At 72.8% G+C, this 55,310-nt stretch carries 59 protein-coding genes and 1 riboswitch (1 of these 60 running past the window's edge); of the genes, 28 read left to right on the top strand and 31 right to left on the bottom strand.

Annotated elements, in window-relative coordinates; translation table 11 throughout:
* Positions 1-91, bottom strand: the beginning of a protein-coding gene (locus AB0K05_RS38510; RefSeq protein WP_364236053.1) for an ABC transporter ATP-binding protein. 1,568 nt of this gene lie to the left of the window's left edge; only the first 91 of its 1,659 coding nucleotides appear in the window; its start codon is at positions 89-91; the stop codon falls past the left edge of the window.
* Positions 91-726: a hypothetical protein gene (locus AB0K05_RS38505; RefSeq protein ID WP_364236050.1), complete on the bottom strand. Its 636-nt coding sequence runs from the start codon at positions 724-726 to the stop codon at positions 91-93. Before AB0K05_RS38505 ends, AB0K05_RS38510 begins: the two co-directional genes overlap by 1 nt.
* A gap of 84 nt (positions 727-810) precedes the next feature.
* Here AB0K05_RS38505 and AB0K05_RS38500 point away from each other — a divergent pair, with 84 nt between their 5' ends.
* The gene (locus AB0K05_RS38500; protein WP_219546350.1) at positions 811-2,154 is read left to right on the top strand and encodes an MFS transporter; all 1,344 of its coding nucleotides are present in this window, start codon (positions 811-813) and stop codon (positions 2,152-2,154) included.
* Here AB0K05_RS38500 and AB0K05_RS38495 read toward each other — a convergent pair.
* The 8 genes from AB0K05_RS38495 to AB0K05_RS38460 all read right to left on the bottom strand — a co-directional run bounded on the left by AB0K05_RS38495 (position 2,148) and on the right by AB0K05_RS38460 (position 8,385).
* Positions 2,148-2,891 (bottom strand): arylmalonate decarboxylase, encoded by a 744-nt coding sequence (locus tag AB0K05_RS38495; protein ID WP_271279346.1) that lies wholly within the window; start codon positions 2,889-2,891, stop codon positions 2,148-2,150. The genes AB0K05_RS38500 and AB0K05_RS38495 overlap by 7 nt on opposite strands.
* Positions 2,888-3,610: an SDR family oxidoreductase gene (locus AB0K05_RS38490; RefSeq protein WP_364236047.1), complete on the bottom strand. Its 723-nt coding sequence runs from the start codon at positions 3,608-3,610 to the stop codon at positions 2,888-2,890. The genes AB0K05_RS38495 and AB0K05_RS38490 overlap by 4 nt, the downstream gene beginning before the upstream one ends.
* Complete coding sequence (locus tag AB0K05_RS38485) at positions 3,595-4,509, bottom strand: hypothetical protein (protein ID WP_219546353.1); 915 nt, start codon at positions 4,507-4,509, stop codon at positions 3,595-3,597. The genes AB0K05_RS38490 and AB0K05_RS38485 overlap by 16 nt, the downstream gene beginning before the upstream one ends.
* Complete coding sequence (locus AB0K05_RS38480; protein ID WP_364236044.1) at positions 4,506-5,204, bottom strand: hypothetical protein; 699 nt, start codon at positions 5,202-5,204, stop codon at positions 4,506-4,508. Before AB0K05_RS38480 ends, AB0K05_RS38485 begins: the two co-directional genes overlap by 4 nt.
* Positions 5,179-6,309, bottom strand: coding sequence for an aromatic ring-hydroxylating dioxygenase subunit alpha (locus AB0K05_RS38475; protein ID WP_364236042.1), 1,131 nt, complete (start codon positions 6,307-6,309; stop codon positions 5,179-5,181). The genes AB0K05_RS38480 and AB0K05_RS38475 overlap by 26 nt, the downstream gene beginning before the upstream one ends.
* Positions 6,302-7,210: an alpha/beta hydrolase gene (locus AB0K05_RS38470; protein ID WP_271279350.1), complete on the bottom strand. Its 909-nt coding sequence runs from the start codon at positions 7,208-7,210 to the stop codon at positions 6,302-6,304. Before AB0K05_RS38470 ends, AB0K05_RS38475 begins: the two co-directional genes overlap by 8 nt.
* Positions 7,207-8,013 (bottom strand): oxidoreductase, encoded by an 807-nt coding sequence (locus AB0K05_RS38465; protein ID WP_271279351.1) that lies wholly within the window; start codon positions 8,011-8,013, stop codon positions 7,207-7,209. The genes AB0K05_RS38470 and AB0K05_RS38465 overlap by 4 nt, the downstream gene beginning before the upstream one ends.
* Positions 8,014-8,103: 90 nt before the next feature.
* On the bottom strand, positions 8,104-8,385 hold the full coding sequence (locus AB0K05_RS38460; RefSeq protein WP_364236038.1) for a Dabb family protein: 282 nt from the start codon (positions 8,383-8,385) through the stop codon (positions 8,104-8,106).
* Positions 8,386-8,472: 87 nt separating this feature from the next.
* Between AB0K05_RS38460 and AB0K05_RS38455 the strand changes: the two genes are divergently transcribed.
* Positions 8,473-10,011, top strand: a complete 1,539-nt coding sequence (locus AB0K05_RS38455) for a carbon-nitrogen hydrolase family protein (protein ID WP_364236035.1) — start codon at positions 8,473-8,475, stop codon at positions 10,009-10,011.
* A 21-nt stretch (positions 10,012-10,032) separates the two neighbouring features.
* On the opposite strand, the gene AB0K05_RS38450 is transcribed toward AB0K05_RS38455, so the two are convergent.
* From AB0K05_RS38450 to AB0K05_RS38430, 5 genes are all read right to left on the bottom strand, one after another.
* Positions 10,033-11,451 carry an aldehyde dehydrogenase family protein gene (locus tag AB0K05_RS38450; protein ID WP_271280484.1) on the bottom strand — a complete coding sequence of 473 codons (1,419 nt, stop codon included), beginning with the start codon at positions 11,449-11,451 and terminating at the stop codon, positions 10,033-10,035.
* Positions 11,452-11,581: 130 nt separating this feature from the next.
* On the bottom strand, positions 11,582-12,709 hold the full coding sequence (locus AB0K05_RS38445) for an NAD(P)/FAD-dependent oxidoreductase (protein WP_364236032.1): 1,128 nt from the start codon (positions 12,707-12,709) through the stop codon (positions 11,582-11,584).
* Entirely contained in the window at positions 12,706-14,106 is a 1,401-nt protein-coding gene (locus AB0K05_RS38440; RefSeq protein ID WP_364236029.1) for an aldehyde dehydrogenase family protein, read from the bottom strand. Before AB0K05_RS38440 ends, AB0K05_RS38445 begins: the two co-directional genes overlap by 4 nt.
* Positions 14,103-15,380 carry an acyl-CoA dehydrogenase family protein gene (locus AB0K05_RS38435; RefSeq protein ID WP_271279439.1) on the bottom strand — a complete coding sequence of 426 codons (1,278 nt, stop codon included), beginning with the start codon at positions 15,378-15,380 and terminating at the stop codon, positions 14,103-14,105. The genes AB0K05_RS38440 and AB0K05_RS38435 overlap by 4 nt, the downstream gene beginning before the upstream one ends.
* 9 nt (positions 15,381-15,389) lie before the next feature.
* Positions 15,390-16,631: a flavin reductase gene (locus AB0K05_RS38430; protein ID WP_364236026.1), complete on the bottom strand. Its 1,242-nt coding sequence runs from the start codon at positions 16,629-16,631 to the stop codon at positions 15,390-15,392.
* A 131-nt stretch (positions 16,632-16,762) separates the two neighbouring features.
* On the opposite strand from AB0K05_RS38430, the gene AB0K05_RS38425 reads away from it, so the two are divergent.
* On the top strand, positions 16,763-17,551 hold the full coding sequence (locus AB0K05_RS38425; RefSeq protein WP_261808552.1) for an IclR family transcriptional regulator: 789 nt from the start codon (positions 16,763-16,765) through the stop codon (positions 17,549-17,551).
* Between the two features lie 68 nt (positions 17,552-17,619).
* Entirely contained in the window at positions 17,620-18,852 is a 1,233-nt protein-coding gene (locus AB0K05_RS38420) for a PP2C family protein-serine/threonine phosphatase (protein ID WP_364236022.1), read from the top strand.
* Here the strand turns inward: AB0K05_RS38420 and AB0K05_RS38415 are convergent.
* Together AB0K05_RS38415 and AB0K05_RS38410 are read right to left on the bottom strand one after the other, a co-directional pair.
* Positions 18,849-19,214, bottom strand: a complete 366-nt coding sequence (locus tag AB0K05_RS38415; protein WP_364236020.1) for a hypothetical protein — start codon at positions 19,212-19,214, stop codon at positions 18,849-18,851. The genes AB0K05_RS38420 and AB0K05_RS38415 overlap by 4 nt on opposite strands.
* Positions 19,211-20,182 (bottom strand): hypothetical protein, encoded by a 972-nt coding sequence (locus tag AB0K05_RS38410; protein ID WP_364236017.1) that lies wholly within the window; start codon positions 20,180-20,182, stop codon positions 19,211-19,213. Before AB0K05_RS38410 ends, AB0K05_RS38415 begins: the two co-directional genes overlap by 4 nt.
* A 200-nt stretch (positions 20,183-20,382) precedes the next feature.
* Between AB0K05_RS38410 and AB0K05_RS38405 the strand changes: the two genes are divergently transcribed.
* From AB0K05_RS38405 to AB0K05_RS38390, 4 genes are read left to right on the top strand one after another with little or no spacing between them, the layout of a single operon-like run.
* Positions 20,383-21,045 (top strand): response regulator transcription factor, encoded by a 663-nt coding sequence (locus AB0K05_RS38405; protein ID WP_271279444.1) that lies wholly within the window; start codon positions 20,383-20,385, stop codon positions 21,043-21,045.
* Positions 21,042-21,875, top strand: coding sequence for a HAMP domain-containing sensor histidine kinase (locus AB0K05_RS38400; RefSeq protein ID WP_364236015.1), 834 nt, complete (start codon positions 21,042-21,044; stop codon positions 21,873-21,875). The genes AB0K05_RS38405 and AB0K05_RS38400 overlap by 4 nt, the downstream gene beginning before the upstream one ends.
* Positions 21,876-21,900: 25 nt before the next feature.
* A complete protein-coding gene (locus tag AB0K05_RS38395; RefSeq protein WP_148031602.1) occupies positions 21,901-22,467 on the top strand; it encodes an RNA polymerase sigma factor in 567 nt (188 codons plus the stop codon).
* Positions 22,464-23,381 (top strand): CU044_5270 family protein, encoded by a 918-nt coding sequence (locus tag AB0K05_RS38390; protein WP_364236012.1) that lies wholly within the window; start codon positions 22,464-22,466, stop codon positions 23,379-23,381. Before AB0K05_RS38395 ends, AB0K05_RS38390 begins: the two co-directional genes overlap by 4 nt.
* Positions 23,382-23,388: 7 nt before the next feature.
* On the opposite strand, the gene AB0K05_RS38385 is transcribed toward AB0K05_RS38390, so the two are convergent.
* Entirely contained in the window at positions 23,389-23,931 is a 543-nt protein-coding gene (locus AB0K05_RS38385; RefSeq protein WP_364236009.1) for a hypothetical protein, read from the bottom strand.
* Positions 23,932-24,154: 223 nt separating this feature from the next.
* On the opposite strand from AB0K05_RS38385, the gene AB0K05_RS38380 reads away from it, so the two are divergent.
* A complete protein-coding gene (locus AB0K05_RS38380; protein ID WP_271279448.1) occupies positions 24,155-24,328 on the top strand; it encodes a hypothetical protein in 174 nt (57 codons plus the stop codon).
* Positions 24,329-24,344: 16 nt separating this feature from the next.
* Here the strand turns inward: AB0K05_RS38380 and AB0K05_RS38375 are convergent, their stop codons facing one another.
* Complete coding sequence (locus AB0K05_RS38375; RefSeq protein WP_364236007.1) at positions 24,345-25,502, bottom strand: WYL domain-containing protein; 1,158 nt, start codon at positions 25,500-25,502, stop codon at positions 24,345-24,347.
* A gap of 101 nt (positions 25,503-25,603) precedes the next feature.
* Between AB0K05_RS38375 and AB0K05_RS38370 the strand changes: the two genes are divergently transcribed.
* Positions 25,604-26,026 (top strand): VOC family protein, encoded by a 423-nt coding sequence (locus AB0K05_RS38370; protein ID WP_271279450.1) that lies wholly within the window; start codon positions 25,604-25,606, stop codon positions 26,024-26,026.
* 192 nt (positions 26,027-26,218) lie between these two features.
* On the top strand, positions 26,219-27,340 hold the full coding sequence (locus tag AB0K05_RS38365) for a winged helix DNA-binding domain-containing protein (protein ID WP_364236004.1): 1,122 nt from the start codon (positions 26,219-26,221) through the stop codon (positions 27,338-27,340).
* 113 nt (positions 27,341-27,453) lie between these two features.
* On the opposite strand, the gene AB0K05_RS38360 is transcribed toward AB0K05_RS38365, so the two are convergent.
* Positions 27,454-28,293 carry a nitroreductase/quinone reductase family protein gene (locus AB0K05_RS38360; protein ID WP_271279452.1) on the bottom strand — a complete coding sequence of 280 codons (840 nt, stop codon included), beginning with the start codon at positions 28,291-28,293 and terminating at the stop codon, positions 27,454-27,456.
* A gap of 424 nt (positions 28,294-28,717) precedes the next feature.
* Here AB0K05_RS38360 and AB0K05_RS38355 point away from each other — a divergent pair, with 424 nt between their 5' ends.
* The 6 genes from AB0K05_RS38355 to AB0K05_RS38330 all read left to right on the top strand — a co-directional run bounded on the left by AB0K05_RS38355 (position 28,718) and on the right by AB0K05_RS38330 (position 31,770).
* Positions 28,718-29,485, top strand: coding sequence for a putative protein N(5)-glutamine methyltransferase (locus AB0K05_RS38355; protein ID WP_219546417.1), 768 nt, complete (start codon positions 28,718-28,720; stop codon positions 29,483-29,485).
* 66 nt (positions 29,486-29,551) lie between these two features.
* A complete protein-coding gene (locus AB0K05_RS38350; protein WP_364236000.1) occupies positions 29,552-30,112 on the top strand; it encodes a dihydrofolate reductase family protein in 561 nt (186 codons plus the stop codon).
* A 28-nt stretch (positions 30,113-30,140) separates the two neighbouring features.
* Complete coding sequence (locus AB0K05_RS38345) at positions 30,141-30,290, top strand: hypothetical protein (protein ID WP_187281160.1); 150 nt, start codon at positions 30,141-30,143, stop codon at positions 30,288-30,290.
* A gap of 109 nt (positions 30,291-30,399) precedes the next feature.
* A complete protein-coding gene (locus AB0K05_RS38340; protein WP_364235997.1) occupies positions 30,400-30,753 on the top strand; it encodes a metalloregulator ArsR/SmtB family transcription factor in 354 nt (117 codons plus the stop codon).
* 5 nt (positions 30,754-30,758) lie between these two features.
* Entirely contained in the window at positions 30,759-31,370 is a 612-nt protein-coding gene (locus AB0K05_RS38335) for an SRPBCC domain-containing protein (RefSeq protein ID WP_148031595.1), read from the top strand.
* Positions 31,371-31,374: 4 nt separating this feature from the next.
* Positions 31,375-31,770 carry a VOC family protein gene (locus tag AB0K05_RS38330; protein WP_148031594.1) on the top strand — a complete coding sequence of 132 codons (396 nt, stop codon included), beginning with the start codon at positions 31,375-31,377 and terminating at the stop codon, positions 31,768-31,770.
* A 3-nt stretch (positions 31,771-31,773) separates the two neighbouring features.
* Here AB0K05_RS38330 and AB0K05_RS38325 read toward each other — a convergent pair whose 3' ends face one another.
* Positions 31,774-32,952, bottom strand: coding sequence for a hypothetical protein (locus tag AB0K05_RS38325; protein ID WP_364235994.1), 1,179 nt, complete (start codon positions 32,950-32,952; stop codon positions 31,774-31,776).
* Positions 32,949-35,672: a DEAD/DEAH box helicase gene (locus tag AB0K05_RS38320; protein WP_364235992.1), complete on the bottom strand. Its 2,724-nt coding sequence runs from the start codon at positions 35,670-35,672 to the stop codon at positions 32,949-32,951. Before AB0K05_RS38320 ends, AB0K05_RS38325 begins: the two co-directional genes overlap by 4 nt.
* A 100-nt stretch (positions 35,673-35,772) precedes the next feature.
* Between AB0K05_RS38320 and AB0K05_RS38315 the strand changes: the two genes are divergently transcribed.
* From AB0K05_RS38315 to AB0K05_RS38295, 5 genes are all read left to right on the top strand, one after another.
* Entirely contained in the window at positions 35,773-36,390 is a 618-nt protein-coding gene (locus AB0K05_RS38315) for a DedA family protein (RefSeq protein ID WP_364235989.1), read from the top strand.
* Positions 36,374-37,489 (top strand): histidine kinase, encoded by a 1,116-nt coding sequence (locus tag AB0K05_RS38310; protein ID WP_364235986.1) that lies wholly within the window; start codon positions 36,374-36,376, stop codon positions 37,487-37,489. The genes AB0K05_RS38315 and AB0K05_RS38310 overlap by 17 nt, the downstream gene beginning before the upstream one ends.
* A complete protein-coding gene (locus tag AB0K05_RS38305; protein ID WP_148031591.1) occupies positions 37,480-38,124 on the top strand; it encodes a response regulator transcription factor in 645 nt (214 codons plus the stop codon). The genes AB0K05_RS38310 and AB0K05_RS38305 overlap by 10 nt, the downstream gene beginning before the upstream one ends.
* 102 nt (positions 38,125-38,226) lie before the next feature.
* On the top strand, positions 38,227-38,760 hold the full coding sequence (locus tag AB0K05_RS38300) for a dihydrofolate reductase family protein (RefSeq protein ID WP_364235982.1): 534 nt from the start codon (positions 38,227-38,229) through the stop codon (positions 38,758-38,760).
* Between the two features lie 2 nt (positions 38,761-38,762).
* Positions 38,763-39,167, top strand: coding sequence for a hypothetical protein (locus AB0K05_RS38295; protein ID WP_364235979.1), 405 nt, complete (start codon positions 38,763-38,765; stop codon positions 39,165-39,167).
* 8 nt (positions 39,168-39,175) lie between these two features.
* Here AB0K05_RS38295 and AB0K05_RS38290 read toward each other — a convergent pair whose 3' ends face one another.
* Complete coding sequence (locus AB0K05_RS38290) at positions 39,176-39,856, bottom strand: MerR family transcriptional regulator (RefSeq protein WP_364235977.1); 681 nt, start codon at positions 39,854-39,856, stop codon at positions 39,176-39,178.
* 114 nt (positions 39,857-39,970) lie between these two features.
* Between AB0K05_RS38290 and AB0K05_RS38285 the strand changes: the two genes are divergently transcribed.
* Together AB0K05_RS38285 and AB0K05_RS38280 are read left to right on the top strand one after the other, a co-directional pair.
* Complete coding sequence (locus AB0K05_RS38285; protein ID WP_364235974.1) at positions 39,971-42,262, top strand: excinuclease ABC subunit UvrA; 2,292 nt, start codon at positions 39,971-39,973, stop codon at positions 42,260-42,262.
* Positions 42,263-42,339: 77 nt separating this feature from the next.
* The gene (locus tag AB0K05_RS38280; protein WP_219546377.1) at positions 42,340-42,780 is read left to right on the top strand and encodes a pyridoxamine 5'-phosphate oxidase family protein; all 441 of its coding nucleotides are present in this window, start codon (positions 42,340-42,342) and stop codon (positions 42,778-42,780) included.
* Positions 42,781-42,869: 89 nt separating this feature from the next.
* Here the strand turns inward: AB0K05_RS38280 and AB0K05_RS38275 are convergent, their stop codons facing one another.
* On the bottom strand, positions 42,870-43,061 hold the full coding sequence (locus tag AB0K05_RS38275) for a hypothetical protein (RefSeq protein ID WP_271277564.1): 192 nt from the start codon (positions 43,059-43,061) through the stop codon (positions 42,870-42,872).
* A 113-nt stretch (positions 43,062-43,174) separates the two neighbouring features.
* Between AB0K05_RS38275 and AB0K05_RS38270 the strand changes: the two genes are divergently transcribed.
* Positions 43,175-43,594, top strand: a complete 420-nt coding sequence (locus AB0K05_RS38270) for an SRPBCC family protein (protein WP_271277563.1) — start codon at positions 43,175-43,177, stop codon at positions 43,592-43,594.
* 36 nt (positions 43,595-43,630) lie between these two features.
* On the opposite strand, the gene rox is transcribed toward AB0K05_RS38270, so the two are convergent.
* Entirely contained in the window at positions 43,631-45,097 is a 1,467-nt protein-coding gene (gene rox / locus AB0K05_RS38265) for a rifampin monooxygenase (RefSeq protein WP_364235970.1), read from the bottom strand.
* Between the two features lie 262 nt (positions 45,098-45,359).
* On the opposite strand from rox, the gene AB0K05_RS38260 reads away from it, so the two are divergent.
* Positions 45,360-46,226 (top strand): hypothetical protein, encoded by an 867-nt coding sequence (locus tag AB0K05_RS38260; RefSeq protein ID WP_364235967.1) that lies wholly within the window; start codon positions 45,360-45,362, stop codon positions 46,224-46,226.
* A gap of 18 nt (positions 46,227-46,244) precedes the next feature.
* Here the strand turns inward: AB0K05_RS38260 and AB0K05_RS38255 are convergent, their stop codons facing one another.
* From AB0K05_RS38255 to AB0K05_RS38235, 5 genes are read right to left on the bottom strand one after another with little or no spacing between them, the layout of a single operon-like run.
* A complete protein-coding gene (locus tag AB0K05_RS38255; RefSeq protein WP_364235964.1) occupies positions 46,245-47,156 on the bottom strand; it encodes an alpha/beta hydrolase in 912 nt (303 codons plus the stop codon).
* Entirely contained in the window at positions 47,140-47,622 is a 483-nt protein-coding gene (locus AB0K05_RS38250; protein WP_364235961.1) for a hypothetical protein, read from the bottom strand. Before AB0K05_RS38250 ends, AB0K05_RS38255 begins: the two co-directional genes overlap by 17 nt.
* Positions 47,623-47,674: 52 nt before the next feature.
* Positions 47,675-49,024 carry a serine hydrolase domain-containing protein gene (locus AB0K05_RS38245; RefSeq protein ID WP_364235958.1) on the bottom strand — a complete coding sequence of 450 codons (1,350 nt, stop codon included), beginning with the start codon at positions 49,022-49,024 and terminating at the stop codon, positions 47,675-47,677.
* Between the two features lie 19 nt (positions 49,025-49,043).
* Positions 49,044-50,024 carry a hypothetical protein gene (locus tag AB0K05_RS38240; RefSeq protein ID WP_364235955.1) on the bottom strand — a complete coding sequence of 327 codons (981 nt, stop codon included), beginning with the start codon at positions 50,022-50,024 and terminating at the stop codon, positions 49,044-49,046.
* A 41-nt stretch (positions 50,025-50,065) separates the two neighbouring features.
* Positions 50,066-50,380 (bottom strand): SMR family transporter, encoded by a 315-nt coding sequence (locus tag AB0K05_RS38235; protein ID WP_219546386.1) that lies wholly within the window; start codon positions 50,378-50,380, stop codon positions 50,066-50,068.
* 32 nt (positions 50,381-50,412) lie between these two features.
* Positions 50,413-50,478: riboswitch (guanidine-III (ykkC-III) riboswitch) on the bottom strand.
* A gap of 141 nt (positions 50,479-50,619) precedes the next feature.
* Between AB0K05_RS38235 and AB0K05_RS38230 the strand changes: the two genes are divergently transcribed.
* Positions 50,620-52,791, top strand: a complete 2,172-nt coding sequence (locus AB0K05_RS38230; RefSeq protein ID WP_364236192.1) for an ATP-dependent RecD-like DNA helicase — start codon at positions 50,620-50,622, stop codon at positions 52,789-52,791.
* A 171-nt stretch (positions 52,792-52,962) separates the two neighbouring features.
* Positions 52,963-54,150 (top strand): Ig-like domain-containing protein, encoded by a 1,188-nt coding sequence (locus AB0K05_RS38225; protein ID WP_364235952.1) that lies wholly within the window; start codon positions 52,963-52,965, stop codon positions 54,148-54,150.
* 45 nt (positions 54,151-54,195) lie between these two features.
* Here the strand turns inward: AB0K05_RS38225 and AB0K05_RS38220 are convergent, their stop codons facing one another.
* Positions 54,196-55,149: a radical SAM protein gene (locus AB0K05_RS38220; protein WP_271277554.1), complete on the bottom strand. Its 954-nt coding sequence runs from the start codon at positions 55,147-55,149 to the stop codon at positions 54,196-54,198.
* Positions 55,150-55,310: the final 161 nt, after the last annotated feature.

Genomic DNA, 55,310 nt, shown 5'->3' with positions numbered 1-55,310 from the left:
GGCCGGTGAACAGCAGCAGCGCGGTCGTGGCCAGGGCCTGGAGCCACGTGCCCAGCACGGACAGCAGGACCGGCCCGCGGATGGGCCGCATCAGCGACTCCACGTGAACCTCCGCGAATGTGCCACAGGAGACTTCGTCCGCGTCAGGAGCCAGACGCCCAGGGCGAAGGCCGACCAGTTCAGCGTGTTGAGGATCTCCTCCACCCACTGCAGGGCGATCGTCTGCTCGGGCCGCGAGGCCAGCAGGCCCATCACGTACGTGCCGAGAAGGTTGAACCCGAACAGGTAGACCGCGGCGGCCGCCCCGGCCCGGCGGGACAGCAGCAGCAGCCGGATGCCCACGAGGGTGGCCGAGACGGTGGTCACGATCAGCATGGGCCAGGTGTCCAGGACCGCGATTGAGGCGGCGACGCCCAGCAGGGCGAAGCCGGCGAACGCCCACGCCGGCGGCCGCCGGCCGGATCCGGTCCCCAGCAGCGCCCAGGCCATCAGCGTGAACCCGATGCCGAGCAGGAAGAACTGGGCCTCGGCCAGCCACACGAGGTCCGGCCCGCGGATCGCCATGATCAGTTTCCAGACGGCCTTGAGCGCGCCGCCCAGCACCGTGAGCCAGCCGCCTGCGGCCACGGCCGGATGGCGGGCGTAGGGGACGAGCAGCGCGACCCCGACGGCCATGGCGATGACCGGCAGGAAGTCGACGAGGGCGAGGGAGAGTGGGTATTCCATGGCAACTCCCATTGGGGAAACGTCGTTTCCAAGTAAGACACGAGATCCATTGACGGGAAACAGTGTTTCCATAACGATGTGCGCATGGCGGGCGCTGACGACTACGTCGAGATCCCCGTCGCGGGCAGGGGCCCCCGGCGGGTGCGCCTGGACGCGGCGGCGCCGTTCGGATGGTGGCCCGCGATCTGCGTCGCGCTGATCGCCTTCGTCGACCGGGTGGAGTACAACCTGATGGCGGGGGCGCTGGCCGACATCCAGCGGGATCTCGGGTTCGGCGACACGGCGGGCGGCGCCATCGCGACCTCCGCCGCGCTGGCCGGCGTCATCCTGCTGATCCCCGCCGGGCGGCTGGCCGACCACGGCCGCAGGACCTGGACGCTGTTCCTGGTGGTGGCCGTCTGGTCACTGCTGACCCTCGGCAGCGGGCTGGTGACCTCGTACGCGATGCTGTTCGCCGTGCGGGTGCTGCTCGGCGGCACGGGGCTGCTCTACAACCCGGCGGCCTCCAGCCTGCTGGCCGACTACTTCCCGGGCGGCAGCCGGACCCGGGCGTTCTCGCTGGAGCGCTTCGGCTACTTCGCCGGGCCGCCGGTCGGCATCGTCGCCGGCGGCGCGCTGGCGGAGGCGTACGGCTGGCGGACCATGTTCTTCCTCGTGGCGGTGCCGGGCATGGTGATCGCCCTGCTCTGCCTGACGCTGCGCGAGCCCGAGCGGGGCACCGGCGACCGCATCGAGATGCTCAGGACGGGCCGGCAGCCGCAGCCCGCCGCCCCGCCGGAACGCCGCGGCCCGGTCCTGGCCGAGATGCGGGAGCTGCTCCGGATCAGGACCCTGCGCGCCATCGCCGTCGGGCTCGGCACGGTCTTCTTCGGGCTGGGCGGGCTGATGTTCTGGCTGCCCACCTTCTACCAGCGCGCCTTCGACCTGTCCGTGGGCGCCGCCTCCGGGCTGGCCGGCGGCGTCGGACTGCTCGGCATGGTCACCGGCAGCGTGCTCGGCGCCCGGCTCGGTGACAGGGGGCACCTGGTCAGGCCGGGATGGCGGGTGACCGTCGGCGCCTGGGGGCTGCTCGTCGGGGCGCTGGCCCTGACGGGGGTCGCCCTGCTGCTGGTGCTGCCGGTGCAGCTGCTCTGCCTGGCGGTCGCCTCAGGCGGGTTCCTGGTGGCCATCCCCAACCTGACGGCGGCCGCCGCCGACGTGGTGCCCGCCGCGCGGCGAGGGCTCGGGTTCGCGCTGCTGCAGTTCCTGCTCTCCCTGGCGGGATCGGCTGGACCGCTGCTGGTCGGCGCGTTCTCCGACGCCACCGGATCGCTGCGCTGGGCGTACGCCATCCTCGCCGTCCCGTTGCTGGCCGGCGCGCTGCTGGCGTTCCGGGGCAGGGCGAGCCTGGAGGACGACAGGGGGACCGCCCTCCGGGCCCTTCAGTGATCGCGCAGGAGGGAGCCCGCGCCGTACACCTTGTCCTCGATGCCGTTGTCCCGCAGCGCCATCCACCAGGTGGCGGCGTTGATGGCGATGACCGGCTTGCCCAGCCAGCGCTCGGCCTCGTCGGCCAGCCGCACCATCGACAGGTTCGTCCCGCACTGCACCAGCACGTCCACCTCGGCGGAGTTCACCTCCACCAGCGCGTCGCGCAGCTCGGCCTCGCCCACGTGCGCGATCGACACGGCGGTGGGGCACTTGAGTCCCTTGATCGCGGTCACCTCGAAGCCGATCTCGGAGAAGAAGCGGACCACGTTCTCGTCGCCGACCGGCTGGTAGGGGGTGACGACGCCGATCCGGCGGGCGCCGAAGAGCTTCAGCGCGCGCTCGCAGGCCTCGGCGCCGGTGGCGACCCGCAGGCCGGTGAGGCCGTGGATCTGCTCGACGAACTGCCGGTTGCCCTCGACGCCGCCCCAGAAGGTCTCCGCGGACATGCCCATGACCATGTAGTCGGGCTCGCAGGTCATCACCCGTTCGCAGGCGGCGCCGAGTTCGTCGCGGATCTGGCCGAGCAGGCGTTCCATGCCCTCATTTCCGGACATGTTCTGATCTCTGATGTGGATCCTGCCGAAGTGCGCGGTCACCCCCGGCACGGTCATCGCAGAGAAGTCCGGCTCCACGATCGTGTTCGTCGACGGCGCGATCACGCCGAACTTGCGTCGCCAGCCGAGCGCGTCGGTCACGGCAGCACCTTTCTCCTCGTGAAGGGGGCGGTGGCGAAGCGGGCCATGACCTTGCGGTTGGTCAGCCAGCGGACGTGCGCGCCGTTCCCGATCCGGGCGAGCGCCTGCTCGGCCAGCCACGGGGTCACGGTCTCGACCCGGTCGGCCAGGATGTCGAAGACCTTGCGGGACTTCCGGTTCAGGTCGCGGACGAGCAGGTCGGTGACGACCATGCCGGGACTGAGCAGCCCGACGGACACCCCGTCGGGCACCTCCTTGGCCAGGGCCTTGGTCAGGTAGTTCAGCGCCCGCTTGGTGGACCCGTACACCGACAGTCCGGGCACCGCCCGGCCGTCGCTGCCCAGGCCCTCCATGTTCCACACGTGGCCGTGGCCCTGGCCGGCCATGCCCGCCAGCGCCACGGCGCAGCCGTTGATCACCCCGTTGAGGTTGACGTCGACGACCGCGCGGGTCTCCTGCTCGGTCAGCTCCCACAGCGGCACGCGCCGCTGGGTGACGCCGGCGTTGTTGATCCACACGTCCACCCGGCCGTACTCGGCGACGGCCGTGTCCCACAGCTCGCGCACCTGGGCCCGGTCGGTGACGTCGGCGACGACGCCGAGCCCGTCCTCGGGCGCCGTGGCGCTGCCGCAGGTCACCACCTGGTGGCCGCGTGCCAGGAACTCCCTGACCAGGCCGCGCCCGATGCCGCGGCTGCCGCCGGTCACGACGATGACCACGTCAGCACCCCGTGCATCACCGCGGCGAGCGTGCCGCCCTCGAACAGTTCGTAGACCACCGCCAGTTCCGTCCCCGAGCCCATGCCGGGCGTGGCGTCGAGCATGAACTCCCGGCCCTTCAGCTTCCACACGTCCGCGAAGTGCACGCTGGGGTAGTCGGCCCGGCCGAACGCCTGGGCGTTGCCCCACGCGTCCGGCCCTTCGTAGAAGGAACGGCAGCCGTCGCGCCGCACGTCGGCCGCGTACTCCCGCTCCAGCGCGCCCGACCAGGTGACGCGCCGGCGGGTCCTCAGCAGGTCGAGCGGCTCCAGCTCGACCCGGACCTCGACCGTGCCGGCGGGCTTCTGGTCGGCGCCGAACAGCTCGCAGGCGCCGGCGAACGCGCCGCCGGTCTTGGTCGGCAGGATGTACGGGACCGGCCCGTTCCGCGTCTCGGCGGCGAGCCAGTCGGCGGTCCTGGCCGGGTCGCGGGTGTAGAGGCCGTTGAAGCAGCCCACGACCGCCGGCCCCTGGTAGAGCATCGAGGAGTAGACCTGGGTGTCGCCGATCACCTGGTTCCAGGTGTTGAGGTCCACCTGCCAGCCGGGGCCGTAGTAGTGCGCGTCGACGAAGGTCCCGTACGGCTGGCCGGTGCCGTAGAAGTCGGGGCCGGTGTAGATCCGGCTGGCGTCGGAGTCGACCACCCCGAAGGCGAACGGGGCGCCCAGCCGGAACCGGCCCGCCATCGGCCCGCCGCCTTCCAGGCCGCCGTCCATGTAGTAGGTGGTCACGCCGTCCTCGTGGACGGAGGAGCGGCGGATGTCCTCGTACCCCTGCCACGTCCCTGTCGCGTCGAACAGGGACGGCCTGCCGACCCATTCGCCCTCGATGCGCCGCTGCCACTCGCTCGGCTCGGTCAACGCAGAAGCTCCTCACGTACGGTCTCGGCCTGTTCCTCGCCGATCAGTCGGGTGACCTGGTGCCAGACGGGGTCCACGGCCGGGGAGAAGAGGTTGGCCCGGTTGACGCGGTCGCGCCCCGCCAGGTCACCGGAGGGCTCGGGCACGCCGCCGGCGACGAGCGCGAGCCAGTGGTCCAGGTAGGCGTCCACGGTGCCGCCGAGCTTGGCGAAGGCGTCCTCGGTGGCGCGGCACACCAGCATCCAGGGCGACATCATGGCCCGCTGCCGGGGGCCGATGGCGGCGGGGGAGAGGCCGTCGAGCTGCCAGGCGCCGTCGAGCGGCTCGGTGAGCGGCAGGAAGCAGGCGTCCAGATACTCCAGGTTGACGGCCAGCTCGGCCCGCGGGATCAGGTCCAGGTGCATGGCGTGGTACTCGGCGGAGGCGACCGAGTCCAGCGTGAAGTGCGGCACCGCGGAGCCCGGACGGGTGAACACGAAGATCATGTGGCTGTCCAGCCCGATCTGCGGCACCACCAGGCCGACCGCGACCGCCTTGTCGACGACGGTCTCGTCCGCGGGGCGCAGCACCCGCAGGCGGCCGACCGGGGCGGGCGACATCGGCGAGGTGAGCGGCACGTCGCGGGCCGGCCGGAGCTTCAGGGCGTCGGTCAGCCGCTCCAGGACGCGCTCACTCAGCGCTTCGGGCAGGCTCATGGCTGTCTCCTCGGGTCTTGTGCACCCACGCACGGGCGAGTTCGGGATTGTCCCGGCGGGCCGGCGAAGGGATGACGGTGGCCTCGCGGCGCGGCACGTCCCCCATCACGATGTCGTCGCCGCCCAGCCACCAGCCGTCGTCGATCAGCTCCTGGCGGCGCCGCCGGTAGGCGATCTGCAGGGCGTCGCTGCGCAGGTGCAGCTCGGCCGCGAGGTCGAAGGGCAGCAGTTCGGGCCGCTGCGACTCCACCACCACCCGGTCCTGCTCGAAGATCCGCTGGATCCGCTTGACGGCGTTGCGGTCGGCCCACTTGCCGGTGAAGAAGTTGCGGTAGCCGACGAGCTTCACCATGGTGCGGCCCTGGGAGATCGGGATGTTGTGGTCGTACATGATCAGGTCGCCGAACGGGAGCCGGATGTGCAGCTTGACCACGTTCGGCAGGTACCAGCCGTTGGTGACCACGACGGGGTCGAGGCGCTTGGGGGACAGCATGCCCCACAGGCCCTTCGGCGCCGGCGGGTTGAGCAGGATGTCGGCCTCCGCGTGCCATTCGCCCTGCGTCACCTCGTAGTCCGGGATCTCCGGCTTGTCGGGGTTGCCGAAGGCGGTGCCGTGCACGAACGGGGTGTGCGCCGCGTCCACGACGTTCTCCATCGCCCGCTCGTAGTTCGCCTCGACGACGGTCTGCCAGTAGACGGCGCGGAAGGAGGGGTCGTCGTGCTCGGCCATGTGCGGGATCGGCGGGCGCTTGTCCTCGGGCAGGTCGCCCAGATAGGCCCAGACCAGGCCATACTTCTCGACGATCGGGTAGGCGTCGACCCGGGCCTTCTTCGGGATGCCGCGGCCGGGCGGGTTCGCCGGGATCTTCACGCAGGTGCCGTCGGACTCGTACTCCCAGCCGTGGTACGGGCAGGCGACGCGGTCCTCGACCAGCGTGCCCAGCGACAGGGCCCCGCCCCGGTGCACGCACAGGTCGGACAGGCAGGCCACCGAGCCGTCGCGCCGCCGCCAGATCACGAAGTCCTGCCCGAGGCAGGTGACCTTGCGCGGCCGGTGCTCGACGACGTGGCTGAACTCGATCGCGTACCAGAAGTTCTTAAGCATGCTTCCTCCTTACGGGCAGGCCGGACAGGACGGCCCGTGCCTCCGGATCGTCGTGCAGATGGGTACGGAGGAACGCGGTGACCAGCCGGGCCAGTTCGGGCCGGGGCTGGGCGGTGGCCGGCAGATCCAGGAAGGCGCGCGCGGCCGTCGGATCCACCGGGTCGGCGATCATGAAGTGGTTGGCGCCGTCGAAGACGGCCAGCAGGTGCTCGCCGTCGCCGAGCGCCTCCTCGAAGGTCCGGGTGACGGGGTCCGTGGCGTGCCCGTCCTGGCCGTAGCGGTCGGCGCTGCCCATGATGACGCCGTCGCGGGTGCCGACCGACAGCAGCACGGGGCAGTCGGCCTGGGCGGGCACCACGGTGCCCGCGGGCCAGCCCAGCATGGTGGCGACCATGGTGTGCGCCCCGTAGGAGAAGACCGCCTTGACGCCGGGGAAGAACCTGGCCGACTGCATCGCCACCGTGCCGCCGGCGGAGTGGCCGCCGATGGCCACCCGGTCGAGGTCGAGCACGCCCTTGAGCAGCTCGATCTCCGCCAGCGAGGCGAGGACGGCGCCGATGGCCGGGCAGGTCGGGCGGGTGCCGTACCGTCCGGGGGCCGCGGCCTCCAGGTCGACGCCGGGGGTGAGCCCGTACTCGCCGCCGAACAGCTCGCCCACCCGGTCGAACGTCACGCACACGAACCCGGCAGCGGCGATCTCGACCGCGAGCCAGCGGTAGGCGTCCTGCCCGACGTTGATCCCGGACAGGAACAGCACGACCGGGTACGGTCCGCCGTCGGGCGGGAACGTGCCGGTCAGGCGGTCGCCCTCGGCGGCCGCCGGGTAGTGGACCTTGAGATGGGCGGTGCCGAACGGCGGCTCGCCGCCCGTCTCCGCGGCCCACCACAGCGACCTGATCACGACGGCCTCGGCAGCACCCGGTCGCCGCCCCACAGGGCGCGGACGAGCTTGCCGGTCAGCTCCTCGCCGAAGAACCGCACGCCCATGACGTTGGCCGGGTCGCGGTCGGCGATGTTGCGGCGGATGGCCAGGTCGGTGGCGGCGAGCGCGGGCCGCCGCTCCTCCGGCACGGGCTCGGCCTCGTCCACCCAGGTCAGCCAGCGGTCCACACGGTCGTCGAGCAGCTTCGCGACCAGGTCGATGTTGTCCTGGGCGCGGGGGAAGGAGTAGCAGTGCGCGACGGGCGACAGGCCGGCCCGGATGAACCCGGCGCGGCTGGTGAACCAGGTGAAGTCCGGGTGCTCCTCCTTGAACCGGAGCCAGTCGGCGTCGAGCGGCGCGTAGTAGCGGTCGTAGTAGTCGCCGTCCTCGGTCAGGTTCACCCGGGGGATCGCGTCGGTGTAGAACCAGCCCTCCGGCCACACCAGCAGCGCGATGCCCAGGTGCGGCACGTCGATCTGCGGGCCGAGCCACACGGTCAGGTGCAGGTTGGCGAAGCTCGCCGTGGGGTTGCCCAGCCAGGAGTGGACCATCCAGTCCACCTCCGGGCCGGTGTAGGCCTCGATCCGGCCGCCGGGGCCGTCGGGGTAGGTGCCGTAGCTGTCGAACTGCTCGCTCGACGGGTCCCGGGTGAGCACGAACTTCGCCTCGATCCTGGCTTTGAGCCGGGCGAGGATGCCGCGCATCTGCTCGAAGGTCTCGGTGACGTCGACCACCGGGGACTCGTCGAGCATCTGCTCGACGTGCTGAAGCGTTTCCTTCACAGCTGATCTTCCCCAGTCTGTTACCGGTAAAGAAACGGTGTTTCCTTTGCAGGATCCCCCGAAAGCGTGACCCGTGTCCAGGACATCGGGCTATCCCTCGTGATCGACGACCGCCCGCGCGGCCAGCTTCGGACGCAGCCAGCCGGCCAGCTCCAGGTGGTCGGGGTGCTGCTGGTAGCCGCGCAGCTCGTCGGCGGACTCGTGCGTGGTGACCAGGCACAGGTCGTAGGAGACGGGCGAGTGGACCACGTCCAGGTGCGCGGAGAGCTCCCTGATCTGCGGCACCCTGCCCGCCAGCGCTTCGAGCCGCTCCTTGGCCTCGGGCGCGTCGGCGGGATCGGTGAACTTCATCAGCACGACGTGGGTCAGCACAGGCTGCCTCCTCTGGACATCTCGCCCTGTTTCGCGAGATTGTAGGCATTGGAAACGCTGTTTCTCTAGATGTAACAGGGAGGCGCTGTGGTGCGCGTCGCCGCGGTGCAGTTCGAGGCCGGCCAGGACGTCGCCGCGAACCTCGCCACCAGCCTTCGCATGATCGGCGAGGCCGCCGGCCGCGGCGCCGAGCTGATCGTGTTACCCGAGTTCTGCAACCATCTGTCCTGGTACGAGAGCCGCGAGCACGCCCGCGCGATGGCCTGCCGGCACGGGGACCCCTTCCTGGCCGCCGTCGCCGGCGCCGCCCGCCGGCACCGCGCCCACGTCAAGATCGGCGTCACCCTGGCCCGCGACGACGGCCGCACCACCGGCGCGTCCCTCCTCTACGGCCCCGGCGGCGAGCTGCTGGGCGAGGCGGACAAGCAGATCCTGATGGGCGCCGAGAACGACCACCTCGACCCGGCGACCGCCCCCGGCCCGGTGGTGGACACCGCCGCCGGCCGCGTCGGCATGTACGCCTGCATGGAAGGCGTCATCAACGAGGTCACCAGAGGGCTGGCGGTGCGTGGCGCGCAGATCCTGCTCAACAGCCTGAACTCGTTCGCCACCGACGAGGCCTCGCTGCACGTCCCGGTCCGCGCGGCCGAGAACAAGGTGTGGGTGGTCGCGGCCAACAAGGTCGGCCCGCTGATCCCCGCCGACCGGCTGGCGCAGGTCGGCGCCGGTCTCGGGGTGCCGGTCGGCTGGCTGCACGGCGCGGGCGAGAGCCAGATCGTCGCCCCGGACGGCACCGTCGTGGCCCGGGCCCCGCGCACCGGCGAGGCCGTGGTGGTCGCCGACATCGACCCGGCCGCCGCCGACGCCGGCCGCGCCCGCCTCCTCGCCACCCGCCGTCCCGCCCGCTACGCCGCCATCACCCGGCCCCCGCGCGGCCGCACCGCCCCGCCGGGCGCGGCCGTCCTCCCGGTCGCGGTGGTCCGCGCCGGCGCCCCCGCCGTCCGCCGGGCCGCCCGCGACGGCGCCCTCCTCATCGTCCTGCCGGAAGGCTCCCCGCTGTCGGCTGCGGAGGCCTCGGCAGCGGTACGGGACACGCCGGCCCACGTGGTGACCGGCACCGGCGCCCTGGTGAACGCCACCGGCGAGGCGCCTGCGGCCGAGGCCGGCCCCTGCCCGATCCACCGGTTGCCCTGGGGACGGCTGGCGATCGTCGCCGGTGAGGACGCGCGGCATCCGGAGGAGTTCCGGCTGGCGGCGCTGGCCGACGCCGACGTGGTCGCGGTCCCGTACACCGCCAGGGAGCCGTGGGAGCTGCGGCTCGGCCTGCTGGAGAGGGCGGCGGAGAACCGGCTCAACCTGGTGGTGGCCGGGCAGGACGGCCCGGACGGGGTGGCGGGGCTCGTCCTGGCCGCGCCCCGGGACTTCACGCTCTGGACCGCCTGGGAGGGGCCGTTCACCGGCCGCATCAGCCACCCCGTGGTGACCACGGTGAAGAACGCCGACGAGGTCGCGCACGCCGTGGTGTGGCCGGAGCAGGCGGTCAACCGGCACGTCTCCCGGGGCACCGACCTGGTGGACGGCCGCCCCTGGCACCTGTCCGGAGCCTTGGTCGGCCAGGCAGGCTGACGAGCACCGGGTCGGTGCTCGTCAGGCCGGGTAGGCGGTCGCGGGCAGGCCGGCGCCGCCGTCGCGGAAGGCCGCGGGGGCGTGGACGACCGCGCTCTGGACGTACTCCAGCAGCCCTTCTTCGCCGTACTCCCGGCCGTAGCCGCTGCGCTTGACACCGCCGAAGGGGGCGCGCAGGGACATGCCGGTGCGGTTGTGGGTGTTGACGAAGACGTAGCCGGCTTCGAGGCGGGCGGCCAGGTCGAAGGCGCGGTCCTCGTCGGCGGACCACACCGAGGCGGCGAGGCCGAGATCCCCCGCGTTGGCCCTGGCCGGCAGCTCCTTCTCGGTGTCGTAGGGCAGCAACGGCACCGCCGGGCCGAACTGCTCCTCGGTGACCAGGGGCGCCTGGTCGTCCAGCCCGGTCACGAGGGTTGGGGTCACGAAATATCCGGATTCGAGGTCGCCGACTGCCCGCCCGAGCGGCACCGCCGTACCCCCACGGGAGAGCGACCCCGCGACCAGCGCCCGGATCCGGTCGGCGGCCGGGCCGGAGATGACCGGCCCCATGGTGACCCCGGGCGTGAGCGGATCGCCGACGACCAGGACCCGCTCCGCCGCCGCCGTGTACGCCTCGGTGAACTCCGCCACCCGGGCGCGCGGCACGTACAGCCGTTTGGCGGCCATGCACACCTGCCCGCTGGTCGCGAACGTCGCCATGACCAGCCGCTCGTAGTCGTCGCCGGACAGCGCGAAGTCCGGCAGGAAGATCGCCGGGTCGTTGCCGCCGAGCTCCATGACCGAAGGCGTGAGCATCGAACCGGCCGCCGCCGCGATCTCCCGCCCGGCCGCGTCGCCGCCGGTGAAGGCCACCTTGCGGACCGCCGGGTGGGTGACGAGCGCCCGCCCGGCCGGCGCGCCCCCGTGCACCACCTCCACCGCGGGCAGCGCCGCGGCCACCTCGCTCACGGCCAGCGGCGCCAGCGGCGACGGCTTGAGCACCACCGCGTTGCCCGCCGCCAGCGCGGGCGCCAGCTTGACCATGGCCAGGATGACCGGGGCGTTCCACGGCGTGACGCACCCCACCACCCCGTACGGTGCGCGCCGGACGACCAGGCGGCCCGCGGCGTCGTCGATCTCGGCCGGGGCGAGCACCCGGGGCGCGTTGTCGCACACCCAGCGCAGGTACGTGAGCGCGAACGAGATCTCGCCCCGGCAGTCGGCCAGCGGCTTGCCCGACTCGCGCGCCAGCAGCACGGCCAGCTCGCCGGCCCTGCCGGAGACGGCCTCGGCGGCCTCCCACAGGACGGCCACCCGTTCCCCGATCGGCCGCGCCGCCCACTCCCGCCGCGCCTCGCCGGCCCGCCGCACCGCCGCGTCCACGCCGTCCGCATCGGTGACGGGAACCCGGCCCACGACCTCGGCGACCCGTGCGGGGTTCTCCCGCCTGATCACGTCCACCACGCCTCCTTTCCGCCCGCTACCCGGCCGTCCAGCGGGACGTTCCTCGTGCCCAGGCGGTGCTTGCCCGCCCCCTCTGAGAGCGGGCTTCTCTCCCGAGCGGTGCTTGCCCCCGGCGGGGAGCGGAGTGTCATCCGAGGGACGTGATCAGGCAGGCGCGCAGCAGATGCGCTCGGGCGGCCTCCGGGTCGGCGGCCAGGGCGCGCAGTTCGGCGTGGTGGGCGGCGGGGTCGGCCGAGCGCAGCTTCTCCCAGTTGCCGTGACTGATCGCGCGCACGTGCTGGAGCGCCACCTCCCGCCGCCTCGCGGCGACCGCGTCGACCGCCCCGGAGTCCTGGAGCAGGGCGCCGGCGAGCAGGACCGCGTCGTGGATGCCGCTGTTCATGCCGAGCCCGCCCAGCGGGTTGTTGACGTGGGCCGCGTCCCCGGCCAGCAGGACGGGCCCGTGCCGGAAGCGGGCGGCCACCCGCTGGTGGACGCGATAGAGCGAGGCGTGCGCGACCTTCCAGTCACGCCCGGGGTCGGCGACGGCCCGCAGCCGACCGGCCAGCCGGGCGAGCTCCGCCTCGTCGGAGGTGCCGCCGGGGGTGGGCAGCAGCACCCGCCAGTGGTCGGGCGTGCGCAGCAGGACGAGCCACTCCTCGGGGTCGAAGACGTAGTTGATCGACGCGATGCCCGGCAGCAGCCCGTCCAGGTCCTCGTCCGTGGAGGCGACCAGGAACCGTTCGGGGTACGTGATGCCTTCGAACGGGATCCCGAGCGCCCGCCGTACCGCCGAGTGGGCGCCGTCGGCGGCGATCAGCCGGTCGGCGGCGAACCGCGCGCCACCCGCGGTGGTCACCAGCACGCCGCCGCCGCGCGGCAGGACCTCGCGGACCGCCGACCCGAACAGCACCTCGCCGCCGTGCCGGACCAGGTGCTCCATCAGGATCGGGGTCAGCTTGCTCTGCTCGCACTGCACCCGGTACGGGTACGGCGTGTCCGCGGCGAGCGCGCCCATGTCGAGGGTGGCGATGGCGCCGCCCCGCCGGTCGCGGTACTGGAAGGTACGCGCGACCAGGCCGAGGGCCATCAGCTCCGGCAGCACGCCGAGCCCGGCGAGCATCTCCAGCGTGGGCGGGTGGAAGGTGGAGGCCCGCGACTCGGCGGCCAGGCCAGGCCCGGCTTCCAGGACGGTCACCGGCACCCCGCCGCGCGCCAGGGTGAGCGCCGCGGTCAGCCCCACCGGCCCGGCCCCCGCGACCAGCACGCGTCTCACGGCGCCCGCTCGACGCCGACCACGCGGGTGCCGGTGAAGAACCGGATGGTCTCCGCCGTGCCCTCGTCCACCAGCCCGGACAGCCCCCACGCCGGTCGCGGCGTGAACAGGTGCAGGCTCAGCACGCTGGACCCGTTGACCTTGACCTCGCCGGCGCGCACCCGCCGGGCGACGTCCAGCGCCCGTTCCTCGTCGGCGCCGACGACATACCCTTCGAGCCCGTACGGTGTCGCGTTGGCCAGCGCGACCGCCTCCTCCTCGGTGTCGTAGGGCACCACGGCGGCGACCGGCCCGAAGATCTCGTCGGCCAGGTCGGCCCCGGTGATGAGAGCGGGCGCCAGGTAGTTGCCTTTGCCGGGCATGTCACCGTACGAGATGGCCTGTCCTCCGGCGTTCTCCGTCGCGTCCCGTACCCGCCGGAGGTGGGCGGAGTGGACGAGCGGGCCGTACTCGGTCTCCGGATCGAGCGGGTCGCCGGCGCGCAGCGCGGCGAGCCGCTCGCCGACGGCCGCCACCAGCTCGGGCAGGCGCGGGCGGGGCACGATCAGCCGGCCCAGCGCCCGGCACCACTGGCCGTTGAGCGAGGTGAGCAGCTCGGCGGCGGACGCGGCGGCGGCGCCGGTGCCGGCGTCGGGCAGCACCACGAGCGGGTTGTTGCCGCCGAGCTCCAGCTGGGCGGGCCGGAGCGCGCTCGCGCAGGCGGCGGCGACGGCGCGGCCGCCGGCCAGGCCGCCGGTGAAGGAGACGGCGCGGATCCGCGGGTCCGCGGCCAGCAGGGCTCCGGTGCGGGCGTCGCCCATGACGAGCTGGAAGACGCCGGGCGGCAGTATCTCGCCGAGGACCTCGGCCAGCACGCGGGTGCCGTAGGGGGCGTACTCGCTGACCTTGAGCACGACGGGGCACCCCGCCGCCAGCGCGCTCGCGGCCTTGTGGGCGGCCATCGGGGCGGGCGCGTTCCACGGCACCAGGCACAGGGCGGGGCCCCAGGGCAGGTGGTGGACCTCGACCCCGTCACGGTCGGCGCGCAGCAGCCCTTGCCTGATCTGGGCGGCGGCCAGCGCGAACGCGCCGTGCACGATCAGCCCGAGCCCGGTGGTCTGCCGGATCGGCACGCCGGTGGCGAAGGACTCCAGGGCGGTGATCTCGCCGGTCCGGTCCCGCAGCGCGGCCGAGGCGGCGTCGAGCAGGTCGGCCCGCCGCTCGGCGGGGGTGCCCGCCCAGGCGGCGGCCACCCGGTCGGCGGCCGCGAGCGCCGCCTCGGCGCGCGCGCCGGAGGAGCCGAGGGCGCGGGCGGCGGGCTCGCCGGTGGCGGGGTTCTCCAGGTCGAAGCCGAGGTCCTCGGTGCAGCGGGCCCAGCGGCCGTCGACGAGGTCGGCGGTCTCCGGCAGCTCGATCATGGCCGCTCCGCGGTGGCGAACAGCGCGTTCTCCTGCGCCTCGGTCACCAGCTGGGCGACCTCCAGCCTGCCGCGTTCGGCCGGGAACGTCATGACCAGCCCCATCGCCAGGTCGCGCAGCGCCCGGCCGGCCGTGCCGCCCATCATGGCGCCGGAGGTGCCCGAGGCCTTGAACGCGCCGAGCGCCACCTGGAAGCAGGCCTCGGTGACCGACCCCTTGCCCATCCGCCACTGGCGGAAGACCTCGGGCTTGGGCCGCAGCGGCGGCTCGGAGGTCTCCAGCAGCAGCTGGCGGCGCAGCCACAGGTAGGCGGTCTCCAGCTGGACGGTCATCTCGCCGATGAGCTGCTGGTGCATGGGCGAGGAGGCGATCGGCCGGCCGGTGTCGGCGAAGGTCTTGCGGGTGAGCTGCTCGACGGTGACGTCGTAGACGTTCTGCGCGCAGCCGGTGTAGACGGCGGCGATGGCGAGCTGGTTGCCGACGAAGCTGCCGCGGCTCATCCTGAGCATCCGGGTGAACGCCCCCGGCACGGTCAGCGCCTCGTCCTCGGGGACGAACACCCGTTCCAGCCTGATGCCGTTGTTGGCGGTGGCCCGCATGCCGAGCCCGTCCCACGGCGCGCGGGTGGAGACGCCCGCCGCGTCGCGCGGCACCAGGAACGTGACCAGGCCCTCGGCGGTGTCGTGGCCCTCCAGCTTGGCCGTGGTCAGGTAGTAGTCGGCGACGCCGGTGGCGCAGCCGAACGACTTCTCGCCGTCCAGCAGCCAGCCGCCGTCGGTGCGGCGCGCGGTGGTGGCGATGGTGATGTTGGCGGTGGAGCTCTTGACGGACTCGGAGGCGAAGTTGGCCAGCCAGACGCCGGAGGCCATCCTGGTCAGCACCTTCTCGGCGAACGCCCGTACGGCGGGGATCTCGCCGTCGTCGAACAGGCCGGCCTCGATCGCCTCCAGCGGCAGCAGGCCGCGGGAGGCGCTGGTGTTGTGGAAGAAGTAGGCCAGGGCGGTGGACGGGCAGGCGGTGCCCATCGCGAACGTCGCGGCGGCGAGGTCGCGCAGCGTGCCGCCGAGCCCGCCGTACTTCTCCGGCACCACGAGGCCGAGCAGCCCGGCGTCGCGCAGCAGCGCGACGTGCTCGATGGGGAAGCGGGCCTCCTCGTCGGCCTTGACGGCGGCGGCGCGCAGCGCGGGCAGCACGGCTTCGACGCGTTCCGCGCGGGCGCGTTCGGCCTCGGTCATGTCGTCGACGAGCCGTTCACCGGTCAGATCGTGGGTCACGTTCTCCCCTTAGTTGGCGAATCTGTAGGTGCGTCCGGGCAGCACGGACCCCCAGGTGCTCTCCAGCTCGGCGGCGCTGGCGACCAGCACCGACCGGTCGACGGCGGTGTCGACGTCGAGCTGGCCGGCCAGGAACAGCACGTCCTCGGCGGGCAGCGCGCCGTCGAGGCCGCCCAGCGTGGTGTCGAAGTGCCGCACCCCGCTCTTCATCGCGACCAGCGCGTTGACCAGGCCGATGCCGTGGCGTTCGCGCAGGCCGACGCGGACGGTGGCCTGTCGTGCGGCGGCTGCGGCGTCCTGGAGCAGGCCGCGGACGCGGACCGGGGTCGCGGGGACGGCGCCCTCTTCCAGCCCGATCTCGTCGCAGCCGAGCTCGGCCAGCCGGGCGACGGCGGCCATGACCTGTTCGGCGCGGTCCGCGGCGAAGGCCTCGGGGACGTGCCCGACGGTGGCCAGCCCGGCGCGGCGGGCCGCCTCCAGGACGCGGGCGGCCGGTCCGGGTTCCGCGGCGGTGAACTCGGCCACCCCCGCTCCTGCCGAGGCCACGGCCCGCACCTGGGCGGGTTCGGTGATCAGGGCCGAGGCGGTGGCCGGGTCGAGGTCCCGCGCGAACGCGTACGGATCGAACTCGTACGGGTCGAACAGGCGTACGCGGCTGCCGGCGGCGCGCAGCGCGCGGGCGATGCCGGCCATCCGGGCGCCGGTGAAGCCGCGGGCGCGCAGCACGGCGAGCAGCCCGGTGTCGGCCACGCCGATGTGGTCGGGCAGCGGGTCGGCGAGCTGGCCCCAGGCGCGCGAGTGGAACAGCACCGGCGCCACCCGGCGCGGGGTGGCGCTCGTGAGCACCTCGCCGACGAAGATCGTGTGGTCTCCTCCCGGGTACGCGTGCGCGACCCGGCAGTCGAGCCAGGCGACGGAGTCGGCGAGCACGGGGGAGCCGCTCGGGCCCGGGGTCCAGGCGGTGCCGGCGAACCTGTCGGCGGCGGGCTCCTGGCCGGCGAACCTGCGGCCGATCGCGACCTGGTCCTTGCCGAGCACGCTGACGGCGAAGAAGCCGTGCTCGGTCACCAGCCGGTGGGTCCTGGTGCCGCGTGCCAGGCAGATGAGCACCATCGGCGGGTCGAGGCTCACGCTGGCGAAGGAGCTGGCGGTCATGCCGTGCCAGGCGCCCGCGGCCCCGGTGGTCACGATGACCACGCCGCTCGGCCACTGCGCCATGGCCGCGCGGAAGGACTCGCCGTCTGCAGTCACCGGTCTCCATATGTTCCATTGATGGAAACAGTGTCACGCTGAAGGTAACGAACGGCCATTTTCGTGTCAATGTGACGGCGTTTCCCCAAGGGAAATAGACTGGGCGTGTCGTCGATCTACGAGGGGGTCAGGTGCACGCCCAGGCCGAGTCGGAGAACCAGAGCCGTTCCATCGCCGCGGTGGAGCGTGCCATGGACGTTCTGCTGCTGTTCGGCCGGAGCACGCGCCCTGACCTGGGGGTCACCGAGATCGCCACCGAGCTCGACCTGACCAAGGCGGCGGTCCACCGCATCCTCACCGCGCTGCGCAACCGCGACCTCATCGCCGTCGACCCGGTTACCAGGCGCTACTCGCTGGGCCACGCCGCCATCGCGCTCGGCCGGGCCTACCTGGCGCGCACCGACCTGCGGGCGATGGCCGGTCCCGAGCTGCGCCGGCTGTCGGCCCAGTCGGGCGAGACCGCCACCCTGTCGGTGCGGCGCGGCGACACCCGCCTCTACGTGGAGCAGGTCGTGCCCGACCATGACCTGCGCATGGAGGTCTCGCTGGGCATCCCCTACCCGCTGCACGCGGGCAGCTCCTCCAAGGCCATCCTGGCGTTCCTGCGCGAGGAGGAGATCGAGGGTTTCCTGTCCAGGCACCAGCTCACCGCGCTCACCGGCAGGACGATCACCGACGCCGTCAGGCTGCGGGCCGAGCTGGCGGCGATCCGGCGGCGCGGCTACGCCTCCTCGCTCGGGGAACGCCTGGAGGGCGCGGCGTCGATCGCCGCCCCCGTCTTCGACCACGACGGGCTGGTGATCGCCGCGGTCAGCGTCGCGGGGCCGAGCAGCCGCTTCAAGCCGCGCATGCAGGAGCAGGCGCCCCTCGTCGTGGAGTCGGCGTCCCGGCTGTCGGCCCAGCTCGGCCACTCCGGCTGAGCGTCCTCCCACGTGCAAGGCGCCGCCGCCGGGGTAGATGCTCTGATGCCGGAGGGGGAAGGGGTGTCATGCGGAGTGACGGCGAGCTCATGCTGGGCGGCCTGCTGCGCAACAGCCACACCGCCTCCTTCGAGGACATCGTCCCGCTGCTCAACGAGCACGCCCCCATGGCGGGCTTCAGCAACCCCATGGTCTACGTCTCCGACTTGCAGCAGAAGTACCTGGTGCCGCTGCCCGGCCAGTTCAGCGCCGGTGGCGAGCCGCTCACGCGGCTGAACATCGACACCACGATCGCCGGTCGCGCGTTCCGCAACGTCGAGCTGGTGCACGCCCGGCCCGACGAGGACCTCCCGCCCTGCGAGCAGGAGGACGGGCTGCGCCTGTGGTCGCCGCTCCTGGACGGCACGGAGCGGGTCGGCGTGGTGGGCGGCATCACGCAACGGGTCGACGAGGTCATCGAGTGGCGGTTCAAGCGGCTGTCGACGCTGCTGTCGCTGCTGGTGGTGAGCAAACGCCAGACCAGCGACACCTACTCGCGGATGGTGCGCGAGAAGCCGATGACGCTGTCGGCCGAGGTGCTGCACAACCTGCTGCCGAACGGCAGCTTCGCCAACGACAAAGTGGTGATCGCCGCCGCGCTGGAGCCCGCCTACCAGGTGGGGGGTGACGTGTTCGAGTACGGCATCGAGGACGACCAGCTGCACGTGTCGATCTTCGACGCGATGGGGCACGATCTGGCGTCCGGGCTGACGGCGAGCATCGCGGTCGGCTCCTGCCGCAGCAACCGGCTCAAAGGCGCCGGCCTGGTGGCGATCAGCGAGGCCATCGACGAGGCGATCGCCCAGCACTTCCAGCTGAGCCGGTTCGCCACCGGCATCATCGCCAACCTCGACATGTCGACGGGAACGCTGTCCTGGGTGAACCGCGGCCACCACCCGGCGCTGGTGGTCCGCAACGGCAAGCTGGCCGCCACCCTGGGAAGCGCCAAGCCCGCGCCGCCGATGGGCTTCAGGCTGGGCCGGCGCGCCGAGGTGGAGCACTACCAGCTCCATGCCGGCGACCGGCTGCTCTTCTACACCGACGGCATCGTCGAGGCGCGCAGCCCCGAGGGGGAGCCGTTCGGGCTGGAGCGGTTCATCGACTACATCGTCCGCAGGGAGGCCGACGGCCTGCCGGCGCCGGAGACACTGCGCCGGCTCATCCAGTCGATCATGCGCTACCAGCGCGGCCAGCTGCAGGACGACGCGACCGTGCTGACGGTCGAGTGGATGTCCGGCAGACGCCCGGGCGTCACGCTCTAAGACACCGCTGCACCCGGTCGGCCTTTCCTGCGGCAGGCGGTGATCGCCACCCCGAGGGCGAGGGCGGCATATCCGCACGTCACGGTCAAACCTGCCCATGGCGGGAGCGGGTAATAGCCGCCGCGCAGTGACCGGTCCACATCCACATGCGCGAACGTGGGGACGCTCTGCGTGATCGCGAACCCGGCGGCAGGGGTGACCGCCAGCGGCCATGGCGCCAGACCGGCGGTGGCCAGCAGACAGGGCACGACGACCAGCGCGACGGCCAGTCCGACGGCGACGACGCCCCGTTCGACCAGCGCGGCCAGGCCCAGAGCCAGCACGGCGGCGGCCGCGGTCAGCGCCGCGAAGCCGACGATCACCCGCACCTCGGTACCCAGGGTGATCGGCTGGATCGGGTTCTGATGGGCGCGCAACACCGCCAGGCCGGCGGGGACCACGACTCCCGAGGCGACCAGCCCCGCCACGAACGCGACCGCACCGACCACCGCGGCCTTGGCCGCCAGCCGCCCGGCCGGCAGGCGATCCGCCCGCGCCGGTGGTCCGCCGTGAAGAACGTCACCGCCGCCACGAGTACCGGGATCAGCCCCAAAGCCCCGCCGATCAGCATGAGGTCGGCGCGCATACCGCCCTCCACCGTGGCGGGCCCGATGTCACCGCCGCCGGTCACGATGAGCCTGTCGCCGGACTCCACGACCCCGCCCGGGTGATGCGGGGTCCTGCCGTCGGACTCCAGGACGGCGCCGACGTCGTCGTGCCGCCACGATCCGTTCGCGCCCTGCGGCGTGATCTGGTCGAAGGTGGCGGTCGCCTGGGCGAAGGCTTTCGCCATGTCCCACAGAACGCCTGGTGAGGTGACGAACAGCCCGATCTCGACCGTCTCCGGCAGCCCGGTCAGCTTGACCGTGCCGACCTCGGTCCACGTCCTGCCGTCGTCCGACTCGTAGCCGCTGATGGTGTCGCCCGACCTGGTCAGCCGTAGCCACCGCGGGCCGTTGTGGGGACCGCCGGGCATGTCGTGGAGGTAGTTGTACTGCATCCGCACGCCGTGGTCTCCGGTGAGCATGACGGCGGCGTACGGTGTGCCTCGCTGGAGGCTCTGCCTGACGAGGAGCCCGGCCTTGGCCCACGGCACCACTCCTTCCTGGACGTTGCGGACCCCGGGTTCGGCGTCCGGCAGCCGGATCTGCCCGGTCATGTCCGCCACGCGGGCGGTGATGCCGCCGTTCCCCTTGAGCGGCTGGTGCACGAAGAAGTACTTGTCGTTCACCGCCGTGCCGTCGGGTCCCAGCAAGGGCGCCGGGCAGGGGCCTTCGCCCTGCCTGGTCACGCAGGTGCTGCGGGCGCCCCCGGCGACCAGCAGTCCGAGATGGACTCATGCCGACGGTTGTACGCGGCACCAGGTTCCGGCCGGGTCGCAGCGGCTGCGACCTGGCCGGAACCTGGGCTCTGGCATCGTTGACCCATGGCACCTCGACCCGGTGGCCGGCTCGGCTGCCCCACCCGCACGACGACCGCCGGTGCGCGGCGGTGAGGGTCCTCCTCGTCGAGGACTTCGAGGTCCTCGCCCGCTCCATAGGAACCGGGCTGCGCCGCGAGGGCATGGCCGTCGACGTCGTCCTGGACGGAACCGCCGCCCTCGACCGCCTGGCCGTCACCCGCTACGACGTGGTGATCCTCGACCGCGACCTGCCCGGCGTCCATGGGGACGAGATCTGCCGGCGACTCGCCCAGGGCCGCTGCCAGACCCGGGTGCTCATGCTCACCGCCTCCGGCACGATCGAGGATCGCGTCGACGGGCTCAGCCTCGGTGCGGACGACTACCTGCCCAAGCCCTTCGCCTTCGCCGAACTGGTCGCCCGCGTCCGCGCCCTGGCCCGCCGCGCCACCCCGCCGCTGCCGCCCACGCTGACCTGCGGGGACATCACCCTCGATCCGGCCCGCCGCGTCGCGTCCCGGGCCGGGCGGCGCCTTGAGCTGAGTCCCAAGGAGTTCGCCCTGCTCGAATGCCTGCTCGCCCGGCCGGGGCTGGTCATCTCCGCCGAGGAGTTGCTCGAACGCGTCTGGGACGAGGCCGCCGATCCCTTCAGCAGCGCCGTCAAGCACACCATGCACCGGCTGCGCGCGAAGCTCGGCGCCCCTCCCGTGATCGAGACCATCCGCGAAGCCGGCTACCTCATCCGGCCGTCATGACCCCCCAGAGGTTCGCCAGAAGGTCCCTGCAGACGCGGCTCGCGCTCGCCTACGCGGCGGGCATCTACGGCGCCGGACTCTTCGTGGTCGTCCTCGTCGCCGTCCCGCTCGCCAGCATCGACGCGGCCGTACCCAGGGGCCGGCCCGCAGAGACCACCGGGAACGTGTCCGGGATCGGCCTGCCCCACCTCCTCGCCGGCTCCGCCGTCGCCCTGGTCGTCCTGATTCCCGTCGCCCTGGCTCTCGGCTGGTTCGTCGCCGGCCGGTTCCTGCGCCCGCTGCGCGCCATCGCGGCCACCGCCCAGAGCCTCTCCGCCGGAAACCTCCACCGGCGCCTCGGCCTCGGCGAGCCCGCGGACGAGCTGACCGAACTCGGCCACATCCTCGACGGTCTGTTCGCCCGCCTCCAATCCTCCTTCGACGCCCAACGCCACTTCGTCGCCAACGCCTCCCACGAGCTGCGCACCCCCCTCGCGGGCCTGCGCACCCTCCTCGAAGTCGCCCTGGCCGACCCCGACGCCGACACCGGCAGCCTGCGCTCGGCCTGCCAGGAGGCCCTCGCTCTGGGCGGACACCAGGAGCGGCTCGTCCAGGCACTGCTCGATCTGGCCACCAGCGAGCGCGGCGTGACCCGCTGGGACTCCTTCGACCTCGCCCACGTCGCCGAAGGAGCGGCCTCGGCCTCGGCCTCGGCCTCGCCATCGTCAACGCCGTCACGCAGGCTCACCACGCCACACTCACCACCAGCACACGCCCTGAAGGCGGCCTGTCGATCACTGTGCGGTTCGCGCGGTGAACCCGGTGCCGCCCTTCGGGAGACAGCACGGTGAGACACCGACTCACGAAGGAGAGGCGTTGGGTGCTGAGACGGTCGAGATCGACGACGGAGAGCTGATCCGTCGATCGGCGCACGACCCAGAGCAGTTCGCGGCGCTGTTCGACCGCTATGCCAGACAGATCCATCTGTACGCGGCCCGGCGGCTCGGCACGCAGGCCGCCGACGACATCGTGGCCGAGACGTTCCTGGCCGCCTTCCGCAGGCGCGGGACGTACGACACGTCGTTCGCGCTGGCCAGGCCCTGGCTGTACGGGATCGCCACCACGCTGATCGCCAGGCATCGGCGGCAGGAGGAGCGGATGCTGCGGGCGCTGAGCCGTACCGGCGTGGACCCGCTGCCCGAGGCGCTGGCCGACACCGTGACGCGCCGGGTGACGGCGCAGGGCAGGGATCGCGAGCTGGCGGGGGCGCTGGCGTCGCTGTCACGCGGGGACCGGGACGTGCTGCTGCTAGTGGCGTGGGAGGACATGTCGTACGAGGAAGCGGCGCGAGCGCTGGACATCCCGGTGGGGACCGTGCGGTCACGGCTGCACCGCGCACGGAAGAAGGCCAGGAACGTGCTCGGGGACGAGGAGCTGTCATGAACGCGATCAGGGAGTTTCGCCGGAACACCCCGGCCATGACCGACGAAGCCGAGGCCGCCGCGAGGGCGCGGCTCATGACGGCGATCCACGAGCCGGAAGCCGCACCGAAGCGAGCCGTGACCCGCGGGCTCGGCCGGCGCATCGTGGTGGCGGCGGCGCTGGCCCTGGCCGTCGGCGGGACCGCCGTGGTGTTCGGCGGCCGTCCGGACATGGCGCCGGTGGCCGGCGTGGCCGAGCTGGGCGAGCACGCCGCCCGGGCGGCCGAGAACGACCCCACGCCCGTCCCGGACCCCGCCCAGTGGTTCTACACCAAGGAACTGCGACTGACCGGCGTCGCAGGGGACCAGGGTGACACCTGGGAACGATGGACGCGGGTGGACGGCAAGCGGTCTGCCTGGTACCAGGACGGCAAGCTGACGTTCTCGGGAAGCACGAGCTTCGACCCGGCCGAGCTGGCCCGGCCGCCTGTCACCCCCGCCGGGGTGCTCGCCAAGATCGAGGCGGCCGTCCTGGACGAGGACCGCAGGGGTTCGCAGGAGCTGAACGGCCAGGTCCCGCCGGGGATCCTCTGGATGGAGATCAACCAGCTCATCTCCGAGCAGTGGCTCGCCCCCGAGGTGCGTGCCGCGCTCTTCCGCGCGCTGCCCACGATCAAGGGCATCACCGTGACCCATGACGTGCCCGTCGCCGACGGACGGCGAGGCGTCGCCTTCAGCCTCACCGACGCCGAGTCCCGCAGCTACCTCGTCCTGGACCCGGAGACCTACCGGTATCTGGGCACCAGCTCGACGCGGTTGAAGGACCGCACCTACGAGTGGTCCGACGGCACCAAGGAGACCTTCGAGGCGGGCACGGCGAGCCTGACCGCGCAGTTGGAGGCCGCGATCGTGGACCGGCCCGGCCTGCGTTCCTGATCGCGCGTCAGAGGACGACCGGCAGGGAGGCCAGCCGCCAGGTGCCGGGGTCGGGCATCCGCTCCGGCGCCTTGGCGGGCGCCAGGCCGGGGGATCGGCGCAGCAGGGCGGTCAGCGCGATGCGGACCTGCAGCCGGGCCGGCCACGCGCCCAGGCAGAAGTGCGGGCCGTGCGCGTAACCCAGGTGGGCGGCCTCGTCGCGGGCCAGGTCGAGCCGGTCGGGGTCGGTGAAGGCGCGCGGGTCGCGGTTGGCCGAGCCGAGGGCGGCGGCGCCGTGCCCGCGCCAGGCGGGCCGGTCGGCCTCGGGGATGCCGACCAGCTCGCAGATCACGTCCATCGGCAGCGGCCTGGCCAGGTCGGCCACCAGGTCCACGGGCTCGCCCGAGGGCAGCGCGCCGAGCAGGCCGTCGACGATCCGCCCGATGCGCGGGGCGAACGCGGCGACGCGGCGCGGCGTGAACGCGGGCGCGACCAGTTTGCCCAGCCGGGCGTGCTCGGCGCCGTCCATCTCCCGCATGGTGCGCATGTACGGGACGTACTCGTCGGGCACCGGGGGCGCATGAAGCCGGCGGAGCTCAGCCGGAAACGCGGGTCGGCGAGCATCGCCCTGGCCTCGTCGTACCTGGTCACCGCCCACATCGCGCCGTGACCTGGGTTGACGAGACGCGCCACCGGCGCCTGCTCGCGCGCCCGCCCGTAGGCGGTGAAGGGGGCGCGCAGCACCTCGGGGTCGCCGAAGAGGATCTCCGGAACGCCGGCCAACGTCATCTCCCATGGTCAAATCAGATGATCCCATCATCCAGCGCGACGACGGGGCGGCCGCGGGCGTCCCGGCCGACGCCACGGAGAGCGCGGTACGGGTCGCGTCGGGCCGCCTGGTCACCCGCGCGGAGGGCTTCGGCGCGGGCCACGCCGCCGCCTCCCTCCGGATCGACCACCCCGCCTGAGCCCCGGGACGGCCGGTCAGGCGCCTTCTCGCGAGGGCGGCGGCAGAGGGACGGTGGCGGCTTGGGCGAAGCGGCGGGCCAGCTGGGCGAAGGCGTCCTTGAGCTCGGGCGGGCCGACGACCTCGATATCGGCGTCGAACCTGCCGATGCTCGCGGCGAGTCCGGCCCACGACCAGGAGCCCAGGACGAGCCGGCAGCGGTCCGCGCCGAGTTCCTCCACGACCCCGTCGCTGAGATAGCGCGAGACGGTGGCGGCGGGCAGCCGGAGCACCACCTCACCCCGGCAGGGCCAGTCACCGGAGCCACCCCCGCGGAACCGGCCTGCCACGAACGCGGCCACATCGCCTCCGGGCACCTCACGAGGGGCGAAGCGGGGCCCGTTGGGGGTACGCGGGCTGATGCGATCAACGCGAAAGGTCCGCCAGTCGTCGCGATCAAGATCCCAGGCGACGAGATACCACCGCCCACCCCAGGTGACAAGATGATGCGGCTCCACCCTGCGAGGCGACCGCATGCCGTCATCCGTCGGTGACGCGGGCACGTCGTCGGTGGGGCACGCGCGAGCGTGATCGTCGGTCGGCGGTGCGGGGGCGTACCGGCGGGGTGGGCGGATGTTGTCGTCCTTCGGGGACGTGGGACGGTGATCGTCCGTTGGTGGCCGGGAGACGGGGTTGATGATCAGGGAGGCGGGGGCGTAGTCGAAGCGGAGGACTTCACGGGCGCGGACGGCGGCGCCGAGCGCCGTTAGTACGCCGCTGTCGACCTGTGGGAGCGGGTGGGGGGCGGGTCGCTCGACGGCGGTGATCTGGAGGGTGTCGATCCGGTGGCGCAGGCGGGCGGGCATGACCTGCCGGACGGTGGTCAGCGCGCGTGCCGCCGCTTCCCCGATGCCGGCGCCGCTGGCGGCGGCGGTCTGGAGCGCCACGGCCAGCGCGACGGCCTGCTCGTCGTCGAACAGCAACGGGGGCAGGTCGGCGCCGGCGTCGAGCCGGTACCCGCCGTCGGGACCTTTGGCGGCCACGATCGGGTAGCCGAGCTCGCGCAGGCGGTCGACGTCGCGGCGGACGGTGCGCGGGCTGACGTCCAGCCGCTCGGCCAGCACCGCTCCGGGCCAGTCGCGGCGCGCCTGGAGCAGCGAGAGCAACGCCAGCAGCCGTGCTGAGGTCTTCGGCATGTCTCCCATATTGCCGTGAATAGCGGCCACAACCTGACCGCTACCCCTGCGACTGTTGTCCCCGGAACACCACGAAACCCATGAAGAGGTCAGGAGCCGAAATGTCCGTCAAGTCCGTGACTCATCTGAACTTCCGCGGCGACGCCCGCCCGGCGCTCGAGTTCTACCGTTCCGTCTTCGGCGGCGAACTCAACGCCGTGACGTACGAGGACGCCGGGAACGTGCGGAACCCCGCCGAGGCGGACCAGGTGATGTGGGGCCAGGTGATCGCCGGCGACGGCTTCCACGTGATGGCCTACGACGTGCCCGCCGGGATGCCGTGGGACCGGGGTGAGAACTCGTTCTTCGTCTCCCTCCGCGGTGAAACCGCCGAGGAGGTCACCGCCTACTGGGAGAAGCTCTCCGCCGGAGCGACCGTCGCGCGGCCACTGGCGCCTGCGGAATGGGCGCCGCTCTACGGGATGCTCACGGACCGCTTCGGCGTCGTCTGGGTCCTCGACGTGGTGAGCGAATACAGCGGCTGAGCCACAGGCGCACGCCGCCCTCTCGCGACGACACCCCCAGAATGACCACACCCCCCAGAACGACGACACGTCCCAGAACGACGACACTGACACGTCCTAGAACGATGACACGTCCTAGAACGACCCCCCGGAAACGACCACATTCCCGGAAACGACGACGCCCCCGGAAGCACGACGAGGAAAGTGACCACCATGATGATGCGGCCCCCGGTGCGGACCGTTCTCGGTGAGCGGGCGCTGAACCGCGCGACGCTCGCCCGGCAGTTGCTGCTCGATCGCGCCGACCTGCCGGTCACCGGCGCCGTGGCGCACCTGTGCGGGCTGCAGGCGCAGGAGCCTCAGGAGCCGTTCGTCGGCCTCTGGTCGCGGCTGCGCGCGTTCGACCCGGCGGCGCTCTCCGGTCTGCTGGTCCGTAGGAGCGTGGTGCGGGTCCATCTGATGCGCCGTACCGTCCATCTCGTCACGGCCGGTGACGTGCTGGCCTGGCGGGCGCGCCACGACGCCATGCTGCGCCAGCGCGTGCTCGGGGTCTACCGTCGCGAGCTCGCCGGGGTGGACCTGGACGAGCTGGCCGCGGCGGGCCGGGCGGTGATGGCCGACGGCGAGCCGCGTTCGATGGCGGAGGTCGTGGAGGCGCTCGCCGGGCGCTGGCCGGAGCCGGGACGGCGGGCCCTGGGCGAGATGGTGATCTCCGCCCTCGTCCCGGTGGCGCAGGCGCCCCCGCGCGGGCTCTGGCGCGCGAGGGCGGGGGTGCGCAACGTGCTGCTCTCGTCCTGGCTGGGGCGGGAGATCGACCCGCACGCCCAGGACGGCTCCGATCCGGTCGGCCAGGCGCTGGTGCGGCGCTATCTCACCGCGTTCGGCCCGGCCGCCACGGCCGACCTGCGCGCCTGGTCCGGCCTGGCCGGGCTGCCGGGTGCGGTGGCCGCGGTACGGGAGGAGCTGGTGTCCTTCCGTGACGAGCGGGGCCGGGAGCTGCTGGACCTGCCCGACGCGCCGCGCCCCGACCCTGACACGCCCGCTCCGGTGCGGTTCCTGCCGGCGTTCGACAACGCGATCCTGGGTTACCACGCCCGGGGCCGGATCATCGACGACGCGCACCGCGGCCTGTCGGTCGCCGGCGCCCGCGTCGTCCTGGTCGACGGCCGGGTCGCCGCGACCTGGACCGTCGAGTCGGGCACCGTGACGGTCACCCCGCTGCGCCGCCTCAGCCCGGCCGACCGGACAGCCGTGGCCGAGCAGGGAGGGGCGCTGGCGGCGTTCCTGTCCGACGGCGACAGCGACGGCGTGCGCATCGCCGATTCCCCCAGCTGACCGGTGGGACGCGCTGGTCCGGGCCAGGATGCCGCGGCGCCGACCAGCACGTCCCACCGGATGCCGTGGCGTGGGGCCCGGCGGCGCGGACGATCAGGCGCACGGCGGCGCGGTCATGGCGCGGTGGCGTTCAGGAGCGGGATGAGGTTCTCCTCCTCGTAGTCCAGGTGTGCCTCCACCTGCGCGGTCAGCCGGTCCACCTCCGCCGACACCGCCGCCCGGTCGGTGTGCTCGCCCGCGACGAGCCGCTGCAGCTCCTCCAGGAGGCGGGCGATCTCCTCGTGCTCGCGGCGCAGCCGGGCCATGACGTCGGCGATCTCCGGGTACTGCTCGTCGAGGTGCGGGAACATGTGGGCGTCTTCCATCGTGTGGTGGTGGCTCAGCCCCTGGCAGACGGCCAGGCAGTTGATGCGCAGTTGCGCGCCCAGGCCGCCGCCGGACTCGGCGACCTCCTTGCGGACGATGGCCAGCTCCTTGCGGAAGGCGTCGTGGATGAGCTTGAGCCCGTCGCCCGGCCGCGCGGCGGCGGGGGCGGGCGGTCCCGCGGGGTCGAGTGCCACCACGGGCAGGGTGCGGCCGGACGCGGTCTCGTACCGTGCCCATCCGGGGTCGGTCCCGGTGGCTCGGGCGAAGATCCGGTCGCGTTCGGCGCCTTCCAGGATGCGCGCGTCGGCCTCGTACGTGAACGCGCCGGTTTCGACGGTGACGCGCGGGTTCTTGCGGAGGTTGTGGAACCAGGCGGGGTGGCGGGGGGAGCCGCCGGCGGAGGCGATGACGTACAGCCGGCCCGGATCCTCGTCGAGCAGGTAGCCGAGCGGGGTGGTGTGGCGGGTGCCGGTCCTGGCGCCGGTGGTGGTCAGCAGGAGCAGGCGGGCGTCCTCGAAGGGCGGCCCGACCCGGCCCTGGCCGGCCCTGAACTGCTCGATGACGTGCTGGTTGAAGTCCATGGTCATGCGGTGCTTTCTCCGATCGGTGGGAAAGCCCGCACGCCGACCGCGCGGAAAAGCGCATAGCTGGCGGAGCTATGAAGCGAGAAAAGGGGAAGCGGGGACGGCGCGCAGGCGCGGTTCAGGTCAGGCGCGTCCGTGTGAAGTGGTCACGGTGTCGTCCCCTTGCGTCGCGGCCTCCATGCCGCCGCAGTCCTCCCATGCGGCGTCACGCGACCTGCCGATCATTCAACGCCGCCCGTTCGACGGCTGTCAAATCCCGTTCCGGTGTTTGCGGGCGGGGACGCGGCTCGGCTAATGTCGCCATCCCAGCGATGGACGAGGAGGTGAGACCGATTCCCGCACGTACCCGCCGGGTGCTCTCACCTCACGACATCTGCCCGGTCTAGCCGGCCGGGGGAGAGCGCCCGTGACATACCGAAAGGCGCTCATGTCCCTTGCCGCCATCGTCACCCGGCTCCGCGCCGCGGGCTGCGTCTTCGCCGAGGACGAGGCACGCCTGCTGGCCGCCGCCGCCCCCGATCCCGCCGAGCTGGCCCGCCTGGTGGAGCGCCGCGCCGCCGGCGAGCCGCTGGAGCACGTCCTGGGCTGGGCCCGTTTCCGCGGCCTGCGTATCCAGGTCGATCCGGGCGTCTTCGTGCCGCGCCCGCGCACCGAGTTCCTGGCCGAGCAGGCGATCGCCGCCGCGCCCGGCCCGGCGGCGGTCGTGGTGGATCTGTGCTGCGGGTCCGGCGCGCTCGGCGCCGCCCTGGTGGCGGCGCTGGGCGAGGTCGAGTTGCACGCCTCCGACATCGACCCCGCCGCCGTCGCCTGCGCCCGCCGCAACCTGCCGGGCGCCCGGGTGTACGAGGGAGATCTGTTCGATCCGCTGCCCGCCGGGCTGCGCGGCCGGGTGGACCTGCTGCTGGCCAACGTCCCGTACGTGCCCACCGGCGAGATCCCGCTGCTGCCCGCGGAGGCCCGCCTGCACGAGGCCCGGGTGGCGCTGGACGGCGGCGGGGACGGGCTGGAGGTGCTGCGCCGGGTGGCCGCGTCCGCCGGGCGATGGCTGGCCCCCGGCGGTCACCTGCTCTTCGAGACCGGCGGCCGGCAGGCGGCGCACGCCGTCGAGGCGATCGCCCGCCATGGCCTGACACCGCGCGTCGCCCACTCCGGCGACTGGGACGCCACCGTCCTCATCGCCACCCGGCAGGGCTGACCCCGATGAGTTTCCGGGCGGCCCGAGGTCTGCCCGGGGAAGTGACGGAAGGACGGGAGGCCCGCGATGGGCAAGCTGATCTACTCGATGATCACCTCGCTGGACGGCTACGTGAGCGACGAGAACGGCGACTACGGCTGGGGCGCGCCGGACGAGGAGTCGCACACGTTCGTCAACGAGCACATGCGGTCGATCGGCACCTACCTCTACGGCCGCCGGATGTACGAGACGATGGTCTTCTGGGAGACCGCGCACACGCTGCCGGACCAGCCGCCGTTCATCCTGGAGTGCGCGAAGGTGTGGCAGGCCGCCGACAAGGTGGTCTATTCGACGACGCTGGCGGAGGTGTCCAGCGGGCGGACCCGGATCGAGCGGGCTTTCGACCCGGAGCGGGTGCGTGAGCTGAAGGCGGCCTCCGACCGCGACCTCACCGTCGACGGGCCGAACCTGGCGGCGCAGGCGATCCGGGCGGGGCTGGTGGACGAGTTCCAGCTCTTCGTCGGGCCGGCGGTCGCCGGCGGCGGCGTCCCGTTCTTCCCCGCCGGGGTGCGCGCCGACCTGGAGTTGCTGGACGAGCGGCGTTTCGGCAACGGCGTGATCTTCCTGCGTTACGGGGTCATGCGGTAGCCGCGGCCGTGTGGGGTAGGGGATGGCCATGGCATCGCTCATGGACCGGGTGCGCGCGTACATGCGCAGCCCGAAAGGCAGGCAGACGGTCGAATCGGCCAAGCGGATGGCCCGCGACCCCCGTAACCAACACAAGGCCAGGCACTTCCTGGACAAGTTCCGTTCCCGGCGGCACTGACGGCTCTTTCGTGACGGCGGCGCCCGGCGTGGCGCCGCCGTCGCCTTGCGCGGACATCCCAAGTATTTCACATTTGACTTATATAAGCGTTGCCTGAAACACTCTGTTCGTGCACGCGTTCGACATTCTCGGTGATCCGGTCCGGCGCCGGATCCTGGAGCTGCTCGCCGGCGGCGAGCTGAGCTCCGGTGAGGTCACCGCCGTCATCCAGCGTGAGCACGGCATCTCCCAGCCCGCGGTGTCGCAGCATCTGAAGGTGCTGCGCGACAACGGCTTCGCCACCGTGCGCGCCCAGGGCACCCGGCGTTTCTACGTCGTGAACCCGGCGCCCCTGCGCGAGGTCGACCAGTGGCTGGACCGCTTCCGCGGCTTCTGGGAGCAGCGCCTCGACGCGCTGTCCACGGAGATCGCCCGCGGCAAGCGGAAACGCCGTGCCCGCGACAGCCATCCGACAGAAAGCTGACTTCGATGGACATCATCGACGAGATCACCCGTACGCATCGCGAGGTGCGCGACACCGGCGAGGCCAAGGTCGTCGAGCTCACCCGCCACTACGACACCGGACTGGAGGATCTCTGGGACGCCTGCACCAGCGCCGAGCGCATCTCGCGCTGGTTCCTGCCGATCACCGGCGACCTGCGGCTCGGCGGCAGCTACCAGCTGAAGGGCAACGCCGGCGGCGAGGTCCTGTCCTGCGAGCCGCCGAACCGGTTCAGGGTGTCGTGGGTGATGGGTGAGGCCCCGGCGTCGTACGTGGAGGTGCGCCTGGCGGCCGACGGCGACCGCACCCGCTTCGAGCTGCGCCACGAGGCCGTGGTGCCGCCCGAGTTCTGGGAGCAGTTCGGTCCCGGCTCGGTCGGCGTCGGCTGGGATCTCGGCCTGCTCGGCCTGGCGCTGCACCTGACCGGCGGCGAGAAGGTGGACGAGGAGCACTTCCACGAGACCGATGAGGGGCGGGAGTTCATCGTCCGCAGCAGCGGGTCCTGGGGCGAGGCGTTCCGGGCCTCCGGCGCCTCGCCCGAGCTGGCCGCCGCGGTGACCGCCGCGACCACCGCCTTCTACGCACCCCCCGCGGAGTGACACGATGCCCAAGAAGATCACGCCGTTCCTCATGTTCGAGGGCAGGGCGCAGGAAGCGATCGACTTCTACCTGAAGGTGTTCGACGACGCGGAGGTGATCTCCGTGGTCCGCTACGGCCCTGGCGAGCCGGGGCCGGAGGGCAGCATCCAGCTCGCCCACCTGCGGGTCTGCGGGCAGGAGTTCCTCTGCAACGACAGCTATGTGTCGCACGCCTTCACGTTCACCCCGTCGCTGTCGCTGTTCGTGGAGTGCGAGTCGGAGGAGGAGATCGACCGGCTCTACCCGGTGCTGTCGGAGCAGGGCGGGGCGATGATGCCGCTCGGCCAGTACGGCTTCAGCGCCAAGTTCGCCTGGGTGGCCGACCGGTTCGGCGTCTCCTGGCAGCTTAACCTGCCCTGACGGTCAGCCGAGCAGCGCGGCCGGGTCGCGGGCGGGCGGGCCGGCGGGCCACCAGGTGTCGCCGCGCCGCTCGAAGGGGTACCACCGGCCGTCCCTGCCGTATCTGAGCTGGCGGTCGCCGATGGTCCAGCGGTTGCGGGCCGACTCCACCCCGGCGGGCGGCTCGCCCTCCCAGGCCGCGTCCAGCATGGCCCGCGCCCTGGCGAGGTCCTGCCGGGCGGGGGTCCACGCCGTCTCCAGCGCCTCCAGCCCGGCGGGTCCGCCGTGTCGCCAGGCCGCCACCTGGGCGTCGAGGCCGAGGTCGAGGCCGAACGCGGCGCTCATCCGTACCCGGTCCTGGTGTTCGGTCAGGGCCGGCAGGCGGCCGGAGACGAGCAGGTCGCGCGCCCGGGAGGCGGCGGAGGCGGCCAGCACCTCCAGCGCGGCCACGTCCACGCCGGGGGCGGGCTCCAGCCCGAGCGGCGCGTGGGGGGCGTCCAGCGGGGGCGGCTCGGGCAGCGGGGGCACCCCGCGCGCGAACGCCTCGCGCGCGGGCGTGCCCGGCAGCGTCCCGGCCCGCGCGCCCGCCGCGCCGCCAGCGCCCGCCGCGCCCTCAGCGCCCTCGGCGCTCTCGCTCCGCGCGCCCGTCGTGCCCGGGATGTCTCGTTGGTGGAGCGCCTCGATCAGCTCCTGCTCGCCCCGGCCGCGTAGCAGCAGCAGGACGAAGGGGTCGGCGTCGAGGAGCCAGGAGGCCTGGTAGCAGAGGGCGGCCGCGTGCCGGCACGCCCAGTCGGGGCATGAGCATTCCGGTTCCAGGTCGCCGACGGCGGGCAGCAGCGGCACGCCGGCGGCCTCGGCGGCCCGTACCAGGTCGTGCGGCATGTCGCGGTCGAGCAGGGCGGCGATGTGCCCGGCCTTGGCCGCCACCTGGTCCAGGAAGCGGTCCCATGCGGCGTCGGAGAGCTGCTCGACCCGCACGACCGTGTCGTGCTCGTGCTCGGCGACGGCGGCGAGCCGCCCGGGGCTGACGGTGATGGGCCCGAGCTGCCCGGTCTTGGCGTAGGCGCGGCCCCGCTGGAGGAGCCCCTGGTCGAGCGAGGTGTCGGCGAGGGCCTTGAGCCAGGCCTGGCCCCACCAGGTGGTGGCGAAGCGGGCGCCGGCGCGCTGGCGGGGGAAGGCGGGGAAGCCGCGGGCGGCGGTCATCTCAGCTCCACGAGGGTGGCGAGCTCGGCGTCGGTCAGTTCGGTCAGGGCCGCTTCGCCGGAGGCGAGCACGGCGTCGGCGAGTTGGCGTTTGGCGGCGAGCATCAGGGCGATCCGGTCCTCGATGGTGCCTTCGGTGATCAGCCGGTGGACCTGGACGGGCCTGGTCTGGCCGATGCGGTGGGCGCGGTCGGTGGCCTGGTCCTCGACGGCGGGGTTCCACCAGCGGTCGTAGTGGATGACGTGGTCGGCGCGGGTGAGGTTGAGCCCGGTGCCGGCGGCTTTGAGCGACAGCAGGAACACCGGCGTCTCGCCGTCCTGGAAGCGGCGGACCATCTCCTCGCGGCGGGCGACCGGGGTGCCGCCGTGCAGCAGCTGGCTGGGGACGCCGCGGGCGGCCAGGTGGTGGGCGATCAGCCTGGCCATGGTCACGTACTGGGTGAAGACCAGCACCGCGCCGTCCTCGGCGACGATGGTGTCGACCAGTTCGTCGAGCAGTTCGAGCTTGCCGGAGCGGCCGGTCAGCCGGGGCGCGGTCTCGTGCAGATACTGGGCGGGGTGGTTGCAGATCTGTTTGAGCCCGGTGAGCAGTTTGACGATCAGGCCGCGCCTGGCCATGCCGCCGGCGCCCTCGATCCGCGTCATCATCTCGCGCACGACGGCCTCGTACAGGCCGGCCTGCTCGGTGGTGAGGGCGACCGGCCGGTCGGTCTCGGTCTTGGGCGGCAGCTCGGGCGCGATGCCGGGGTCGGACTTGCGGCGGCGCAGCAGGAACGGCCGCACCAGCCGCGACAGCCGGTCGGCGGTCCCGGTGTCGCCGGACTCGATCGGCCCGGCCCAGCGGGCGCGGAACCGGGGCAGCGTGCCGAGCAGGCCGGGCGTGGTCCAGTCGAGGATGGCCCACAGCTCCGACAGGTTGTTCTCGACGGGGGTGCCGGTGAGGGCGACGCGGGCGGCGGCGGGGATCTCGCGCAGCGCCCCGGCGGTGCCGGAGGCGGGGTTCTTGACGTGCTGGGCCTCGTCGGCGACGACCAGGTCCCACGGGTGGGCGGCCAGGCGGGCGGCGTCGCGCCGCATGGTGGCGTACGTGGTGAGCACGAATCCTTCGTCGGCCAGGGTGCGGGCGGAGCCGTGGTAGCGGCGTACCGGCACGCCGGGGGCGAACCTGGTGATCTCCCGCTCCCAGTTGCCCAGCAGCGACGCCGGGCACACGACGAGCGTGGGCCCGCCGCCGCGGTGCACGTGCAGGGCGATGAGGGTGATGGTCTTGCCCAGGCCCATGTCGTCGGCCAGGCAGGCGCCGAGCCCGAGCGAGGTCATCCTGGCCAGCCAGCGCAGGCCCTGCAGCTGGTAGTCGCGGAGTGTGGCGGCCAGGCCGGGCGGCGGGGCGAGGTCCTCCGGTTCGGCCAGCCGGTCGCGCAGCTCGCTCAGCCACGCGCCGGGTTCGACCGGCACCTGTTCGCCGTCGGCCTCGACGGTGCCGGTGAGCGCGGCGGCGAGCGCGTCCACGGGGGTGAGCGGCTTGAGCTCGCGCAGGCGTGCCTTGCGCGCCAGGTCGGGGTCGATGAGCACCCACTGGTCGCGCAGCCGTACGACGGGCCGGTGCGTCTCGGCGAGGTGGTCCATCTCGGCGGCGGTGAGCCGCTCGCCGCCGAGGGCGAGCTGCCAGTCGAAGGCGACCAGGTGGTGGCCGCCGAGGAACGAGGGCAGGTCGGACGGGGCCGCGTCGCGCTCGCCGATCGCGGCGCGGGCGCTCAGTCCGCGTACGAGGGAGCGCGGCCAGTGGACCTCGGTCCCGGCGGCGGTGAGCCGTTCGGCGGCTCCGGCCAGCAGGTCGCCGACGTCCTCGTCGGTCAGCGGCAGTTCGTCGGGGACGGGGCTGTCGAGCAGCGCCGCCAGGCGGGGCCAGGCGCGGGCGGCCCGGCGCAGGGCGATGGTCGTCTCGATCCTGGCCCGGCCGCCGAACCCGGGGTCGCGGCCCTGCCACAGGTCGGCGGCGTCCACCACGAGCGACGGGCCGGCCAGGCTGTGCACCTGCACCACGGCGCGGTACTCGCCCGCGGCCACGTCGTCGGCCTCGATCCGCAGGGACACCCGCACGCCGGCGTCGAGGTCGGCGGAGACGTCCTCGGCCCAGCGGCGCAGCTTCGGCACCTTGACGGGGCGTACGGCGGCGAACGCGGTGGTGCCGGTCGCCTTGACGGCGCCGGGTGAGCGCGGCATGCCGTCGGCCACGGCGTCCAGGAACGCCCGCACCAGCGTCTCGGCGTCGGCCAGCACGGGTCCGGCGTCGCCGTGGTCCTCGCCGAGGGGGACGGCGCGGGCGGAGGCCGGCATGGCGTCGGCGAGTTCGCGGATGCGCTGGACGTCGGCGGCGTCGAAGGGTCCGGCGCGCCAGGCGTCGTGGCCGGCCGCGGTCACCGTGGGGCGGATGCGGCCGCGGGTGACCAGCTGGAGCGCCACCAGCGCCGCCGCGCCCCAGAAGCGGGCCGCGGGGTGGGCCGAGGCATCGGTGCGGGCTCTGGCCAGGGCGGCGACGGCCTCGGCCACGGGCGTCCTGGTGGCGGCCGCCTCGCGTACGCGGATGCCCTCGTCATAGGGTTCGGCGACGGTGACGGTGTCCGCGCCCGCCGGTCCGAGGAAGGCCATGTGGCCCGCTCTGGGAGGTTCGCCGGGCTCGAAGACGACCGCGTTCCGTACCGATTCCTGTCCGCCTGTCACAACCGTACAGTGTACGGTACGCGGGGGTGTGGTTTCCCACACCTGAACACGGAAGCCCGCCTCATCAACGGGACCACCCGATCTTCCGTACCCTTGGCGCATGGTTGATTGGGTTGTGCAGTTGATGGAGCTCCTGGGCGCGCCTGGAGCAGGTGTGGCGGTGGCGGCGGAGAACCTGTTCCCGCCGATTCCGAGTGAGGTGATCCTGCCGCTTGCGGGCTTCACGGCCAGCCGGGGCAACATGGGCCTGGTCGACGCTCTCGTCTGGACCACGGTCGGTTCGGTCGTCGGCGCGCTGGCGCTCTACTGGGTGGGCGCGCTGCTCGGTCGCGAGCGGGTGCTGGCGATCGCCGCGAAGATGCCGCTGGTGAAGGTCTCCGACATCGAGAAGACGGAGTCGTGGTTCCTCAAGCACGGCAAGGCGACGGTGTTCTTCGGCCGGTTCATTCCGATTTTCCGCAGTCTGATCTCGGTGCCCGCCGGGGTGGAGCGGATGCCGGTGCTGCAGTTCACTCTGCTCACGGCGGCCGGCAGCGGCATCTGGAACACCACCTTCGTGCTGGCCGGCTACTACCTGGGCAAGCAGTGGCGTCTGGTCGAGACGTACATGGGGGTGGCCTCCAAGGTGGTGCTCGGCCTGGTCCTGCTCGCGGTGGTGGTCTTCGTGGTGGTGCGGCTGAGCGAGCGGCGCAAGGGACGCCATGCGCTTCGCCGCTGAGGGGGCGCGGGTGCTCGGCGCGGTCGTGCTGGGTGCGCTGACCGCGCCGGTGGAGGCGGTGTTCCTGCTGGTGACGCTGCCGTTCGCGGGCGGCACGGCCGGGGCCGCGCGGTGGCTGGCCCGGTGGGAGGCGCGCCGCCTGCTGCTGGATCCCGCCGTCCTGGACCGCGCGAGCCTGGATCCCCCGGACGCGGGCGGGGACGGCTCGCGGGCGCGGCTGTTCCTGGCCGCGCGGGTGCCGCTGGGGCTGCTCGGCGCGCTGGTGCTCGTGCTGCTGGTGTTCGGCGCCTGGCAGGCGGGCCAGTTGGCCTGGGCGTGGGTCCTGGACGAGGCGTACGACGGGATGTCGCGTTCGGTGCCGCTGGGGCTCTACACCTTCACGCTGGGCGGCGTGCTGCTGTTCCTCGCGCTGACGGGACTGGCGGGGGTGCACGTGCTGGAGCGGCGGCTGGCCGTTCGGATGCTGGGCCCCGACCGTACCGAGGCGCTGGAGCGCCGGATCGTCCAGCTGTCGGAGAGCCGGGCCGGCATCGTGGCGGCGGTCGACTCCGAGCGGCGCCGGATCGAGCGTGACCTGCACGACGGGCTGCAGCAGCGGCTGGTGGCGCTGTCGATGCTGATCGGCCGGGCGCGGCGCGGCCATCCGGCTCTGATGGACCAGGCGCACGTCGAGGCGCAGCAGGCGCTGGGCGAGCTGCGGGAGGTGGCCTGGCGGGTGTATCCGAGCGGGCTGGACGCGCTCGGGCTGCAGGAGGCGCTGGCCGGGGTGGCCGAGCGGTCCGAGGTGCCGGTCACCGTGGCGTGTGACCTGCCGGGGCGGCCGCCGCCCGCGGTGGAGACGGCGGCGTACTTCGTGGTGAGCGAGGCCGTCACGAACGCCAACAAGCACGCCGGGGCCGGTCGGGTCGAGGTCGCGCTGCGGATGGAGGCTGCGGCGCTGGTGGTGTCGGTGCGTGACGACGGGGTGGGCGGCGCGGGCGCGTCCGGTGGCGGGCTGTCGGGGCTGCGGCGCCGGGTGGCTGCGCTGGACGGCGGTTTCGCGGTGGACAGCCCGCCCGGCGGGCCGACGGTGATCAGGGCGGAGCTGCCGTGCGGGTGATCCTGGCGGAGGATTCGACGCTGCTGCGCGAGGGCCTGGTCCGGCTGCTGCTGGAGGAGGGGCACGAGGTGCCGGCGGCGGTGGGCGACGGTGAGGCGCTGGTGGCGGCGGTGGCCGCGCATCTGCCGGACGCGGTGGTGGTGGACGTGCGGATGCCGCCGACGCACACCGACGAGGGGCTGCGCGCGGCCCTGGAGATCAGGCGGCGCTGGCCGGGGGTGAAGGTGCTGGTGCTGTCGCAGTACGTGGAGAAGCGGTACGCGACCGAGCTGATGAGCTCGGACGTGTCGGGCGTCGGTTACCTGCTGAAGGACCGGGTGGCGCAGGTCGCCGACTTCCTGGACGCGCTGGAGCGGGTGGGCGCGGGCGGCGCGGCGTTCGATCCCGAGGTGGTGCGGCAGTTGCTGGCCCGCACCAGTCAGGTGGATCCGCTGGCCAGGCTGACGGCGCGGGAGCGCGAGGTGCTGGAACTGATGGCGCAGGGGCTGACGAACGCCTCGATCGCGCAGGCGCTGCACGTGTCGCAGAGCGCGGTGGAGAAGCACGTGAACGCGCTGTTCGACAAGCTGGACCTGTCGCACGTCACCGGTTACAGCCGGCGGATGCTGGCGGTGCTCCGCTTCCTCGGTTCCTGATTTTTCTGGACGTATCACCCTCCTAGGTGACCTGCGGCCCGCCTTGACAAATTTATTTGTCGGTGGGACGGTGGAGCCACACCCCGAAACGAGGAGTCAACGATGCGGAAGATCGTCGCAGGGCTGTTCATCTCGCTCGACGGCGTCGTGGAGTCGCCGGAGAAGTGGCATTTCCCGTACTACGACGAGGACATGGGCCGGTCGGTCGACACGCTCATGCGGCGCTGCGAGGCCATGCTGCTGGGCCGCAACACCTACGAGACGTTCGCCTCCCACTGGCCTCACCAGGATCCGGACGACCCGCTGGCCGCCATGATGAACGGCCGCGCCAAGTACGTGGTCTCCTCCACGCTCACCGACCCCGCCTGGCAGAACACCACGGTGATCGCCGCCGGTGACGTGGCCGCGCTCAAGGAGGGGCCGGGCGGCGACCTGGGCATGAGCGGCAGCCCCACCCTGGTGGTGTCGCTGCTGCAGGAGGGCCTGCTGGACGAGCTGCACCTGCTGGTGCACCCGGTGGTCGTCGGCAGCGGGCAGAGGCTGTTCGAGGAGGGCGCGGGGCACATCCCGCTCAAGCTCACCAAGTCCGAGACGTTCGGCACCGGCGTGCTGGACCTGACCTACGGGAGGGCCTGACCATGGCCGCCAAGACCGTCGCAGAGAAGCTGCTCGTCAAGCCGGGCGGCACCGTGTGGATCTCCGCGGGGGAGCACCGGCCGCTCGTCGGCCCCCTGCCGGAGGGCGCGGACTACGTCGAGGACCTGGGCGAGGCTGCGGTGGGGGTGTTCTTCGCCGCCGACGCGGCCTCGGCCCGCGGCCTGCTGGACGGGCAGCGCGACCGGCTGACCGGCCCGCCGGTGCTCTGGGTCGCCTATCCGAAGGGCGGCAAGTCCGACGTCAACCGTGACACGCTCTGGCCCATCGTGGGCGAGTTCGGTCTGCGCCCGAACGGCCAGGTGGCGGTGGACGAGACGTGGTCGGCGCTGCGTTTCCGCCCGCTGAAGGAGGGCGAGCCGCCTTTCACCGGCGGCGCGTCCCGATAGACCGGGTCTCAACCGCCGGAAAGATACTCGTGCAGGCGTGCGGCGGCCGCCAGCATGGCGGTGGCGCGCTCGGTCAGCTCCTGGCGGCGGCGGGCGATGGCGGCGCGCAGGGCGTCGCTGCTGCCGGTGCGGCGCAGCCCGTCGAGGACGGGCCTGATCTGCGGGAACGGGTGGCGGGCCTGCCGCAGCATGAAGATCATCCGTGCGTCGCGGACGTCGGCCGGCCCGTAGAGGCGGTAGCCGGTGGCCGGGTCGCGGCGGGGCGCCAGCAGCCCCGCCGACTCCCACACGCGCAGGGCCGAGGTCCGCACCCCCAGCCGGGCGGCGACCTCGCCGATGCGCAGGCTGCCCCGGAAGGCTCCTTCCTCGTGGCCCGCCGTCTCCAGCGCCCGCCCTGCCGACTCCAGGGCCGCGCGCCGGCCGTGCAGCTCGGCGTGGCCGGCGTCGACGAGTTCGAGGGCGCGCGGCACGTCGCCGGCGTGCACGGCCCGCATGATCTGGCGGGCGGCGTCCCAGCCGTGGCCGGCGGCCAGCGCCCGGTAGGTGAGCAGCGCCTGCCGGTGGCGGGCGTCGAAGCGGCGGTAGCCGGCGGGCGTGCGCGGGGTGGGCGGCAGGACGCCGTCGTCGGCGTAGTTGCGGATCTGCTGGGTCGACAGGCCCGCGGCGCGCGCCAGATCGATGGGCCGCACGGGCGCCCGCCTTCCACAAACAGGGGTTACGTCGCACTTTAAGGTTATCGACGCCTCCTCCAGGCCACGACCGTGAAACCTTACACTTGCAACTTCAATGACAGACTTGATGGCATGACTATCGCCGACGATCTACGAAAGTCTGATTACCGCGCCGCCGACGGCCACGACCACATCCAGGTGCGCGGCGCCCGGGAGAACAACCTGGCCGGGATCTCCCTCGACATCCCGAAGCGGCGGCTCAGCGTGTTCACCGGGGTGTCCGGCTCCGGCAAGTCGTCGCTGGTCTTCGACACCATCGCCGCCGAGTCGCGGCGGCTGATCAACGAGACGTACACCGCGTTCATCCAGGGGTTCATGCCGCCGCTGAACCGGCCGGACGTGGACGCGCTGCACAACCTGAGCGCGGCGATCATCGTCGACCAGGAGCGGATGGGCGCCAACGCCCGCTCCACGGTCGGCACCGCGACCGACACGTACACGATGCTGCGGATCGTCTTCAGCCGGATCGGCACCCCGCACGTGGGCCCGGCCTACGCCTTCAGCTTCAACACCCCGCAGGGCATGTGCCCCGAGTGCGAGGGCCTGGGCCAGATCACCGACATCGACGTGGACGAGCTGGTGGACCGGGAGCTGTCGCTGAACGAGGGCGCGATCAAGGCGCCCGGGTTCCCGGTCGACTCGTGGTACTGGCAGGTGATGGCGAACTCGGGCTTCTACGACCCGGCGGTCAAGCTGAAGGACTTCACCCCCCAGCAGTGGGAGGACTTCCTGCACAAGCCGACCACCAAGGTGAAGGTCGGCTCCAGCAACCTCACCTACGAGGGGCTCGTGGTCCGGGTGCGCAAGCAGTACCTGGGCAAGGACCGCGAGTCGCTGAAGGGGCAGGCCCGCGCGTTCGCCGACCGGGCGGTCAAGCTGATGCGCTGCCAGGCCTGCGACGGCACCCGGATCAACGAGGCGGCCCGCTCGGCGCGGATCGGCGGGCGCGACATCGCCGAGTGCTCGGCCATGCAGATCAACGACCTGGCCGGCTTCCTGCGCGGCATCGGCGACCCCGCGGTGGGCCCGGTGCTGGACAACCTGCGGGCCACGCTCGACTCGCTGGTGGAGATCGGGCTGGGCTATCTGAGCCTGGACCGGGAGTCGGGCACGCTGTCCGGCGGCGAGGCGCAGCGGGTCAAGATGGTCCGCCACCTCAACTCCAGCCTGAGCGACGCCACCTACGTCTTCGACGAGCCGACCGCCGGGCTGCACCCGCACGACATCCAGCGGATGAACGAGCTGCTGATCAAACTGCGCGACAAGGGCAACACCGTGCTGGTGGTGGAGCACAAGCCGGAGATGATCGCCATCGCCGACTTCGTGGCCGACCTGGGGCCGGGCGCCGGCGCGCAGGGCGGCACGCTCTGCTACGCCGGCGACCTGGAGGGGCTGCGCGCCTCCGGCACCCTCACCGGCCGCTACCTGGACCACCGGGTGACGCTGCGGGAGAAGGTGCGCGAGCCGGCCGGGTGGCTGCCGATCCGCGGCGCGACCCTGCACAACCTGCAAGGTGTGGACGCCGACCTCCCGCTGGGGGTGCTGACCGTGGTCACCGGGGTGGCCGGGTCGGGCAAGAGCTCGCTCATCCACGGTTACGTCGCCGGCCGCGAGGGCGTGGTGGTGGCCGACCAGTCGCCGATCCGCGGGTCGCGGCGGAGCAATCCGGCCACGTACACGGGGCTGCTCGACCCGATCCGGGCGGCGTTCGCCAAGGCCAACGGGGTCAAGCCGGCGCTGTTCTCGGCCAATTCCGAGGGGGCCTGCCAGGCGTGCAAGGGCATCGGCCTGATCTACACCGACCTGGCGATGATGGCCGGGGTGGCGACGGTGTGCGAGGAGTGCGAGGGCAGGCGGTTCACGCCGCAGGTGCTGGCCTACCGGTTGCGCGGCAAGAACATCAGCGAGGTGCTGGAGATGCCGGTGGCCGAGGCGGCCGGGTTCTTCACCAGCGGCCCGGCCAAGGTCATCCTGGACCGGCTGGAGGCGGTCGGGCTGGGCTATCTGGGCCTGGGCCAGCCGCTGACGACGCTGTCGGGCGGTGAGCGGCAGCGCCTGAAGCTGGCGGTGCACATGGCCAGGAACGGCTCCACCTACGTGCTGGACGAGCCGACGACGGGCCTGCACCTGGCGGACGTCGACCATCTGCTGGGCCTGCTGGACCGGCTGGTGGACGACGGCAACACGGTGATCGTGATCGAGCACCACCAGGCGGTGATGGCGCACGCCGACTGGATCGTCGACCTGGGGCCGGGCGCCGGTCACGACGGCGGCCGGGTGGTCTTCGCGGGCACGCCCGCCGACCTGGTGGACTCGGGCGACACGCTGACGGCCCGCCACCTGCGCGCCTACGTGGGCCGGTAGCGCGTCACGTTCTCCCTCCGGGGCGTGTCATGGTGGTGACCGCATCAGTGCCACATGTGACAGCAAAGGACTCGAGAATGCCTCGTACGCCGGCGGAACGGTTGAAGGACACCCTGTCCCGGCTGGAGAAGGACGTGGACGCGTGGGTGGCCACGGCGGGGGAGGGGCCGTGCATGGTGCCGCTGTCGTTCCTGTGGGACGGTGAGACGCTGCTGATCTCCACGGCGGCGCGGACGCCGACGGCGCGCAACCTGGTGGCCGACGGCCGGGTGCGCGTCGGCGTGGGGCTGACGCGCGACGTGGTGCTCATCGAGGGGACGGCCGAGGCGGTCCGGCCGCAGGAGCTGCCGGAGGCGACGGGTGACGCGTTCGCCGCCAAGACCGGCTTCGACCCTCGCGCGCTCTCGTCCCCGTACCTGTATTTCCGGATCCGCCCGGTCTGGGTGCAGGCGTGGCGGGAGGAGGACGAGCTGGCGGGCCGCGACCTCATGCGTGACGGCGAGTGGCTGGACGCCTAGCAGGCGTCACCGCACGCGGAGCCGCGCCAGGTGGTAGTCGAGCGACGCGGTGACCTCTTCGGGGGTGTAGTGGCCGACCAGGGTGGCGTTCACGATGCCCTGTTCACGATGCCCTGGGCGAAGGCGTACAGGATGCTCGCCTCCTTGGCGGCGTCCGGCAGCCGTTCTGTGCCGCCGGGCTGGCGGCGCTGGGCGTGGCGCCGGCCGCGATCCCGTGGCGCCGCCTGACGCCCGCACGGCTGGCCGCCGCGCTCACCACCGCGGTCACCGACCCGGCCCATCGGCCCGGGCCCTGTCGGTCCGGGTCGCGGCGGAGGATGGCGTGGCGCCCGTCGTCGAGGCGGTGAACCGGCGCGGATGTTCGAGCCGGTGAGCGCGGGGCAGGACCTCTGAGGTGACCTGTCACGTGTACGCGGCCGCGCGGGTGTTCGTGCCGGCGCCGCCGGAGCGGGTGTTCGCGCTCGTGACGGACTGGCCGCGGCACCGGGAGTGGATGGTGCTGACGTCGGCGTGGGAGGCCGGCGACCGGGTGGAGGCGTTCACCGGGATCGGCCGGCTGGGTTTCCTGGACGTGATGACGATCACCCGGTGGGAGCCGCCCCACGTGGTGGAGATGCGGCATGTGGGGCGGCTGGTGCGCGGCGACGGGGTGATCCGGGTGCGGGCGTGCGCGGGCGGCAGCCGGGTGATCTGGGCCGAGCGGCTGCGGCCTCCGCTGGGGCCGGTGGGGTGGCTGCTGTGGCCGGTGGCCCGGCCGGTGGTGAACGCGCTGGCCCGGTTGTCGCTGCGCCGGCTGGCCCGGCTGCTCACCTGACGACCCCGGCCCTGACGGCTCACCACCGGCCGGTGTTCAGGTGGCGGGCTCGCCGAACCAGCGGGACAGGTGGTGGTCCAGGTCCTGCTGGTCGTCGCCGATCCAGGCGACGTGGCCGTCGGGGCGTAGCAGGACGCACGGGACGTCCACGCCCGCGGAGGCGTCCGCGAGGTGATCGACCCGGTCCGCCCAGCCGCCGGCGGTCAGGCGTCCGGTGCGGTCCAGCAGCAGGCCGCGGCCGCGGTGCAGCAGAGCGTAGAGGCGGCCGTTCTTCACCTCGACGTCGGGCAGGCGGCGGCCGAGCAGGCCGGGCCCTTCGCCGAAGTCGTAGCGGACGCCGATCGCGGTGATCTTCTCGGTCAGATGGCGGTTCACCTCGTCGAAGTCCATCAGTTCGGTGAGCAGCCTGCGCACGGCCCGCGGGCCCGGTTCGGGGGACAGCAGTTCCATCTGGGCGCGGGTGTTGTCCAGCACGTCCGCGGCGACCGGGTGACGTTCGGCCTGGTAGGTGTCCAGCAGTGTTCCTGGGGCCCAGCCGCGGATCTGTGCGGCCAGTTTCCAGCCGAGGTTGAACGCGTCCTGGACGCCCAGGTTGAGGCCCTGCCCGCCGATGGGCGGATGGATGTGCGCGGCGTCGCCGGCCAGGAGCACCCGCCCGACGCGGTAGCGTTCGGCCAGCCGGGTGGCGTCCCCGAAGCGGGACATCCAGCGCGGGGAGTGCACGCCGAAGTCGGTTCCGGCGATGGCGCGCAACTGCTGCCGGAAATCCTCCAGGGTGGGCGGTTCCGCGCGGTCGCCGGCTCCCGCGGCGGGCACCACGACGCTGTAGACGGGTTCGCCGAAGGGCCGGAGCCAGAACGGCCGGTGGGTCTGGCCGACCTCGGCCACCTTGGCGGCGATCTCCTCCCGCGGCACGCCCACTTCCATCTCGCCCATCAGCGTCTCGGTCCGCGAGGGCTCGCCGGGGAAGCCGACGCCGAGCAGTTTGCGCACAGTGCTGCGCGCGCCGTCACAGCCGACGAGGTAGCGCGAACGCAGCCGTTCCCCGCCGGCCAGCTCGACGGTCACGCCCTCGTCGTCCTGCTCGAATCCGGCCACCGCGCGACCGCGCCGGACCTGCGCGCCCCGTGCGGCCGCGTGCTCCTCGAGCAGGCGCTCGATGACCGGCTGCGGGATGCCCAGCAGATAGGCGTAGGCGGAATCCAGGCCCTGGGGCGGGGGTTTGGGGATGGCGGCGAAGAAACCGCCGGCCGGACGCTGCCGCCCGTGCGGGAGGACGCGGTCCAGCAGTCCGCGCATCGCCATCAGTTCGAGACTGCGCATGTGCAGACCGACGACGCGGACGAACGACGCGGGCTCGGTCCTCTTGTCCAGGACGAGTACCCGTACGTCGTGCAGCCGCAGCTCGGCGGCCAGCATCGCGCCGGTCGGCCCGCACCCGGCGATGATCACATCGTGGGTGAGGGGCGCGCGCCCGGCGCCGGTGACCTGCTGAGAGTGCATAGGTGTCGCCTTTCGGGAGTGCCTTGTCAGCGAGGCGCTCCCGGCGGCCCCTACCTCGGTCGCCCGGCCGTGAAGGGAAGGGGGAGCACCCACATCGCTACAGCGTTCATGGGTCTCACCTCCTCGGGCGGCGTCACGGTCAGCCGCAAACTACAAGCCCGGGCACCCTCCCGTCCAACCCTTTCCCGATGGGCCGGAACTGTCGGCCGCGGTTCCTAGGATCACTGTCCGCGGGCGAATCCCCGCGGGAAGCGGAGAGACCATGGCCATGACGCTGCGATCGTTCAGGGACACCGTGGACACCTATCACGGCGGTTTCCAGCTCGACGACCTGTACGGCGTCGTGGAAGGCCCGTCGCTGTCCGACGGCGTCCTGGAGACCGCGGGCGGCTGGATGCGCGTCGAGAGCGGCGTCCGCCACGGCAGAGCGGACGTCCGCCTGGAAATCTGGGACTCCGACCCGCCGCCCGCCCCCGCCCCGTGGACGGCGGCGGGGGAGAGCGCCTACCTGAGCGCCGGCGGCATCGTGACGATGGGCGACGACGAGGGCGAGCGTTCCCTCGGCGCGCTCGTGCTGGGTCCGCCCTGCTTCCTGTACGGTGTGCGCGCTCATCGCGTGCCCCCGGCCAGGGGCGGCGACGGCGACTTCTGGGAGGACCCCCGGCAGGCCCACGTGCTGTTACGGTTCTGGCCGCTGCGCGACGTCTTCGACCCGGCACTGCACGCGCGCCCCGCGGGGCTGCGCGAGGACGCGGCGGCGCTGCCCTCCGGTTACGTCCCGTCGATGGACTGGCCTGTCCTGCGCGAGCGTACGGCCCCGCCGCCCCGGGACGGATCCGGGCCCGATGTGACCGGCGACCCCTACCCGTGGCGGACCCTCGCGCGGCACCGGTGCCGCACCCGGATCCGCCACGACCTCGACCCCGCGGGCGCGCCGGTCTCCACCGTCCGCAGGCAGGATCTGGCCGCCTCCCGGCCGCCGGATCCCGGGACGTCCCACCGTGTCACCGTTGCTGGCCGGGCGATCGTCACCGTCCTGGCCGCGGACGGCGATCTGCTCACCGTCCGCGACGCGACCCGCGCCGAGTCCGCCCGCGTCGTGGCCGCGGAGCGGGCCCGTCCGGCATGAGGGGCGACGACCGGAGGGTCAGGCGGCCCTGCTGTGGCGGTGGACGAAGCCGGTGATGAGGGCGGCGACCTCGGCGGGCCGTTCGGCGACCATGCCGTGCCCGGCGTCGATCTCGCGGACCTCGATGGCGGGCCGTTCGGCGGCCAGGGCGGCGAGGTCGCGGCGCAGCCCGGCCCGGTAGGCGTCCATGAGCGGGACCAGGGGCGGCGGGACGGGCGGGTTGCGGGTGGCGTTGACGATGAGGAACGGGCCGGTGAGGCGGCGGAAGACGGGCAGCGCGTCGGCGAACTCGGGCAGTTCGCGCAGCGCGGAGGTGACGCCGGGGCCGGGCCGCAGCAGGAAGCCGCCGTCGTGGGGGCGCAGGTTGCGCCGCACCGACTCCTCCCACTCGTCGGGGTCGGCGTTCTGGGCGGCGGCGAAGGCGCGCTGCCCGTCGAGGAAGGTCTCGGCCTGCGCGGCGGTCATCGGCGCGGCCGCCGCCTCGGCCTGCCGGCTGAACATCTCGTGCAGCGTGGCCAGGCCGGCCGTCACCTGCCCGGCGTCCAGGCCGGCGTAGTTGGCGGGGTGGGTCTCGGCGGCGCGGTGGCCGTCGAGGCTGACGGCGGCGGGGCAGGCGGGGTGGCGGGCGGCCCACAGGCCGGCGAGCATGCCGCCCAGGCTGTGGCCCGCCACGGCGGGCTCGCCGAGGCCGAGCGCGGCCACGACGTGTTCCAGGTCGTCCAGGACGGCCTTCCACGTCCACGGGCCGTCGCCGGAGCGGCCGTGGCCGCGCAGGTCGACCGCCACCGCGCGCACCCCGCTCAGATGGGGGGCCACCTGCCGCCAGTTGAGGAGGTTGCCGCCGGCTCCGTGGAGCAGCAGCAGCGGCGGGCCGTCGCCGCCGTGGTCGTGGACGGCGATCGGGATGTCGCCGTCAAGGATGGTCTCCATGCGCCCCTCCGGGGTCGAGTCGTTCGCGGACCGAGCGCGTGGCGACACCCCCGTCCGGGTGCTGCTGGAGCTTCCCGCGCCGCACCAGGTCGTGGACGCCCTGGCGGGTGATGCCGAGCATCGCCCCGGCGACCGCGTACGGGACGCGGTCGGCGGAGGGATGGCCGACGCGCCGGGCGATCGCCCGGCCCAGAGGGGTGCGCCACCACTCGAGCGGCGGGTCGAAGGCGGCGTCGCCGGGGTAGAGGACCGCGATCAGCCGCGCGCCGGTGTGGACGGCGCGCGGCCGGTCGGGCCCGAGCAGGTCGGCCGCCCAGGTGGCGGCGTCGTGCCGCGCCTTCGCGCGCAGCTCTTCCAGGGCCCCCGACGCGCCGTCGCCGAGCAGGATCTCCAGCGGGTCGAGCAGTCTGCTGCTGACCAGCCGGAGGATGTCCTGTTCGAGCGCGCCTTGCTCGTCGTGGGTCACGCCACCTCCCGCCACTACTTGACGTACCATAGCAAGTACTTTACGTCTGACGTCAAGTGGTGGGGGTGTGCCAGTCCCCGACACCACCCGGCACCGGCGCCCCCGGATCGTACGGCTCACGCGTGAACACGAACGTGTTCAGATCCAGATGATCCGGCCCCACCCGCAACGTCTCGCCCGCGTAGTAACCGTCCAGCCCCAGCCACGTGCCGTCGTCCTGCGGCACGAACCGCGACGCCCGCCCGCCACCGGACACCGGCCCCAGCGCCAGCCCCCGATCGGGCAGCAGCCGCAGCGTGTACGGCGCCGGACCCCAGTGCCACAACCCGGTCAGCGCCAGCAGATCCGGGTCGGCGGCACCCGGCACCCACTCCCGCGGCATCCGCGGCTCATGCTCCTCCAGGATGTCGAGCAGATCGAACAGCAACGTCCGCCCCACCCCCGACGTGGCGTTGGCCAGGAACAGCACCCCCGTCGCGGCGGCCGGATCGGCCCACACCGTCGCCAGGAACCCCGGCATCGACCCGGTGTGCCCGGCCAACCGGCGCCCGGCATGCCGCGTCAGCTGCAGCCCGAGCCCGTAACCGCCGGTCCAGGCGTCACCGTCGTCGACCGTCGCCGGCTCCCGCATCTCCGCCAGCGTGCCCTCCGCCAGCACCCCGCCGGTGTCACCGGCCACGAACGCCGCCCACCGCGCCAGATCACCGGCCGTCGACCACAGCTGCCCCGCCGGCCCCATCGCCCCATGATCATGCTCCGGCTCGGCCAGCAGCACGTCGGCGTACGGATGGACGGCGTAACCGACGGCGTGCGGCGGCCGCGGCCGCGGCGTCGTGTCACCCATGCCGAGCGGCTCCAGCACCTCCTCCCGCACCGCCTCCAGCCACGGCACCCCCCGCAGCCGGGCGACCAGCTCGCCGAGCAGCCCGTAACCGAGATTGGAGTAGTGGTAGCGCCGCCCCGGCCGATGCTTGACATGCGCCGGCCCGAGCCTGCCCAGCAGCTCGCCCGCCTCCACGCCCGGCGTGCGCTCCCACCAGTCGGTCGGCGGCTCGGCCGTCAGCCCGCCCGTGTGCGACAGCAGCTGCGCGACCGTGGCCTCCCCGGCCCGCACCCCCGGCAGATGCTTACCGACCGGATCGGCCAGATCGAGCAGGCCCTCGTCACGCATCCGCATGACGACCACCGCCACCATGCTCTTGGTGATCGACCCCAGCCGGTACTGCGTGCCCGGCGTCGGCTCGCCTCCCGGCGGACCGGCCGTCCGGCCGCGACCGCCCTGCCAGGCCACCTGCCCCTCACGCACCACCGCCGCCATGATCGAGGGGATCCGCGACTCGCTCTGTTCGACGGCCAGGCGGCGCATCAGCGCGCGGGCCGTCACCTGTCCCACCTGAGTCATGAACAGCAAGCCTAGGGGGTCAGCGCGGCTCGGCGGCGTCGAAGGCGTCCAGGATCAGCGCGCTGGCGTCCAGCCCCCGCGCCGTGGCGCCCAGCCGCGGCACCTCGATGGGCCCCGGCCAGGTGTGACCGCCGCCGCCGACCGTGTACAACCGGACGTCCGCCCCCGCCGCGCACCCGTCCCACGCACGCAGCTCGACCGACCGTACGGGAGAGCTCACCCGCGGCTCCGGGCAGCCGAGCGCCTCCGCCCACCCCTCGGCGCTCCGGCGCACCGGCGGCAGCTTCACCATGTCGGCCAGCTTGCGCAGGTCACCGGTGGCGTCCCGCAGCGGATGCCCGCCCCCGTACGGGACGGTCCGGTCGGCGGTGCCGTGGAAGGACACCAGCGTCACCGGCGGCGGCTCCGGGCACGGCCGCACCAGGCTCAGCCCGGCCACCGCCGCCACTCCGGCCAGCCGCCCATCCATCGAGCACGCCAGCGCCGCCGCCATCCCGCCCCCGTACGACAGCCCGGCCGCGAACTGGCGCCGCCGGTCCACGCACAACTCCTGCTCCAGCCGGTCCAGCAGCGCCCCCAGGAACCCGGTGTCGTCGGGCCCGAACCCGTTCGGCAGCGTCCAGGCGAGCCTGCCCTTGGCCACCTGCGGGGTGGCCACGACGTAGCCGCGCTCGGCGCCCACCCGCGGCAGCCGGCTGTAGGCGGCCTGCTCACGCGCGCTGGAACCCAGCCCGTGCAGGTTCAGCAGCACCGGATGCGGGCCGTCCCCCTCGGGCAGCGCCAGCAGGAACACCCGCTCCAGCCCGCCGAACTCGATCGTGTGCCGCCCCTCCGCGAGCCGCGGCCCGCCCGCGCAGCCGTCCGGCGGGGGAGCGGCGGTGGGGACGGCGGTGGGCGCGGCCGACGGCCGCTCCGGCGTCCGCCCGGAACAGCCGGCGGCCGTCACCACCACCAGCATCGCCGTCAGCAGCGCCACGCCGACGCCCCGCCCTCCGCCCATGGCACCTCCCGCCCTCCCCAGGCAGTCCGCGGGAGATCCCGTCAGGACACCAACCTCAGCCCCACCACACCCGCGACGATCAGCATCAGGCACACCAGCCGGGCGGCCGTGACCGCCTCACCGAGGAACACCATCCCGTACACCGCGGTGCAGACCGCGCCGATCCCCACCCACACCGCGTAACCCGTGCCGACCGGGATCGTCCGCAGCGCGTACCCCAGCCCCGCCATGCTGACCGCCAGCGCCGCCACGAACAGCAGCGCGGGACGCAACCGCGACAACCCCTGCGACGAAGCCAGAGCCGCCGCCCACACCGCTTCCAGCACCCCGGACACGACCAGCACGATCCACGCCACGACACGCACCTCCGCAGGAGAACAGACCAAGGTCCACGTCGTCTTGTCATGCCGGGTACGACGCGCTCGTCCGGGGCGTGACCCGCAGCGGGCAGCCACCCGCCACGCTACCAGCCGCCCCCCGCCGCGCCGGGGGAGGTGTCGCGGCGGTGAAGATCTGTCCTAGTCTCCTCCGTGTGGGCAGGCCTGAAGAGAGCCGGGACGGCGGCTCCAAAGACGTCGGCACCAACCTGAACGCCGTGCTCGAACGCATCACCTACGCCGACGAGGACAGCGGCTACACCATCGCGCGCGTCACCACCGGCCGCTCCGCCACCGAACTGCTCACCGTCGTCGGCCCCCTGCTCGGCGCCCAGGTGGGGGAGTCGCTCCGGCTGACCGGCCGCTGGACCTCCCACCCCCGCTACGGCCGCCAGTTCGAGGTCTGGTCCTACACCACCGTCCTGCCCGCCACCGTCCAGGGCATCCGCCGCTACCTCGGCTCCGGCCTCATCAAAGGCATCGGCCCCAAAATGGCCGAACGGATCGTCGACCACTTCGGCACCGCCACCCTCGACGTCATCGAGAAGGAACCCGCCCGCCTGACCGAAGTGCCCGGCCTCGGCCCCAAACGCACCCGCATGATCGCCGACGCCTGGGAAGAACAGAAGATCATCAAAGAGGTGATGGTGTTCCTCCAGGGCGTCGGCGTGTCCACCTCCATCGCCGTGCGCATCTTCAAGCAGTACGGCGAACGCAGCGTCGAAGTCGTGCGCACCGAACCGTACCGGCTGGCCGACGACGTGTGGGGGATCGGCTTCAAGACCGCCGACACCATCGCCCAGGCCGTCGGCATCCCGCACGACAGCCCCGAACGCGTCAAGGCCGGACTGCGCTACACCCTGTCCCAGGCCGCCGACGACGGCCACTGCTACCTGCCCGCCCCCAACCTGACCGCCGACGCCGTCAAGATCCTCGACGTGCCCGCCCCGCTCACCGCCACCTGCCTGGAAGAGCTCGCCGCCGCCGAAGGCGTCGTCCGCGAGCAGGTGCCCGCCGGCGACAACGACGTCCCCGCCGTCTACCTGCCGCCCTTCCACCGGGCCGAGCAGTCGCTGGCCGGCTCCCTGCTCGCCCTCCTGCACCACGGCCACGACCGGCTCAAGGCGTTCGCCGACGTCGACTGGGCCAAGGCCGAGACCTGGCTGCGCGAACGCACCGGCGCCGACCTCGCCGGCGAGCAGCGCCAGGCCGTCCGCCTGGCCCTCACCCACAAGGTCGCCGTGCTGACCGGCGGCCCCGGCTGCGGCAAGAGCTTCACCGTCCGCTCCATCGTCACCCTGGCCCGCGCCAAACGCGCCAAGGTCATCCTCGCCGCCCCCACCGGCCGCGCCGCCAAACGCCTGTCCGAGCTCACCGGCCACGAGGCCACCACCGTCCACCGGCTGCTGCAGCTGCGCCCCGGCGGCAACGCCGCCTACGACCGCGACAACCCCCTGGACGCCGACCTCGTCGTCGTCGACGAAGCCTCCATGCTGGACGTGCTGCTCGCCAACCGCCTCGTCAAGGCCGTCGCCCCCGGCGCCCACCTGCTGTTCGTCGGCGACGTCGACCAGCTGCCGTCCGTCGGCGCCGGCGAGGTCCTCAAAGACCTGCTCGCCGCCGCCGACATCCCCCGCGTACGGCTCACCCAGGTGTTCCGGCAGGCCGCCGAGTCCGGCGTCGTCGTCAACGCCCACCGCGTCAACTCCGGCCTGCAGCCCCAGCTCGCCGGCCTCGACGACTTCTTCCTCTTCCCCTGCGAGGAACCCGACGACATCGCCGCCCTGACCGTCGACGTGGCCGCCCGCCGCATCCCGCGCCGCTTCGGCCTCGACCCCCGCCGCGACATCCAGGTCCTGGCCCCGATGCACCGCGGCGCGGCCGGCGCCGGCGCACTCAACGCCGCCCTGCAGGAAGCCCTCACCCCCGCCCGCGACGGCGCCCCCGAACGCCGCCACGGCGGCCGCGTCTTCCGCGTCGGCGACAAGGTCACCCAGCTGCGCAACAACTACGACAAGGGCGCCGCCGGCGTGTTCAACGGCACCGTCGGCGTCGTCGCCGACATCCGGCCCGACGACCACGCGCTCACCGTCCTGACCGACGAGGACGAACGCGTCGACTACGCCTTCGACGAACTCGACGAGCTCGCCCACGCCTACGCCGTGTCCATCCACCGCTCCCAGGGCAGCGAATACCCCGCCGTGGTCATCCCGCTGGCCACCAGCGCCTGGATGATGCTGCAGCGCAACCTCCTCTACACCGCCATCACCCGCGCCAAGAAGCTCGTCGTCATCGTCGGCTCCCGCCGCGCCCTGGCCCAGGCCGTCCGCACCCGCGGCGCCGGCCGCCGCCACACCGGCCTCACCCACCGCCTCACCCGCCGCGACTGACCCCGTACGGCCCGGCCGCGAGTTTTTCCCTCCACCCGGCGGCGCGCTGACCAGCGACTCACCGCCAGAAGTGATCGAAATGTGACTGAACTCTCCGAAACCAACGCTCGTCTTACATGCAGGAGCATTAAGGTCTTTTAGTGCAGTGCATGTAAGTGGGGAGAGGTTCACTTGACCATCACAACACCCTGGAGGAAGACCGCCACAGGGGTCGCCCTGCTCGCCGCCGCGACCCTGACCGCCTCCTGCTCCGCCGCCGGCGGCACCACCCCGGCAGCCTCCGAGGCCACCACCTCCGCCACCCCCGAACCCCCCACCATCACCATCACCCCCGCCCAGGGCAGCACCAAGGTCAACCCCGGCAAACGCATCGTCGTCACCGCCGAAGGCGGCACCCTCGACGACGTCACCGTCCAAACCGGCGGCCAGCAGCTCGAAGGCACCTTCAACACCGACCGCACCAAATGGGTCTCCAAAACCGCGCTCAAGCCGGCCACCGACTACAACGTCGCCGCCACCGCCGGCGCGGCCACCGCCGCCAGCGCCTTCACCACCCGCAAACCCGACCGCGTCCTGCAAATCACCGACGTCACCCCCAACATCAAGGGCGAAACCGTCGGCATCGGCATGCCGATCATGGTCAGGTTCAACCAGCCCGTCGCCAACAAGGCCGCCGTCGAACGCGCCCTGACGGTCGAAGCCGAAAAACCCGTCGACGGCGCCTGGCGATGGATCGACGACTCCTACGCCATCTACCGCCCCGCCAAATACTGGGCCCCCAACCAGACCGTCAGCTTCAACGCCGCCCTCGACGGCGTCAAGGCCGGCAAAGACCTGTGGGGCATGAAGAACTACGACTACGCCATCGACATCGGCGACAAGGTCATCAGCAAGGTCGACGCCGCCAAGCACATGATGTACGTCTACCGCAACGGCAAACGCGTCCAGACCATGGCCATCAGCGCCGGCAAGGCCACCACCCGCGAATACACCACCACCAGCGGCGTCCACCTCACCATGGAACGCGTCAACCCCGTCCGCATGATCTCCCCAGGACGCGAGAAGGGCGACCCCGGCTACTACGACGTCATGGTCGACCACGCCGTCCGCATCTCCAACAGCGGCGAATACGTCCACGCCAAGAACAACGTCTGGGCCCAGGGCCGCCAGAACGTCAGCCACGGCTGCATCAACGCCCGCCCCGACCAGGCCAAGTGGTACTACGACAACTTCCAGCGCGGCGACATCGTCGAGATCAAGGGCACCGACCGCGAACTCGAATGGAACAACGGCTGGGGCTTCTGGCAGATGTCCTTCAAACAGTGGAAGCAAGGCAGCGCACTCAAGAACCAGACCTGAGCCCGGCCTGACACCCCCCGCACGACCCCACGCGCGGGGGAGCGGTCACACCAGCGCCAACTGCCCGAACCACGGATCACGCGGCTCCGGCTCACCCGGCCCGCACCGCATCCCGTACACCCGGCACAACTGCGCGATCTGCCCCAGAATCCGCTCCTCATAAGCGGGGGAGGGCAACCCGTCACGCCCGTACAACTCCTCATAACGCGCCACCAGCCCAGGATGCGCCTGCTCCAGCCACGCCCCGAACCACGACCGCGTCCCCGCCGGCAGCCGCAACACCACCGGCTCCACCGACCGCACCCCCGCCTGCCCGATCCGCCGCACCGTCGCCGCCAGCTGATCAGAACCATCACTCAGCAACGGCAGCACCGGCCCCATCAACACCCGGCAATCCACCCCCGCCTCCACCAGCGACGCCACCAGCTCCAACCGCGCCTGCGCCCCCACCGCACCCGGCTCCACCGCCCGCCGGATCCGCTCGTCGACGAACGCGATCGACACCGCCACCCGCACCCCGCACTCCGCCAGCAACGCCGCATCCCGCAACACCAGCGGACTGCGCGTATAAACCGTCGCCGGCACCCCCGCCTCCGCCAGCGCCGTCACCACCCCCGGCATCAACCGGTACGTCTCCTCCGCCGGCTGATAACAGTCACCACTCACCCCCACCGCCAGCGGCTCACCACCCCACCGCGCCAGCTCCGCCCGCAACCGCGCCACCACATTCGGCTTCACCACGACCCGCGAGTCGAAATCACGCCCCGCGTCCAGCCCCAGCCGCCGATGCCCCCCACGCGCACCACAACCCAGGCACGCGTGAACACACCCCCGATACGGCGACACCGCCCACCGCTGCGCGATCCCCGCCGTCCGCGCCACCCGCTCGATCACCACACGCGCCTGCAGCTCGTAGAAACCGTCACGCACCACGGCACGCCGCTCAATCAGCGGCCGCTCATCGGCCGCCTCCACCAGAGGCTGCGCGTCCCAACCCACCGACCAAGTGGAACACGCATTCGACACCCTTTTCAACCCGGCCCACCACCCCACCCGGACGCACACTGTCCATCCCCTGAAAGCGTGGAGACTCGGTTATGCGGCGATGGTCTCCTGAGACTTCGCCTTGGTGGCTGTTCGCGCGGTCATGATCTGCTGCT

Source organism: Nonomuraea sp. NPDC049486 (assembly GCF_040676925.1).
In the GTDB taxonomy this organism is placed as follows: domain Bacteria; phylum Actinomycetota; class Actinomycetes; order Streptosporangiales; family Streptosporangiaceae; genus Nonomuraea; species Nonomuraea ferruginea.
This window is presented reverse-complemented; position numbering and strand designations above follow the sequence as displayed.

Excerpts from the sequence above, each read along its gene's own strand:
- AB0K05_RS38440 (WP_364236029.1), bottom strand. The coding sequence starts at position 14,106 with ATGATCGAGCTGCCGGAGACCGCCGACCTCGTCGACGGCCGCTGGGCC.
- AB0K05_RS38505 (WP_364236050.1), bottom strand. The coding sequence starts at position 726 with ATGGAATACCCACTCTCCCTCGCCCTCGTCGACTTCCTGCCGGTCATC.
- AB0K05_RS38330 (WP_148031594.1), top strand. The coding sequence starts at position 31,375 with ATGCCCAAGAAGATCACGCCGTTCCTCATGTTCGAGGGCAGGGCGCAG.
- AB0K05_RS38500 (WP_219546350.1), top strand. The coding sequence starts at position 811 with ATGGCGGGCGCTGACGACTACGTCGAGATCCCCGTCGCGGGCAGGGGC.
- AB0K05_RS38280 (WP_219546377.1), top strand. The coding sequence starts at position 42,340 with ATGCCTCGTACGCCGGCGGAACGGTTGAAGGACACCCTGTCCCGGCTG.
- AB0K05_RS38475 (WP_364236042.1), bottom strand. The coding sequence starts at position 6,309 with ATGCTTAAGAACTTCTGGTACGCGATCGAGTTCAGCCACGTCGTCGAG.
- AB0K05_RS38255 (WP_364235964.1), bottom strand. The coding sequence starts at position 47,156 with ATGGAGACCATCCTTGACGGCGACATCCCGATCGCCGTCCACGACCAC.
- AB0K05_RS38370 (WP_271279450.1), top strand. The coding sequence starts at position 25,604 with ATGTCCGTCAAGTCCGTGACTCATCTGAACTTCCGCGGCGACGCCCGC.
- AB0K05_RS38350 (WP_364236000.1), top strand. The coding sequence starts at position 29,552 with ATGGGCAAGCTGATCTACTCGATGATCACCTCGCTGGACGGCTACGTG.
- AB0K05_RS38275 (WP_271277564.1), bottom strand. The coding sequence starts at position 43,061 with ATGGGCCGGGTCGGTGACCGCGGTGGTGAGCGCGGCGGCCAGCCGTGC.
- AB0K05_RS38335 (WP_148031595.1), top strand. The coding sequence starts at position 30,759 with ATGGACATCATCGACGAGATCACCCGTACGCATCGCGAGGTGCGCGAC.
- AB0K05_RS38400 (WP_364236015.1), top strand. The coding sequence starts at position 21,042 with ATGACCCCCCAGAGGTTCGCCAGAAGGTCCCTGCAGACGCGGCTCGCG.
- AB0K05_RS38240 (WP_364235955.1), bottom strand. The coding sequence starts at position 50,024 with ATGGGCGGAGGGCGGGGCGTCGGCGTGGCGCTGCTGACGGCGATGCTG.
- AB0K05_RS38360 (WP_271279452.1), bottom strand. The coding sequence starts at position 28,293 with ATGACCATGGACTTCAACCAGCACGTCATCGAGCAGTTCAGGGCCGGC.
- AB0K05_RS38420 (WP_364236022.1), top strand. The coding sequence starts at position 17,620 with ATGCGGAGTGACGGCGAGCTCATGCTGGGCGGCCTGCTGCGCAACAGC.
- AB0K05_RS38355 (WP_219546417.1), top strand. The coding sequence starts at position 28,718 with ATGTCCCTTGCCGCCATCGTCACCCGGCTCCGCGCCGCGGGCTGCGTC.
- AB0K05_RS38295 (WP_364235979.1), top strand. The coding sequence starts at position 38,763 with ATGGCCGCCAAGACCGTCGCAGAGAAGCTGCTCGTCAAGCCGGGCGGC.
- AB0K05_RS38390 (WP_364236012.1), top strand. The coding sequence starts at position 22,464 with ATGAACGCGATCAGGGAGTTTCGCCGGAACACCCCGGCCATGACCGAC.
- AB0K05_RS38260 (WP_364235967.1), top strand. The coding sequence starts at position 45,360 with ATGGCCATGACGCTGCGATCGTTCAGGGACACCGTGGACACCTATCAC.
- AB0K05_RS38345 (WP_187281160.1), top strand. The coding sequence starts at position 30,141 with ATGGCATCGCTCATGGACCGGGTGCGCGCGTACATGCGCAGCCCGAAA.
- AB0K05_RS38300 (WP_364235982.1), top strand. The coding sequence starts at position 38,227 with ATGCGGAAGATCGTCGCAGGGCTGTTCATCTCGCTCGACGGCGTCGTG.
- AB0K05_RS38315 (WP_364235989.1), top strand. The coding sequence starts at position 35,773 with ATGGTTGATTGGGTTGTGCAGTTGATGGAGCTCCTGGGCGCGCCTGGA.
- rox (WP_364235970.1), bottom strand. The coding sequence starts at position 45,097 with ATGCACTCTCAGCAGGTCACCGGCGCCGGGCGCGCGCCCCTCACCCAC.
- AB0K05_RS38480 (WP_364236044.1), bottom strand. The coding sequence starts at position 5,204 with ATGAGCCTGCCCGAAGCGCTGAGTGAGCGCGTCCTGGAGCGGCTGACC.
- AB0K05_RS38380 (WP_271279448.1), top strand. The coding sequence starts at position 24,155 with ATGGTCAAATCAGATGATCCCATCATCCAGCGCGACGACGGGGCGGCC.
- AB0K05_RS38245 (WP_364235958.1), bottom strand. The coding sequence starts at position 49,024 with ATGACTCAGGTGGGACAGGTGACGGCCCGCGCGCTGATGCGCCGCCTG.
- AB0K05_RS38375 (WP_364236007.1), bottom strand. The coding sequence starts at position 25,502 with ATGCCGAAGACCTCAGCACGGCTGCTGGCGTTGCTCTCGCTGCTCCAG.
- AB0K05_RS38310 (WP_364235986.1), top strand. The coding sequence starts at position 36,374 with ATGCGCTTCGCCGCTGAGGGGGCGCGGGTGCTCGGCGCGGTCGTGCTG.
- AB0K05_RS38285 (WP_364235974.1), top strand. The coding sequence starts at position 39,971 with ATGACTATCGCCGACGATCTACGAAAGTCTGATTACCGCGCCGCCGAC.
- AB0K05_RS38365 (WP_364236004.1), top strand. The coding sequence starts at position 26,219 with ATGATGATGCGGCCCCCGGTGCGGACCGTTCTCGGTGAGCGGGCGCTG.
- AB0K05_RS38325 (WP_364235994.1), bottom strand. The coding sequence starts at position 32,952 with ATGACCGCCGCCCGCGGCTTCCCCGCCTTCCCCCGCCAGCGCGCCGGC.